Origin of the sequence: Vibrio sp. Isolate33, assembly GCF_022397895.1 — a bacterium.
GTDB lineage: Bacteria > Pseudomonadota > Gammaproteobacteria > Enterobacterales > Vibrionaceae > Vibrio > Vibrio pomeroyi.
The window spans coordinates 1-56,346 of record NZ_JAKEUP010000025.1; the positions used below are offsets into that span (position 1 = coordinate 1).

General features: G+C 45.0%; 20 protein-coding genes. 9 read left to right on the forward strand and 11 right to left on the reverse strand.

Features of this window, described 5'->3' with window-relative positions; all coding sequences use genetic code 11:
• Nucleotides 1-221: 221 nt before the first annotated feature.
• From L1D37_RS22055 to L1D37_RS22085, 7 genes are all read right to left on the reverse strand, one after another.
• A complete protein-coding gene (locus L1D37_RS22055; protein ID WP_239849189.1) occupies nucleotides 222-1,790 on the reverse strand; it encodes a polysaccharide lyase family 7 protein in 1,569 nt (522 codons plus the stop codon).
• 465 nt (nucleotides 1,791-2,255) lie between these two features.
• Nucleotides 2,256-4,007: a polysaccharide lyase family 7 protein gene (locus L1D37_RS22060; protein ID WP_239849190.1), complete on the reverse strand. Its 1,752-nt coding sequence runs from the start codon at nucleotides 4,005-4,007 to the stop codon at nucleotides 2,256-2,258.
• Between the two features lie 238 nt (nucleotides 4,008-4,245).
• Nucleotides 4,246-6,117, reverse strand: a complete 1,872-nt coding sequence (locus tag L1D37_RS22065; protein WP_239849198.1) for a methyl-accepting chemotaxis protein — start codon at nucleotides 6,115-6,117, stop codon at nucleotides 4,246-4,248.
• 1,182 nt (nucleotides 6,118-7,299) lie between these two features.
• Entirely contained in the window at nucleotides 7,300-8,181 is an 882-nt protein-coding gene (locus L1D37_RS22070) for an NAD(P)-dependent oxidoreductase (protein ID WP_004733521.1), read from the reverse strand.
• A gap of 671 nt (nucleotides 8,182-8,852) precedes the next feature.
• Nucleotides 8,853-10,931, reverse strand: coding sequence for a DUF4962 domain-containing protein (locus L1D37_RS22075; RefSeq protein ID WP_239849191.1), 2,079 nt, complete (start codon nucleotides 10,929-10,931; stop codon nucleotides 8,853-8,855).
• A gap of 321 nt (nucleotides 10,932-11,252) precedes the next feature.
• Complete coding sequence (locus L1D37_RS22080) at nucleotides 11,253-13,031, reverse strand: transporter (RefSeq protein ID WP_239849192.1); 1,779 nt, start codon at nucleotides 13,029-13,031, stop codon at nucleotides 11,253-11,255.
• Between the two features lie 803 nt (nucleotides 13,032-13,834).
• On the reverse strand, nucleotides 13,835-14,554 hold the full coding sequence (locus L1D37_RS22085) for a FadR/GntR family transcriptional regulator (protein WP_123302284.1): 720 nt from the start codon (nucleotides 14,552-14,554) through the stop codon (nucleotides 13,835-13,837).
• 265 nt (nucleotides 14,555-14,819) lie between these two features.
• On the opposite strand from L1D37_RS22085, the gene phnD reads away from it, so the two are divergent.
• From phnD to phnE (L1D37_RS22105), 4 genes are all read left to right on the forward strand, one after another.
• Nucleotides 14,820-15,776 (forward strand): phosphate/phosphite/phosphonate ABC transporter substrate-binding protein, encoded by a 957-nt coding sequence (gene phnD, locus L1D37_RS22090; RefSeq protein WP_123302285.1) that lies wholly within the window; start codon nucleotides 14,820-14,822, stop codon nucleotides 15,774-15,776.
• Between the two features lie 140 nt (nucleotides 15,777-15,916).
• Nucleotides 15,917-16,735: a phosphonate ABC transporter ATP-binding protein gene (phnC, locus tag L1D37_RS22095; protein ID WP_123304921.1), complete on the forward strand. Its 819-nt coding sequence runs from the start codon at nucleotides 15,917-15,919 to the stop codon at nucleotides 16,733-16,735.
• Nucleotides 16,732-17,565 (forward strand): phosphonate ABC transporter, permease protein PhnE, encoded by an 834-nt coding sequence (phnE, locus tag L1D37_RS22100; protein WP_239849193.1) that lies wholly within the window; start codon nucleotides 16,732-16,734, stop codon nucleotides 17,563-17,565. The genes phnC and phnE (L1D37_RS22100) overlap by 4 nt, the downstream gene beginning before the upstream one ends.
• A 10-nt stretch (nucleotides 17,566-17,575) precedes the next feature.
• Nucleotides 17,576-18,406: a phosphonate ABC transporter, permease protein PhnE gene (phnE, locus tag L1D37_RS22105; protein WP_123304919.1), complete on the forward strand. Its 831-nt coding sequence runs from the start codon at nucleotides 17,576-17,578 to the stop codon at nucleotides 18,404-18,406.
• 103 nt (nucleotides 18,407-18,509) lie between these two features.
• On the opposite strand, the gene L1D37_RS22110 is transcribed toward phnE (L1D37_RS22105), so the two are convergent.
• The 3 genes from L1D37_RS22110 to L1D37_RS22120 form a co-directional block, all read right to left on the reverse strand.
• On the reverse strand, nucleotides 18,510-19,310 hold the full coding sequence (locus L1D37_RS22110; protein WP_239849199.1) for a fumarylacetoacetate hydrolase family protein: 801 nt from the start codon (nucleotides 19,308-19,310) through the stop codon (nucleotides 18,510-18,512).
• A 378-nt stretch (nucleotides 19,311-19,688) separates the two neighbouring features.
• On the reverse strand, nucleotides 19,689-21,842 hold the full coding sequence (locus L1D37_RS22115) for a heparinase II/III family protein (RefSeq protein ID WP_239849194.1): 2,154 nt from the start codon (nucleotides 21,840-21,842) through the stop codon (nucleotides 19,689-19,691).
• 2 nt (nucleotides 21,843-21,844) lie between these two features.
• Entirely contained in the window at nucleotides 21,845-23,950 is a 2,106-nt protein-coding gene (locus L1D37_RS22120) for a heparinase II/III family protein (protein WP_239849195.1), read from the reverse strand.
• Nucleotides 23,951-24,282: 332 nt separating this feature from the next.
• On the opposite strand from L1D37_RS22120, the gene L1D37_RS22125 reads away from it, so the two are divergent.
• The 5 genes from L1D37_RS22125 to L1D37_RS22145 all read left to right on the forward strand — a co-directional run bounded on the left by L1D37_RS22125 (nucleotide 24,283) and on the right by L1D37_RS22145 (nucleotide 30,011).
• Entirely contained in the window at nucleotides 24,283-24,618 is a 336-nt protein-coding gene (locus L1D37_RS22125) for a cupin domain-containing protein (RefSeq protein ID WP_009846518.1), read from the forward strand.
• 34 nt (nucleotides 24,619-24,652) lie between these two features.
• Nucleotides 24,653-25,585: a sugar kinase gene (locus L1D37_RS22130; protein WP_123302291.1), complete on the forward strand. Its 933-nt coding sequence runs from the start codon at nucleotides 24,653-24,655 to the stop codon at nucleotides 25,583-25,585.
• A 73-nt stretch (nucleotides 25,586-25,658) separates the two neighbouring features.
• A complete protein-coding gene (locus L1D37_RS22135; protein ID WP_017069898.1) occupies nucleotides 25,659-26,285 on the forward strand; it encodes a bifunctional 4-hydroxy-2-oxoglutarate aldolase/2-dehydro-3-deoxy-phosphogluconate aldolase in 627 nt (208 codons plus the stop codon).
• Between the two features lie 878 nt (nucleotides 26,286-27,163).
• The gene (locus tag L1D37_RS22140) at nucleotides 27,164-28,930 is read left to right on the forward strand and encodes a sodium:solute symporter family protein (protein WP_123304909.1); all 1,767 of its coding nucleotides are present in this window, start codon (nucleotides 27,164-27,166) and stop codon (nucleotides 28,928-28,930) included.
• 316 nt (nucleotides 28,931-29,246) lie between these two features.
• Nucleotides 29,247-30,011, forward strand: a complete 765-nt coding sequence (locus tag L1D37_RS22145; protein ID WP_239849196.1) for a transporter substrate-binding domain-containing protein — start codon at nucleotides 29,247-29,249, stop codon at nucleotides 30,009-30,011.
• A gap of 70 nt (nucleotides 30,012-30,081) precedes the next feature.
• Here the strand turns inward: L1D37_RS22145 and L1D37_RS22150 are convergent, their stop codons facing one another.
• Nucleotides 30,082-55,623: a retention module-containing protein gene (locus L1D37_RS22150; RefSeq protein ID WP_239849197.1), complete on the reverse strand. Its 25,542-nt coding sequence runs from the start codon at nucleotides 55,621-55,623 to the stop codon at nucleotides 30,082-30,084.
• Nucleotides 55,624-56,346 lie beyond the last annotated feature (723 nt).

Below are 56,346 nucleotides of genomic sequence, written 5' to 3' on the forward strand. Positions count from 1 at the left end.
CGCCACAACGGCGCCACAACGGTTATGTGCGATAGCATGGAAGCAATGTTTACCTAGGTCGATACCTAAAATATGAATAGAAGACATATGGTTCACCTCATTCTGAGAGCCTACTCTAAGCTTAAGGGCTTGAGAGTGAGGCGGACCATATAATTAAGCCTCCAAACCCTGAGGCTGGAGGCTATTGCGATAACTTAAATATTAAGTGTTATTCGGTTCGATTACTTTTTGTACTGATCGTGCGATACGTCTAGTTGGTAGAAAGTCGCTTGTGAGTAATCGTCTAGGTCGCCGCTGATGTTTTGGTTGTAAACACCGGCTTTGAAGTACATGTATTTGCCACCTACGTCGTAACCGCTGTTGCTCATATCAACCACTTGTACAACGTCATCTTTGCCTTCACGCATTAACGTAACAGTCATCGTGTTGCCTTTAACGTCAATACGGTAGCTGAACACTTCGCCAAGCGCGATACCATCTTCACCCACTTCAGCCGTCATATCGCCCACTAGAGGGTAGAAATCCTCTTTTGTTGCGTCTTGGCTTTCGTGTGCAAAGTAAACTGCACCCGTTGGTTGGTTTGGCAATTTACGGTAGTACAAACGAATCGGCTCATCGTTTTGATCGTGAATCTGACCAATGATAAAGCGACCTACTTCATTCGCATTACCCGTTGTTGTTGCATGGTCGATTTTCAATGTCGCCTCTAGAACGCCATCAATACCTGCCGCAGCTTCTAAATCAGATTCAGGTGCGCTTGAGAATACCCAGTTGTTCTTGTTAACACCTTTAGTGCTAATAGACTGGTCACCACGACGCATCATCTCACGAAGCTCAGTACGTGCGTACTTAGTGTTTTTAGAGGTACGTACACCTTTCACATAAGCCTTAAATACTAGGCCGCCATCGTCCGCTGTGTAGAAAATTTCTGGGTGCTGGTAACCGTTTGCAAGGTTCCACTCAGACACGTCATCAGGCTTGCCATTTTTGTCATGGTCGAATGGTTGAGACAGGTACCAATGAGTCATGTCGAAGTTTTCGCTCGGTGCATTACCTGCAACGGGTGTTGCTGGTAGGCCTGTCGGAACTGGTAGTGCGCTGCGCGTATCACATTTAACAGAAGTCTCACAAGGGTAAACCGCTGCTACGCCGAAGTTACCAGAGCGTAGATCTTTACGTGCAGCTTTACGTGCTTTTTCTGCCGCTTTCATTTCAGCGATAATTACTGCTTCTGCAGCTACTACATCTGAAGTGATGATATGGCTAGCAGGACATGCGTTAATGCTACAGTTAACTGCGGCTAATCCAGTCACACTGTTCCAACCGTTTTTGGTGTTACCGTGACCAACATATCTTACGTAACGAGCTTTCACCGCAGGCTCAAATTGGAAACGCTCTAGGCCGATAGCTTTACCAGAACTCAGTTGGTTCTCAAGTACCGTCGTCCAGGTTTCACCATCGACACTCACTTGAATATCAAACTTAGATTGGCGCTCATTGCCTTTACTGAATGATGCTTGAACAGCGTCAAACTCTTGAACTGAACCATAATCTAGCATTGCCCACTCACCGTCACCCGCTGAAGACCAACGTGTTGTTAGATCTTGGTCAATAAGACGATCTGGGCCGTTACCATCATGGCTACTAGCGGCAACTGAAACAGGCGTTAGAAGCGCTTCACCCGTTTCTTTGTTATTTGGAAAATCAGCAGTCGTCGTGCTCGTGCTCGCACAACCAACCGCCAGTAGAATAGAAGAAGCGAGTAAGGTTTTTAGAGTAATTTGTTTCATATTTAATCCATTATTATAATACAAAGACAGCATTCGTAAGTGAAAGCTAAATCAGCAAACACGAGCTATAAGGCGATTCCCCTCTCAGCATTTGCGATAACATGAAAATATTACGTAATCTTATAATACAAATAAAACATTTCATTGAATAAATGAGACTGGGAACACTTTCCGATTTTTCCATACTTTAACTGGATCACACTTCCTATTGATAAAAACAATATATAAAAAAATTGAATGCGAAATAGGCTAGCAATACCAAAGCACCCCAGCTGAAATAACAGGTTTTGAATCCAGTGAATCCGTTATTTCAACAGTAAGATCTAACGATTACCTCCCTCCTCTCAGAACGTAAAAAGACCACATTGTTGTAACCCAATGTGGCCTTTTAAGTTACCGTTCTAGCTATTCAAGGAGTAGTGAAGCTATTTAAGCATCAGTGATCGCATTCAACTCCCAGGAAACTCAATAATGCGCCGCTCTAAGAGAACTAAAGCTCACATCGAACACCTCACCAGCATAGTCGCTATCAGGTTTAAATTGTGGATAGATGCCCGCTTTGAAATAGAAAGCAATATCTGTCGATGTCCAATCTGATGTTAACGACACCGTGTCCCCATCTTTGTCGGTGTAATCTTGTCCCCAAGGGATTGAATGAGAAACTGTGTTGGTTCCATCTAAGTCATGGGTTGCTAAGTACACACCGTCTTGGTTGGCACGTATCGTATATCGCCATTCTTCACTGGCCGAATAAGTACCTAACTCAACACTGAACGGTTCGCAATAACCGCAGTCTTGGTTGTTTCGTTCAAAGTCGGAGTTCAGAATCACGCGTACTGGCTTACCCTCACCTTCCCAAAGCAGCTTCACTAGGGCTTGATTAATCTTCCAGCCGTGTATTTGCCCAAGCACCACTTTCGGGTCTTGGTTATTAATGTTCGGATAGTCCTCGATTCTCAGAGTGGCGGTTAACTCGTGACTGGTTGTGTTGGTTCTGGTGTCGTCTAAATACCAACTTGTATCTTCATCGCTGGTGCTGCAATCTGGTTGAGCACTGCTTTGGTATAGCTCTCTGAGCTCAGAGCGAATATAGCTAGAGTTTTGCGTAGAGGTGCCGTATCCCATATCCGCTCTAAAGTGCATTCTTCCTTCATCTGCATTGAAGTAAGACAGGTTAATATCGCTGTGGTACACGTCGCTGTCATTTGAAAGCAGATCTTTACTCGAGTCACAACGTTCCGGCTCTAACTCAGCAGCACTATCACCACCGCTTCCATACCAAGTATCTTTACTTGCCGGAATGGTCAGCTTCCAATCATTAATGTCCCAATCGTTTGACCCATCAATTTGAGTGGTAGTGTATCTCAGCGCCTGATAGTAAGCAGTCGCTTCACCATTCTCGAATTGGTTATAGATACCCGCTTTGAAATAGCTCAACAGGTGTTGCCAATACGCGATATCTTGATTCACTTTTACTTCATCATTTACTTTGATCGACAGTGTGTTCTCATAAACAGAAAGATCAAACTTGGTAAAGCTGTCCAGTTCCGCCTCACCTAAATCGTAACGATTGTATGAAGTGGCATAACAATCCGAAGAATCAGCAGCACTGCTACAGTCAATCGCATTGTTCTTCATAACAGCCCAGTAATGTCCTGTGAGTCCATCCCTCTCTTGCTCCCACACCACACGCAATAACGGATGAGGAATGTAATCCGTGCCACTCTCATCAGTGCCTTTATTGTGTATCTGCAGCAACGTCACTTCATCATGATCGGCAGGTGAACTCGCCATTGCATGCTCGATATCAGGTAAGCTTATTTCCGCATACAAGCTTCGTCTTACACCCGTTTCATTGATATCGAAGTTTTCTCCCTCACGAACCTCTGAACGCATCTTATAGTTCGCCATTTTAAAAATTAGGTTTTCCGTCTCTTCATCCGCATAAAAGTAATCACTGATGTAACCATCGAAATCGCCATCTTTCACTTCAGAGGTTTTGTTACCCTCCGTTCCGTTAGGATCCGATACCTGAAGGTCTGAACTGGAAAGGATGTTTTGGTACTTAGCAATATCATAAGGCGCAACAACGCCATAAGACGTTCCTGGACTGGTGTTATCAGAAGGGTCATTGCTATCACTTGAGCTATTTGAACTGCTTCCACCGCAGCCATAGGTGAGCGAAGCGAGCGCGACGATGAGGATTGGCTTATTCACATTTATCTCACTTATCCATAAGAGTAGAGTGACAATGTATATTTGTACTATTTTATGTCAATTATCTATTTATCAGAATGTGAGATGCGGCAAATGAGGCGATATGAACCGTTTTTGCCGAGAGTTTAGAGACAAAAACAACGCAGAAAGGCCACTCTAAACTCGATAGGTTTGGAGTGGCTCTCAGGCTAAAAAACAAAATTAACGCATTGATTTTTAGTGTTTATTAATAGAAACGTCAGACTTTAAAGCTACTCATTAGCTCGCTAACGCTGCCATTCAGTGTTTTGATTTCAGCCGACTCTGTCAATTGATCTTGGCTTAGCTTATTGAGTTCCTCAACGAAGCTTTCAATCTTATGCATGTTCTTAGCGATACTCTGAATCAGCGTATTTTGCTCAACAGAAGATCCTGAAATATCGTTGTTGAAACGACTCACAGTTTCCATCTGTTCCGTTAGCTTCGCTAGCATGTTTACCGCTTGGACAACTTGAGCACGAGTCATCTCGCAATTGCTCTTCGTTAACTCAATCGATTTGACCAAACCATCTGATTTCGACTGCAACCCAGACAGCGCCTCTTCTATTTCAGAGGTACTGATTTGAGTTCGGTTTGCTAGCGCACGGACTTCGTCAGCCACCACAGCAAAACCTCGACCATGTTCGCCAGCTCTCGCCGCCTCTATAGATGCATTTAACGCAAGCAAGTTGGTTTGCTCAGCAATGCCACCAATCACAGACACTATCGACTGGATGCTCTGTGTTTCATTGGCCATAGAACGAATATCATCCGACGTCGTGCAAACTTGTTTCTCAAGATCACTGATGTACGTTTCTGTCACTGTGTTGATTTGCTTAGTCTCGTCACTAAACACGGCCGCATCTCGCGCGGCTTCTGCTGCTGACTGTGAGTTCTTCTCTACTTCACTTGAAGCTTCAGACAATCCATTAATCGCAGAGACTACTTGAACCGTTTCATCGGTATGAACTTTCAATACATCGCTGGTTTCTTTGCAGCCTTCTCGAATACTTAATACCTTGGTATCAAGATCCGAGTTCTTGAATTTCACGTCTTTAACCATCTCTTGAAGGCCAATGATGAACAAGTTGATGTCTTTGGCGATGTGTCCTAGGTCGTCATTACCTTTCTCGGCAAGCCTTTGAGTCAGGTCACCATTACCTTGAGAAAGGTCGTGAACAATTTTACGTAGTGACACAATTGGGCGGTAGAAACGATTCAGGAGTAAAATCATCAATATGACCGATCCCAATACACAGGCGATAATCAACATTCGAGCATCCGACATCACACCATTCAGCTGATTGAGCGCGAGTTCAGGGTCAATACTTGAAATCATGTACCACTCTTTCTGGCTGCCAATATCGACCTTTTTAGCCATCAAGATTCGCTGATTACCATCAATCACACCTTCAATGAATTGATCTGGTCGTTCGATGGCCTTGTTGAGTTTCATTAAGGCGTCAGCAGAAGAGATATTGCTCTGTGGAAGCACGTTTTCTATTGTGGATGCGACAACCATCCCTCTCTCATCCACGATGATACCTTTCGCTTCGTAGATGCTATCTAGCTGTTTGAGTTGAGTTTCCAAATCATCGAATCGAATGTCCGCCATGATCACGCGATCTTGGTATGAGTAAGTCACACCAATCATAGGCACTTGAGTACTCTTAGTGAAAAACAGGTCACTAAAAGATAAACCTGATTTCAATTTCGCTTGTTGATACCAAGGGCGAGTTGTTGGGTTGTATTTTTCTTTGATTCCAACACCGTTAGGGAAAGACTCTGAAGGACGAGAAGTGTAAGAACGGCCGTCGTCAAAACCCACCACAATTTTGTCAATGCCACCGAGCTTAGCCGCGTAATGCATCAGAGCTTCATTTGGCACTTGGTATGGGGATTTCATGAACTCTTGTGCAACGGAATTGACCGTATCTATGGTGCGCTGAACGGTACTTTCAATCTGATTAATTTCTATCGTTAGCGAGTGATCAATCTCGTTATAAATCGTTTGGTTTACCTGATCAGTCGCCAAGTTAAGCGTGAACCAGTTAGTAAATGCCAAGGCACTAGAACTGACGATCGCCACCATTAAAATCAATTTTCCTTTAAACCCTAGAGACAATTTTGAATTCATAAAACTCATCATCCATATCAACCTATGTCTATTATTTTCATCCGAATGAAATGGTCATTTTTTAGATATTCGAAGATACGGGAAGCAAAACTTGTTCATGCCGTTCCATCGTCACAACCATCAATTTAATTAATATTGTATGTTTAATTGTCTGCACTTTCTGTGAGCGATCTTGATATATCAAAACTGGCTAAAACCACCCTGTGACATAGGTATCATTTATGAGTTTGAACTTTTAACGTGATTAGAAAGGAATGATTAGCCAATCAAAACTGATCAACTTTCAGATAATTACCTCACAACTTCGCCGATAATGCCTCTACTCAAATTATTTATATCACTTTCGGTCATCTGACTAGGAAAGTGAGCCTTAAGTCACATTTTTACGAACCAACCATTCACTAAAGGCATTTAATCTTAAAATTTATTTGTAATACAATAAGCCTTAAGTTATGGTGTATTTGAATCATAACTTAAGTTCTTTCTGAATGCTTTTGTGCAATTCAAAGTGGAAATTGAAGCGTCTCGCTTTAAGGTCATTGAACATGGTTAACGTAGAAACTGTCGGGGGATCTCGTTAAGCGGTACTTCACTTAAATTGTTCATTCGTTTTTTCAGACGGCTCGTCCGAATACGCCCACATAGTCACCAGCTGTGTGGGCTTTTTTTTGTTTTGTGATTATCGCTTCGGGTTTTGGTTATCGATCTACACTACGAACTATCACGCATTAGTCTCGGTATTAGATATTTGATCATGTGAAAATAGAGAGTCAGCTGATGCCTAACAGAGCACGTCTAGAACGAAGAGTTTCTGGAGGCGTTAAGTGTCAACAAGCAGCTATGCAGTATGGAAAACCGAGATTGAATGAAAGTTGAAACAGATAGAGTTTTGATTAGACAGAACAACAAGAAGCAAAAAGAGTAGAACGAGAAAATTAATACTGATGGTAGCGGGCTTTACGAAGGAGAGTGAAACCGTTGGAGCAAGCGAGTATTTAGAATAAAACGAGGAACGAGGATAAAGCGGAATTTGAGATCAAACGGGCTTATAGATCAAGCTTGTGCAGATAAAAACGAACCTCGCTGAGGTATCGCCGCCTAAAAGACAGACAATACCCTAGCGAGGTCGTAAGTCGATTACTTCTCTAGTTTAGCGAAGTAGTCGAAGATTACTGGTACATCGTTGTTACCCATGCCTGCGTCAACAGCAGCTTGTAGGCTTGTTGCAGTACCTTGAGCGATTAGAGACTCAGTACCTAGCTCTTCACAAAGAGCAAGGAAGTAACCAAGGTCTTTGTTAGCGTTAGCAACAGAGAAACCTAGCTTCTCTTCGCCGTCTACTGCGTAGAACTTACAGAATTGCATGAACGGAGAGTTAGATGGACCTGCAGACATGATGTCAAACAGTTGTTGGCCATCAACACCAGCGCGTTGAGCAACAGCGAAAGCTTGAGACATAGTTGCAACAGTCGTCATACCCATGAAGTTGTTTACAAGCTTAGTTACGTGACCAGAACCTAGAGCACCTAGGTGGAATACGTTTTCGCCTTGCTCTTCAAGAACAGGTTTAACTTTGTTGAAAGTTTCCATATCGCCAGCAGCCATGATGTTCAGAAGACCATCTTTAGCGTGTGCAGGAGTACGACCTAGAGGTGCGTCGATCATGCCCGCGCCTTTTTCAGCTAGAGCTGCGCCGATTTTCTTAGTAGAAGCAGGGATAGAAGTACCGAAGTCTACTAGTACTGCGCCTTCTTTGATGCCCGCTAGAACGCCGTCTTCGCCGTAAACGATTTTTTCAACAACAGCTGAAGTTGTAAGACAAAACTGAACGATGTCACTTGCAGCAGCTAGTTCTTTAGCAGAAGTGAATGCAGTCGCATTGCCGCGATCTGTAACGCGAGCAACAGCTTCAGCGCTTAGATCCATTACGTTTACGTGGTAGCCGCGCTTTTGTAGGTTTTCAACCATGTTGCCGCCCATAAGACCTAGGCCAATGAAACCGATTACAGGTTTAGTCATGTTCAAACTCCAAATATAGTATTGTATGATTATATGGTCATTATAATAACGACGTCTTTTCCGTTACGCAATAGTTTTAGGGTAATCCTTCGATGCTTAGACGCAAGTTGTGACGGGGATTCACTTTACGGGAGAATATGGTCACGCTTTGTACTTTGAGGAACGATATCCCACTCAAAAATTCGTCGATTGATGAAATAACATACGTTAAATGTCATACGATTATTAAGAATAAGCCACGCCTCTAACTATTGTTAACTCACTGCTTCTTTTTTCAGTCAGTACTAACGTAGTTAGTATTAAAGCCGTCAATGACTAAGAGCATTCACTGTAAACAAGCACTCAAACTTGTCGGGAACATCCCTCTCCCTTAATCTGCGTAATTCACTAACCCCTTACCTGATATTGCTCCTGTATCGATTGGTTTGGCATTGAGATGCCGAGCAAATGCAGTTGTCGCGCTGTTTGAGCGTGTGTGAATACACTTTAATTGAGGCTTGTGACACAGCTGTGTAACCTGCGATGTGTATAAACTGTGATGCCTTTAAACTGCTATGCAGCATCGCCAGTCTCGCCCAAACTAACAGTGCTGCCCTTTTCACCCCACAAACTAAAAAACTCCAAGCTTTCGCCCGGAGTTTTTAATATATCGCTTCTGTTACTTCAGCAGATTACAATTCAATTGAAACCGTTTCGCCGTCAACATTAATCAGTAGCGTGTTGCCTTCAAGCTTGTGAGATACTTCAACTTGCTCGCCTTCGTTCTTATTAGGAACAAGAAGCGTTAGGATGTTGTGCTCTTTCGATGGCTTGAATTCCACTTCAACGTGACGGTGAATTTCAAGATCTTCAAACTCGTATGGGTCAACTTCGCCGAAGCCTTCAACGTTCTTAACTGAAGTGATGTTATCAGCAGACTCGTTAATGAAGTTTACGTCTAGGTGCGCTACTTCGCCACGGATAGTGAAAGATTTGTCAGCCACTTCGTTTGCGAAAGTTGTGTGCATTAGCCAAGTCATGTCTTTCTCTTCAGAAAGTGTCGCCTTGTCTTGCATTACGAATACTTTACCCTGAACAAACCAGATCTTACGCTTGTAAGATTCGATTTCAGGAACGAAGTACTTGTAAGATGCCGTTGCATCGCCTTCAACCATCTTCACATTAGATTCTGTGTCGAAGTCAGAGATAGTACCGCCCGCTTCAATACAGAAACGGTCTTGGTGGTTCTCGTAACCTGTGTTCTTGTTCTCGCCGTACTGACCTTTACCGCCAAATAATGGCAGGTTTTTAGAGAACGTGTGACGACGCCATTTGGTGTGCATATCAACACCGAAACCACCGTAGTAGCCAGTGATTGACGCTAGCGTTTCACCGAAAGCATGCAACGTGAATGCGTTTTGGTCACCGTGAGAGTGGCTGATTGAGCCAAACGGAGAACACTTGAATACCATGTGAATATGGTTATCACGCTCAGTCATCTTGTTGTGGAATGCAGCCCAGCCAGTGATTGGAAACACTTTCAACAATGGATCGTTTGATGGCGCTTTCTCTTCTGGTGCATCCCAAAGGATGTTGAAGCGAAGATCGTCGTAACCGAAGTCCCACCAGCCGAAGTTGTAGAACTTCGTGTGCGCTTCAGTATCACGGCCTTTAAGCTGATTGTAGTACCAAACGTACTCAGGCTTCTGGTTAACACCTGCGTAGTGCTTGATGTTGTAAGCCAGTTTTAGACCTGGGAAATCACCAATTGAAGACTGGTCACAGAAGCTTGCACGCTTAGAGTGAACAGGCATGCAGTAAAGCGGGAAGTCACCTGTGTTTTCGTAGAATGTTTTATTGAACATGTCTACGCCACAGTATGCTTTCAATAGGTCGAATGCTTCGCCTAGGAATGCAGTTTGCGTGTTCCAGTAGTCAGGACCTTCAGCCCAACCGCCGTCTACACCGCCCCATGGTGGGTAATGTACTGCGTAGTATTCTAGAGCGTAAGCAATGTACTCGCCTGCTTTCGGGTGATCGTGGTAAAGCGCGATACACGTTGGGATAATAGCAGAAGAGATAGAACGAACACCGTGGCTGTTTAGTGGGTTGTTCAATAGATCAACCGTCACTTTCAGGTGGTGCATGATTTCGTCTAGACGCTCAATCAAAGCATCTTGAACTTGCTGACGCTCTTCATCTGTGAAGTAGCCGTGTAGCCAGTCGTAACCCCAAGCCATAGCCGCGATAACACGGAAAGCCGCTTCATCGTTGTAGCCACGAGAAGTCACACCTTCTGGATCGTACGTAGACAGTTTTAAAGTCCAAGCTTTTGCTTTCGCAATGAGCGCTTCGTCTTCTTTTACCACACCAGCAATCGCTAGGTTACGTGTCGCGTTCAGTGCCATTTGGCAATCAACGTACATTTGACGCCAGTAAGGACGCCACAAAGAAGCTTTGCCTACTGTTTCCGCTGGGTACGCTTGAGGCTCTTCGAAAGGCGCTGTCTCAAGGAACTTAACGGTAGAATTGTTGTAGAAATCATCAAACATGCAGTGAGCTTCATCAGCTTTCACTTTTGCTTTGAATTCTTCTAGCTGATCAGCTTGAACAAGAAGACGTGGACGTGCTTCGCTCAAGTTGTCTAGGAATGATAGGTCGAAGTCACGTTTTTGTACTTCGATAGGGAGTAGGTCTACAAGATTACCTGCTGAAGTGTCATTCTCCAGCTTCATCTTCCTGATTGCATCAAGAGATTTTTGGTCGCTCATTCTAACTCACTTATATTCAAGTTGACTGAAAGGAATTAGCAATAATATACGTCTTATTGTAGGACAATTAAATCTGTTTCGATTCGATTGAACACTTTTTTACAGTTTTCGTGATTTAGGTCTGATGTTGCACTCCAGAGCAAGTGCTCCCTGTTATCCTGCTCGAACCCAATCCATGTAGATACTCGCATCAAATCGCCAATGCCCTCCCCTAAGCGAGCGAGATTCAGACTTCCTGACCTAACTGATTTTCCAACTTTGCAAAGCAAAAAAATGCGATGCTCTCTCGAGCATCGCATTCTATTAAATGTTTTTTATGTATTAGCTTTCAGCGACCGCTTTCGCTTGCTTGCCGCCATCATCGACAGCTTTAACTAGCAGCATACCAACACCGCCAACTATCACACCACATAGGATGAAGACTAGGCGTCCCCACATTGGGTTAGTTAGTAGAGCCATTAGCATGATACCAACACCCGCAACTGCGATAAGTTTACCAAGCATCTCACGTTGTTTGTTGTCTAGTTTCTTCTGTTCCGCTGACTCAGCAACAAGTGGCGTTGCTAGGTTACCGAAGAACTTATCAACGTCAGCCTGACGCTTCTCAGTTAATGGCTTGTAGAACAGAGTAGATAGGATGAAGAAACCACCTGTCAGTGTAATGTGACCGATTAGACCGATAGCAACCTTAACATCAGACCATTCACGGCTTGTTAGCTCTTCTAGACCGAAGACTGACGACACCATTTCAGCATTAACAACGAAACCTACGTAGTAAGAAACGAAACCACCGACAACTAGCGTACCCCAACCAGCCCAGTCCGGAGTCTTCTTAATAAAGAAGCCAAGGAATGCAGGAATTGTCATTGGGAAGCCGATCAGTGCGCCCACATACATCATTGTATCGAACAGGCTCAAACCTTTAAGCGAGTTGATGAACTGTGCGATAAGGATGATAGCGATACCAAACACGGCAGAAGTAATCTTAGAAACCGTTACTAGCTCTTTCTCTGTCGCGTTGCCTTTACGAACGATTGGTTCGTAGAAGTTCTTAACGAAAATACCTGAGTTACGGTTTAGACCAGAATCCATTGAAGACATTGTCGCGGCAAACATAGCGGCAACAAGAAGGCCAACCATACCTGCTGGCATGTACTCTTGTACAAAGTATAGGTATGCAAAGTCACCCGCTTTCTTACCTGCATCTGGGTAAGCTGCTGCTAGGTCGACACCTTGACCTGCAATGTACCAAGAAGGCATGAACCAGATGAATACACCACAAAGCATTAGCACACATGCTAGTAGCGCTGCTTTCTTCGCGTTCTTTGAGTCTTTAGCCGCAAGGTAACGGTAAGAGTTAAGCATGTTGTTAGTAATAGAGAACTGCTTAACGAAGATGAAGAATGCCCAAATACTGAAGATGCTTAGGTAGTTAATATTGTTACCAGAAAGGAAAGAACCGCCTTCCGCTACTGGGAAGTTATTTACGATTTCACCAACACCGCCGCCTTGAACAACCGCAACAACAGCACAAGTCACAGTTACCGCCATGATGATAACCATCTGCATGAAGTCAGATGCGATTACCGCCCATGAACCACCTGTTACTGACATCGCCAATACAACCAAGCCAGTAATCCAGATAGTCGCTGTCATGTCGAAGCCGAAGATACCAGAAGCGATGATTGCCAATGCGTTTAGCCATACACCCGCAGAAACAACACTGTTCGGCATTGAAGACCAAGTGAATACTTGTTCGTTCGTTGCGCCGAAACGCATACGGATAGCTTCGATTACCGTTACTACACGTAGCTGGCGGAATTTAGGAGCGAAGTATGCGAAGTTCATGAAGTAACCAAATGCGTTGGCTACGAAGATGACCGCAACTGCAAAACCATCGTTATACGCTTTACCTGCCGCACCGGTGAATGTCCATGCACTAAACTGGGTCATAAAGGCGGTTGCACCAACCATCCACCACAACATGTTACCGCCCCCGCGGAAGTAGTCACTGGTGGTACTTGTAAATGTTCTAAACATCCAACCTATCGCGATCAAGAATAGGAAATAAATGCCGACAATAATCGTGTTGAGTTCCATCGTGTATCCTTTGTCCGTTGTAATTTGTTACGAGCACTATAGGAAACCTGAAACTTCATTTGTAGTACAATAATCCAAATAAGTGATGGTGATCTTATTTTGATTGATTAAGTTAATTATATATATGACATAGGATGGAATATGGCCAATTCATCAAGGAAATAACTGCGGTTTGGGATAACGAAGCACCAACTTTGCTCACCATCCAGTTAAATCAAACAAAATCAATGAGTTAAAATAAAACGAGACTTTGCACACTTAATAACAAATACAACCAAACACATATAAATATAAAATCTTTAAAAATAACAAAATCCAACACCCCACCAAATCGTCGTCATTTATCACACAATAAACCATTGATTTTCTCTCATTGAAAGCGCTCAATTTCATTAGAATTCAACCTAAATATAAAAATAGAGAAGCCAAAATTCTGGTTAGGACGTTGGTTATTTCAAAATATAGTGAGATGAAAAATCACAGCTGGCGCATAATTATTTTGGCGAAGTTGTAGCATGTGCTGGAATGCATTTTCGGTGTGATTTCTTCTAAATTAAGGAGCAGATAAAGACAAAAGCTAGGGGTTAGTTAAGGAGGTAAGAAGGTAAGAATTCAACCAAGAAACTGGTCAATAGAAGTGAACCAAAACAGTGCTATCCATGGTGCAACACGAGCCCTAGAAAAAAAAGGCATGCACATGGCATACCTTTTTTAAGCTTTGTCTAGGCTCATCAAGAGTTAACTAGAACTATATGTAGAGCATTTGAACCTGTAAGTGATTCAAATGAAGCTGAAAACCGTGTTTAGCTCGCGGTTGCTAAACGGTGGTTAGCATCTTGCAGGTGCGCAGCTGACATTGTACGTGCTTTTTCACTGTCGCCAGCCATAATCGCTTCATAGATTCTGCGGTGTTCATTGATACATGTGCTGCCCTCTTCTGAAGAATGCACGATGAAGTTCATGAACATGGTCGTCAGGATGTTACCAAATGGCAGGTAGAAATCGTTGCCTGTCGCATTGAAGATCAAGCTATGGAAACGAATATCTATGTTTGTCCAACTTTCTTGGTCAAACACTTCAGCAGCATCCACTTCTACCATCTTTTGGAAGATCTCTGAAAGCTCGATACGTTGCTCTGCCGTTGCAAATCTTGCTGCTAGTGCACACGCTTCTGGCTCAATCGCACGGCGAAGGCCCAAGAACTGAGAACAGAATTGGTCTATGTCGGTTAGACCATCCATCCATTCAATCAGCTGAGGATCAAGAAAGTTCCAGTATGCGCGATCCACTACACGAGTACCGATTTTCGGGCGGGACTCTAAAAGACCTTTAGAAGTCAGTAGTTTAACAGCTTCACGAAGTGCCGTTCGGCTGATGCCAAACTGTTCACACAACGCCATTTCACCAGGAATAATAGAACCTTGTGGCAGTTCACCAGACAAGATTCCACGAGCGATTTCACGCGCTACTTGCACGTGCAGGCTGCGCTTCGAGCCCGAAATTGAATTAAAAGTGCTAACCATAAGTTCACTTATTTTATATGTTATGTTTATGTATTATTTAAGGATCACTATAACAGTATTTCAACCTATCGCCAATTGAGTAAAATGGCAACGAATAATAACCCACTAATTTGCTCAACTAATCAAACACTTACAAAGTGCCTAACCTTACCCAGCCAGAAACATTATGTTACACCATTCATAAATCCGTCATCAAAACGCATCGGTTCTGTCATCCTCGATTTCTATACTCCCTCCCAACAAATCACTCAATTGGACTGAAATAATGAAACCGACAAAAACGAATCTCACGCTTAAAAGCGCTATTACTGCTGCGCTGATTTTTTCTGGTTCTGCATTAGCAATGGATACACGATACGAAGATCGCTCTGGCAACTTGGTCGCCGATGTTCCTCAAGATGAATCACAATGGGTGGATCCAAACACGCTAATTTTTGCTTATACGCCAGTTGAAGACCCAGCAGTATACGCTGATGTGTGGAGCGAGTTTTTGAGCCACCTTGAAAAAACAACGGAAAAGACGGTTCGTTTCTTCCCTGTTCAAAATAACGCAGCTCAAATCGAAGCGATGCGTTCAGGGCGTCTTCATATCGCGGGTTTCAACACAGGTTCTACACCACTGGCGGTTAACTGTGCAGGCTTCGCACCATTCACCATGATGGCAGCGGAAGATGGCTCTTTCGGTTACGAAATGGAAATCATCACGCACCCAGGTTCTGGCATTGAGAAAGTAGAAGACCTAAAAGGCAAGAACCTAGCATTTACAGCGCAAACCTCTAACTCTGGCTTCAAAGCACCTTCTGCGATTCTGGATGCTGAATACCAACTTCAACCTGACCGTGATTTCAAACCTGCATTCTCTGGTGCGCACGACAACTCTATCTTAGGTGTTGCGCACAAAGACTACGATGCAGCAGCAGTTGCGAACTCAGTATTGAACCGCATGCTTTCACGTGAAGTGGTAAAAGAAGACCAAATCAAGAGCATCTACAAGTCTCAAACCTTCCCAACAACGGCTTATGGCACTGCGCACAACCTGACGCCAGAGCTGCAAGAGAAGATTCAAAAAGCCTTTTTCACTTTCGATTGGGAAGGCACAAAGCTTCAAGAAGAGTTTGAACGTAACGGCGAAGCGAAATTTGTTCCAATCACTTACCAAGAGCACTGGGAAGTAATTCGTACTATCGATACAGCAAACAAAGTGTCTTACACCTGTAGCTAACCGATTCAAACGCGAAACCCGTAACACACAATAAAGATAGCTGCAGGTACATGTGCCTGCAGTTACTCACCACTCTCCGCGGTTTACTTCCCATTTCAGCCTCAGGCGAACACTTAGTACACCGGTCTTATAGGAATACTATGTCTACTCTTACCCTAAAAGGGCTTACCAAGCACTACTCCAGTTCTGATAAAGCCCTGACCAACGTTAGCTTATCGGTGAATGCCGGCGAAGTGGTTGGATTGATTGGCCCATCTGGTGCCGGAAAATCAACGCTTATTCGTTGTATCAACCGACTCACCGAGCCCACCAGCGGCGAAGTTATCTTTTCCAATACCAACCTAGAAACGCTCTCTAAACGTCAACTAAGACAATCACGCCGTGAGATTGGGATGATCTTCCAAGAATACGCACTGATTGAACGTTTAACGGTAATGGAAAACGTGCTTTCAGGCCGTTTAGGGTATGTGAATTTCTGGCAAAGCTTCACTCGCCGTTTCCCAGAGTCAGATATCCAAGCCGCTTATGCCCTACTCGACCGTGTTGGATTGTTGGAGCACGCCAATAAGAGAGCCGATGCTCTATCGGGCGGTCAGCGCCAGCGTGTTGGTATTGCGCGCGCACTTGCTCAGAAACCAAAATTACTGTTGATTGATGAGCCAACCGCGGCACTTGATCCACGTACTGCGCGCCAAATCATGCGACTGATCAGCGAGATTTGTTCAGAGCAACAGCTCCCTGCCATCATCAATATCCACGATGTTCAGTTAGCCAAACAGTTTGTGGACCGCGTTGTCGGCCTGAATGCGGGTTGTGTGGTATTTGATGATAAGCCAAACCTACTCACCGAAGACGTACTGACACAGATCTACGGTGAAGAAGATTGGAGCCAACAAGCAGAAGAAGAGGAAGATGATCTGATCATAACGAACCCTCGCTTGTCTGAGGCAACAATATGACTCAACCATATCCAAATCAAACTCAGCGCCTAGCAAAGCAATATCCAACGCAGTGGACCAAGCCGCCACTAATTTCCAACCCATGGTTGCGTTGGAGTTTGATCATCATTGTTGCGGTTTACTTATACCTTGCAACTCAGTCAGTACACATAAACTGGACTCGAATCTACGAAGGCAGCGAGCGAGGTTGGCAGTTCATTTTGGCGTTCATGAACCCAGATTTTGGTGGCCGTTGGAACAACATCTCGCAAGGTTTGATTGAGAGCTTAACCATGACGCTCACATCAACCGTAGCAGGTGTCATTCTCTCGATCCCATTCGGACTGGGCGCAGCCAAAAACCTTGCCCCAACTCCTGTTTACCTGTTCTGTCGTACGTTTATTTCAATCGCTCGTAGTTTACAAGAGATCATCGTTGCGATTTTGTGTGTGGCACTGTTTGGCTTTGGTACCTTTGCAGGTTTTGTCACGCTAACCTTCGCGACCATCGGCTTTCTTGCAAAACTGTTTGCTGATGAGATTGAAGCCATTGACCCAGCACCACTCACTGCAATGCGTGCGACTGGCGCAAGTTGGTTACAACAGGTGAATTACGCGATTCAGGCACAGGTCATGCCCCGCTTTATCGGCCTTTCGATGTACCGACTCGACATCAACTTTCGTGAGTCTGCCGTGATTGGCATTGTTGGCGCAGGTGGTATTGGCGCAACGTTGAATACAGCAATGGACCGTTACGAGTACAGCGCCGCAGCCGCTATTCTATTGATTATTATCGTGATCGTGATGCTGTGTGAATACCTATCGACCATCATCCGCAAGCATGTGCAGTAAGGAACGACCAATGAGCACGCTAAATGACACACCTTCAAGCGCCATGAATCGTACCCAATGGCAGCGTTACGACAGTAAACAGAGCCTAATGCTTTGGATCGGCTGGCTTTGCTTTGTTGCTTTGACCGTTTTTGCATGGCAAGTCATGAACAAGGATACGATTTGGTACTTTGTGACTGACTCACCGAATCAACTTGCTGATATCTCTTCACGTATGTGGCCGCCGAGATGGAGCTACTTAGAGTCTCTTTGGAGCCCGTTGTGGGACACCATTAACATCGCAACACTTGGCACATTGTTGGGGATCGTATTGGCTTTTCCAGTTGCGTTCTTAGCGGCACGTAACACAACACCAAGCATGACGTTTATCAGACCTATTGCGCTGTTCATCATCGCGGCAAGTCGTTCAATTAACTCGTTAATTTGGGCTTTGCTGTTGGTGGCGATCATAGGCCCAGGTTTGTTGGCGGGTATTATCGCGATTGCGCTACGTTCGATTGGTTTCGTGGCTAAATTGATGTACGAAGCAATTGAAGAAGTGAACGCAACACAAATGTCGGCGATTCAATCAACGGGCGCATCTCCACTGCAAGTGTTGAACTACGGCATTCTTCCTCAAGTGATGCCAAGCTTTATCGGCACGAGCCTGTTCCGTTGGGACATCAACATTCGTGAATCTACAGTATTAGGCTTGGTCGGCGCAGGCGGTATCGGTTTGAAACTGCAAGAATCGATGGCGATGCTGGCATGGCCTCAAGTGACTGTGATCTTCTGCGCGATTCTCGTGACGGTTATCTTCTCTGAATGGTTGGCTGCCAAAGCACGTAAAGCCCTAATCTAAATAATAAAAGCAACGTTAACTAGTTGGTTAGCTAGTCAATAAGATCAAAGCCTACCAATGAGTAGGCTTTTTGTTTGTTAAGACTTTACAGGCAAATTCACACTTAGAAACGCACTTCATTAATGACAGTCCCTACCCCTTCAATGGTGACACTCACTTGGTCTTTGTCGGACAAAGCATAGGTTCTTCCCGGCGTTCCCATGAACACAAGATCGCCCGGCTTGAGGGTAAAATATTGGCTCAAGTAGCTGATGACTTTTCTAGGTTTGTGAATCATAAACGAAGTATTCTCTTGTTGAACAACCTTGCCATTTACACGCGTGGTTAATTGCACGTTGTTATAGTCGATACCACGAACAATCGTATTACCAATGGGGCCAAAGCCATCTGAAGCTTTCGCTCGTAACCATTGTAAATCCGTGCCTTGCCAGCTTCTCTCTGTAATGTCGTTACCCACCGTGACACCAAAGATCGCTTGCTCGGCTTCCTCTTCACTGGCTCGGCTCAACTCTTTACCAATCACAACCACCAGCTCTCCTTCAAAATGAACGTTCTTCGCTTTCGGTGGCACTTGAATCACTTCGCCGGTGAGGGTTAAAGAAGAAGGAAGCTTAAGAAACATAGGGGGCGGCGCATCGGCAGGTGACGCTAAGTGGCTGGCGAAGTTCATGCCCACCGCGAATACTTTTTCAGGCTTGGTAGGTAACAATACTTCGACTGACTTAAGAGGAATTGAGGTTTTTGCGACTGAATGCTCACCGAAGATATCGCCACTGATTGGCAACACATCGCCTTTATCTAACTTCCCATAACTGATTTTATCTTGATATTGATAGCGCACAAATTCCTCGGTGCTGTCCTTAACTACGGTTTCCGCATTGACATAAGCAGCGCTTGAAATCATCAATATCGCCATTAATCCCTTCATGCTTGATTCCCTTGTCGATTAATCTCCAATCTAAACTTTAGTCCACTCTGGTTACCTTCGACTCATTCTAGTTATCTTCGGCTCACTCTTGTTATCTTCGAACAACTCTAATTACCCACGGTCAATTCCAGTACGCGTGAAAGAATGACTCTCAAATCGCAAACATAAAAAAACCGAGTAACTCGCAACGAGTTACTCGGTTTGACTTATTTCCGATATTCTTTGTCATCGACTTTAGTTTCGTTCAGTTACTCAGATGTGAACACCCTTACAACCGAACATGACATGGCGCTTCGTTCCCGCAAAGCACCATATCAGCACATACCATCGTTAAACGGTATGTATGTTGATCATTTACAGTTGAGCAAATGATCCTTCCCACGAGTATGTCTCACCAGCAAACTCAACAGTGTGAGTTGCTTGCTGCTTATCTTCAGCTTGGTTTGAAATACCGTAGTGGTAAGTGTTGCCAGATGTCGTTTGAATGCGCACAACAGTCCCGACACTGTTATGGCCAACAACAGACACTGATTTAACCAGACCACGAGCGCCTACAGAGGCTTCGATAGACTCGTTAAAGTAACCGTGTGTTTCCAATACAGAAGCAAACACATGGTTTTGACCAGACTGACGTAGAATGAACGCAGGCTCACTCTTAAGGTTGAAGTCTGGATCGTTAGCACCAGTACGAGCAAAGATAACTTCGCTGCCCACATTAGCGCTGGTTACTAGGCTGTAATAGCTGCTGTCATGTAGCCAGCTTACTAGAGAACCTTCTTCGTTCACTTTGCCTGAAGCAACGTTCCACAGATGTTGGTAACCGTTGTCTTCACCTAATGGCTTAAGCGTTTTTTCCATGTTGTAATCGAAGTCAGTACGGATGATTTGACCAGAGTGGTGAACTGGTAAGTCGTACTGGTGCTCTGCGTCAGCTTCGATGCGGTAAACATCAATCACTAGCGGCTTTTCGAACTCAGGAAGATCAGCAAGAATCACGCTGCGCTGCATGTCTACGCCAGTGTAGTACTCAGAAATCGTGCCGCTCATTCCTTGCAGAGACTGGTCGTCTGCTACGAAGAAGTGCTTCTGACCAAACTTAGACTCAGCCAATGCTGTGTTGAAGTTGTTCTGTGTTTTCTGATCAACCGTTACTGTGTTGTGAGCAACCGTCTGCTTACAGTAAGACTTGTTTTCTGGGATGTAACGACCGCCAAACTTAGGCTCAACGTTTACCCAACGACCAAAACCGTAATCGTGCAGTACTTCGTGGCCACGGTTGAATACGCTTAGGTGCAGGCCGTCGTAGTGACCGTGGTCTAGTGCTGAGTGGTACTGATGATCAGAACCGTGCTGACCAAACCAGATCAACGCCATTGTGTCGTCGTCTTTCTCGTCACGGTGACGCAGGATGCTTACGCCGCCTTTTTCGCCTTCAGGGCCGTCTGTTACAAACAGGCTACCCCAGTTGAATGGTTTGATGTCGTCTGCTGCATCAACCGCGTCAGACAGTGTTTTACCAGAAGCATGAACCCAAACATTTTTTTGGTGATCAGCCATACCAAGCAGAGTTTCAGTCTGCTCGTAACGGTGGTAACACACAGACGTCGCCATGATCACGCCTTCATCGTTGATAGAGATCGTCTTCGATGAATCGTTCAGAGCTGGCAATGTGCCGTCTGGGAATGCAGTTTTGAACACAGAGTAAGACGTTGTCTTGATCACTGAATCGTTAAATTCGTAAATACCGATTTCTGGCTGACGACGTTCAATCGCTTCTGCGAACAGGTAGATTGGACGTAGAGAGAAACGGTGGTAGTAAGGACCTTCCATGTAGTAGCCGTCTGGCGAGAACAGTTGGTCAAGTTGCGCTAGGAAACCGCCGCTTACTTTGTCCAATTTCAGGCCGTAAAGTGCTTTATCTACAGATTCTTGATCGTTGATCGCGTAACCACAGATACCTACCGCAGCCACTGCCCATAGGCCGTGGTTGTGTACGATATCGAAGTCGTGTGCGTAAGTAACAACGAACATTTCGATCATTTGCTTAAGAAGATCGTCTTCGATAAGGCGCTTCTGCTCTTCAGAGATAGTGTGGTAAATGCAGCTGTACGCACAAGAAGCGTAAAGCATCCACATGTTCTCGTTCAACGTTTGGTGGAACAGCTTACCCGGAGGGTTAGTGTCACGGCTTACGTTGCTTTCCAATGTTGGGTATACCGTCGCGTACGCTGTTAGCATATCAACGATGTAATCACGGTACTTTGTTTCCTCAGTAATAAGGAATAAACGACCTGCTAGATCCATATGGATGTAGTTTTGCTTATGACGGTTGTGCTCGTAACCGCCGCCTTCACCGTGACCTGGTACTTCAATGCCAACTTCAGCCATGTAAGCGTCAGTTTGTTTAATGTCACGAGTCAGTGCGTTACCTAAAAGGCTATCCTTGCCAAGTTCTTTACGAAGCTCTGCTGCTTCATCAAAGTTAAGTAAAAGTGGTTGATAGCTCATTATTATTTCCCCTGCTTTGCAGTGTTAAGTTCTTCTGAATTTGTTTCTTGTAACGTTGTCTCTACTGAGTAGAAGCCTGTCCAGCTGTATACTTTGCCGTTCAGCTCTACCTTGTGTTCAGTCTTGTCAGTCGCACCAAGTAGGTTGCTGATCATCACGGTCACGTTTGATTTCTCTGTGCTGATTTCAACGACTGAACCCACATTTGTATGCGCTACAACCTTGATGTCTTTCACAACACCACGAGCATTGACTGATTGCTCGAACTCTTCGTTGAAGTAACCGTGCGTTTCTAGAACAGAAGCGAACAGTGTTGTTTCGCCCTTGCTACGTAGAATGAAAGCAGGTTCTGAACGTAGGTTGAAGCTTGGGTCATTCGCGCCAGTGCGAGTAAAGATAACTTCAGCATTGTCGTTAGACGTCGCACCTAACCATGTGTAGTAGGTGTTGTTTTGTAGCCAGCTCACAAGTGCTGTGCCATTCACATCACCACTTGCTACGTTCCATAGGTGTTGGTAACCGAAGTCACTACCCAGCGTGCTCAACTCTTTGTTCGCTTGGTATTCAAAGTTAGTACGAACAATCTGACCGGCATATTGGTGTGAGTAGTCGTATTGGTGTTCGCCTTCGCCACCTTTCTCAGAATCTAAGCGGTAAAGATCCAATAGTAGCGGAGATTCCAACTCTTCAAGATTTAGCATGAACACGCTGCGTTGCATGTCAAAACCTTGATAGTGATCGTTAGCAAACGCACTCATACCGTTGATTTGCTCGTCTTCTACTTTGAAGAAGTGTGGTAAGCCGTGTACTGCATCCGCACGCTCAACATCAAAGTTGTTCTGACATTTTTCATCAATCGTTACTGCGTTGTGAGCAATCGTTTGACGAGCGTAAGATTTGTTTTCGTCTAGGTAGCGGCCGCCAAATTTTGGCTCCACGTTAACCCAGCGACAGAAACCGTATTCACGAAGCACTTCTTGACCGCGGTTGAAGAAAGAAATACCCAGCGTATCGAAGTTGCCGTGACCCATACCGTGTTGACCGTAGTTCATCACTAACTGAGAAACGTCGCCTTTCTTATCCTGCATACGGATAAAGCCTTGGGCGCCGTTGTGACCTTCAGGGCCTTCGTTCAATTCAACACTTGGCCAGAAAGGCATGCCGATTTCTTGCTCAGCAGACGCCGCTTCATAGGCTTTAGATAGTTCAAGACCACATGGGTGCATCCAAACTGCGTCTTGAATCTTCGCCATACCAAGAATGTTTTGGTCAACGCCGTTTTCAGATGAGTAATGTTTGCTGTAAACGCTCACTGCAACCTGAACACCCATGTCTGTGATGCCCATTGTGCGAGATGCATCGTTCAGAGCTGGGAATTCGCCGTTCGGGTACGCTGTCGCCAGCATCGCTTGTACCGTGTTACCAATCACGCCACCTTTGTAGTTGTAGATATCCACTTCAGGCATATGACGGTGAATCACTTCCGCGAATACACAAGTTGGGCGAATCGCGTAACGGTGGTAGTAAGGACCTTCCATGTAGTAGCCAGAAGGTGCAAACAGTTGAGAGATTTGCGCTAAGAAGCCGCCAGTGTCGTTACGGTCAATGCCGTACACTGACATTTCAAGGTACTCACGCTTGCCTAGAGCAAGACCACAAATACCCACAGCGGCTACAGCCCAAATACCGTGGTTGTGGATGCGGTCGAAGTCGTGTGCGTATTTAACTGTAAACATTTCTAGCATTGGTTCGAAAATACGAGACTCAATGTTGTCACGCTGCTCTTGTGTCAGTGTTGAAGCAACACAAGAGTAAGCCAAGCTTGAGAACATTAACCAGCAGTGTTCGTTCAAGATTTGGTGGAACAAACGACCGGTAGGGTTAGTGTTCTTCTGTACGTGGAAATCAAACGTTAGGTATTTGTCTGCGTATTCTTCTAGTAGTTCTGTAACAAAGTCAGCGTACTTTTGCTCTTTAGTGATCAAGAACATGCGACCAGCTAAGTTCATGTACGTGTAGTTTTGCTTGTGGCGGTTATGTTCGTAACCACCCGCCAGGTGAAGTTGCTCGATTTCAGCTTCAGTCAACAATACTGGTTTAGTCGTCATATTCTTTGTCACCCTCAATAAAGAGTTTATCTGCTTAAACTTTGATTAAATTTTCAAACTCCATATAAAGTAATACAATATGAGCTTTAATTATAGCAATTCAGTGCTAAATGATGAGTAGAATCACATAAATCACTGTAAGTCATTGATGTAGATAGCGAATGGTAAATAACAGGCATTTGTTAAGTTGTTGATTTATTTAGGCTATATAAAGTATCACTTGATCGGTATCACACAATTTTAGATATATTGTATTACAATTGAAGTCATTCCCTTATGATGAACACAGTTAAGTAACACTTAAAAGATTTAAACAGATTAGGAGATACACAATGAACTCTTTCTTTATTCTAGATGAAAACCCATGGGAAGAACTTGGCGGCGGCATTAAGCGTAAAATCGTTGCTTACACTGACGATCTTATGGCTGTTCACCTATGTTTTGATAAAGGCGCGATTGGCCATCCTCATACTCATGAGATTCACGACCAAATCGGTTACGTAGTTCGTGGTAGCTTCGAAGCTGAAATCGAAGGCGAGAAGAAAGTGCTTAAAGAAGGCGATGCTTACTTTGCTCGTAAACACATGATGCACGGTGCGGTTGCTCTAGAGCAAGACAGCATCCTTCTTGATATCTTCAACCCTGCGCGTGAAGATTTCCTAAAATAATGAATAGCGCAACCTCAGTTGCTAAGGTAAGCATATGAAATCATTAAACATCGCGGTCATTGGCGAGTGCATGGTTGAGCTACAAAAGAAACAAGACGGGCTTAAGCAGAGTTTTGGTGGCGATACACTGAATACAGCACTTTACCTGTCACGCTTAACAAAAGAGCAAGATATCCAAACAAGCTATGTAACGGCGTTAGGTACTGATCCATTCAGTGTCGACATGTTGGAAAAGTGGCAAGCAGAGGGTATCGACACAAGCTTAATCGCTCAGCTTGATCACAAACAACCAGGGCTTTACTACATCGAGACCGATGAAACTGGTGAGCGTAGCTTCCACTACTGGCGTAGTGACGCTGCTGCAAAATTCATGTTTGATCAGCAAGACACGCCTGCTCTACTTGATAAGCTATTCTCTTTTGACGCGGTTTACCTAAGTGGTATTACGCTTGCTATCTTGACAGAGAACGGACGCACGCAGCTATTCAACTTCTTAGACAAATTCAAAGCTCAAGGCGGCCAAGTATTCTTCGACAATAACTACCGTCCTAAACTTTGGGAAAGCCAACAAGAAGCGATTTCTTGGTACTTGAAAATGCTTAAGTACACTGACACAGCACTACTTACGTTCGATGACGAGCAAGAGTTGTACGGCGACGAAAGCATTGAACAGTGTATTGCACGTACGTCTGAGTCTGGTGTGAAAGAGATCATCATTAAGCGTGGCGCGAAAGACTGCCTAGTAGTTGAAAGCCAAAGCGCTCAGTACGTTGCACCAAACCCAGTAGACAACATTGTTGATACAACAGCCGCTGGCGACTCGTTCAGTGCAGGCTTCTTAGCTAAACGCTTGAGCGGTGGCAACGCGCGCGATGCAGCATTGGCTGGCCATATTGTGGCAGGGACTGTGATTCAGCATCCAGGTGCTATCATTCCTCTAGAAGCAACGCCTGATTTGTCTCTATAATTGCGCACTTTAACTATTAATCAAGGGTTTGCTTAGTTGAAAGCAGGCCCATTATTAACGTGAGAAAGAATTCATGACTACATTAAATGAACAACTAGCAAACCTAAAAGTAATCCCTGTAATCGCTATCAACCGTGCTGAAGATGCCATCCCCCTAGGCAAAGCATTGGTTGAAAACGGCATGCCATGTGCAGAAATCACACTACGTACAGAATGTGCAATCGAAGCGATTCGCATCATGCGTAAAGAATTCCCAGACATGCTAATCGGTTCAGGTACTGTACTGACTAACGAGCAAGTTGACGCATCTATCGAAGCGGGCGTTGATTTCATCGTAAGCCCGGGTTTCAACCCTCGTACTGTTCAATACTGTATCGACAAAGGTGTTGCAATCGTACCGGGTGTTAACAACCCAAGCCTAGTTGAGCAAGCAATGGAAATGGGCCTTCGCACGCTGAAGTTCTTCCCTGCTGAGCCTTCTGGCGGTACTGGTATGCTTAAAGCACTAACAGCGGTTTACCCTGTTAAATTCATGCCTACTGGTGGTGTGAGCTTGAAGAATGTAGACGAATACCTATCTATCCCTTCTGTACTTGCGTGTGGCGGTACTTGGATGGTTCCAACTAACCTTATCGACGAAGGTAAGTGGGACGAGCTAGGCAAACTTGTTCGTGACGCAGTTGATCACGTTAACGCTTAATCTGTTTCAGGTTTAGTGATAAAGCCTCACCTCGGTGAGGCTTTTTGTTTTCTAAGGTTCCGCGGATTCAGTATTTGCTGTTATCGATATCCGGAAGTTTGGAGGACTCAGCAACTCAGCAACTCAGCAACTCAGCAACTTAGGGTATCCCCTGCTCTACCAAACGTTTACGCCCAATTAAGACCTCTCCAATACCTTCCTGTTAATCAAACCACCCACCAGCTTCGCACTCAATGATATTGCATAGCACGCTATCTTAACGCTTCACAGAGCGCTTGCAGTGCTTAGAAAGCCACCCTCAGAGAAGTCATCTCAATAGAATCCAGCATCATAGAAATCGCCATCAAGAGACACGACGCCTAAACCTGAAGCTATTGGTATGGATAGCGCGGTTTCCCACTCTTATTTCCGCCCATTAGACAAGCTAAGAGCCCAAACGCTAAAGCCGTGGTCAAATCAAAAAGAAATGGGAAACGCGAAACAGAAATAAAGAATTAAAAACAATAAGCTACACTTAAAAGCCGGAAACATGACTTAGCGATTGAGTATTGAAATTTAGCGTGAATTCCATCGTAAAATCACGCCAAGTTGTAGCATATTTGTTACGGTTATAATTAAAATCTTATAAATAAGGCAAACTGAAAGCTTATCGCTTATATTGTAATACATATAAACATTTGCGACCCAATTTATTTTGAATCTAAAATAAATCGGGCGGACAATTTATTCATTTAAAAACAACAACTTAAATAATCACAACGTAAGCAGGTAAAAATCAATGCGACCTAGATCATACTAAAGACATATTGTAGTACAAATAAACCTTTGGACGCGTTAATCTAAGCCCAGTTAATTATGATATTTAAAAGGCTGAAAAGATGACTATTGATACTTTTGTTGTTCTCGCCTACTTCTTCTTTTTAATCGCTATTGGTTGGATGTTCCGTAAGTTCACCACATCGACTAGTGATTACTTCAGAGGGGGCGGCAAAATGTTGTGGTGGATGGTTGGTGCAACTGCCTTCATGACACAGTTTTCAGCATGGACGTTTACAGGTGCCGCAGGACGCGCGTTCAATGACGGTTTCGTTATTGTAATCCTATTCTTAGCCAACGCATTTGGCTACTTCATGAACTATATGTACTTCGCTCCAAAGTTCCGCCAACTTCGTGTGGTAACTGCGATCGAAGCTATTCGTCAGCGCTTTGGTAAAACGTCTGAACAGTTCTTCACATGGGCAGGTATGCCGGACAGCCTCATCTCTGCAGGTATCTGGCTAAACGGTCTAGCTATCTTCGTAGCAGCTGTATTCAACATCCCAATGGAAGCAACCATTGTGGTAACGGGTATGGTTCTAGTATTGATGGCAGTAACGGGCGGCTCTTGGGCGGTTGTTGCTTCTGACTTCATGCAAATGCTTGTAATCATGGCCGTGACAATCACTTGTGCGGTTGCAGCTTACTTCCACGGTGGTGGCTTAACTAACATCGTTGCTAACTTCGACGGCGACTTCATGTTAGGTAACAACCTAAACTACATGAGCATCTTCATCCTTTGGGTTGTGTTCATCTTCGTGAAGCAGTTCGGTGTAATGAACAACAGCATCAACGCTTACCGTTACCTATGTGCGAAAGACAGTGAAAACGCACGTAAAGCGGCAGGCCTAGCATGTATCCTTATGGTTGTTGGTCCATTAATTTGGTTCCTACCACCTTGGTACGTAAGTGCATTCATGCCTGAGTTTGCTGAGCAATACACATCAATGGGCGATAAAGCCGGTGATGCTGCTTACCTAGCATTCGTACAGAACGTAATGCCAGCAGGTATGGTTGGTCTTCTTATGTCAGCAATGTTCGCTGCAACGATGTCTTCTATGGATTCAGGTTTGAACCGTAATGCTGGTATCTTTGTAATGAACTTCTACAGCCCAGTTCTTCGTCAAAACGCAACTCAGAAAGAGCTGGTTATTGTAAGTAAGCTAACAACTATCATGATGGGTGTTATCATCATCGCGATTGGTCTGTTCATTAACTCTCTACGTCACTTAAGCTTGTTCGATATCGTGATGAACGTAGGTGCGTTGATTGGCTTCCCAATGCTTATCCCTGTACTACTAGGTATGTGGATTCGTAAGACACCTGACTGGGCTGGTTGGTCTACTCTAGTGGTTGGTGGTTTCGTTTCTTACATCTTCGGTATCTCTCTTCAAGCAGAAGACATCGAGAACCTATTTGGTCTAGAAACAGCACTGACTGGCCGTGAATGGAGCGACTTGAAAGTTGGTCTAAGCTTAGCAGCTCACGTAGTGTTCACTGGTGGTTACTTCATCATGACTTCTCGCTTCTACAAAGGCCTATCGCCTGAACGTGAGAAAGAAGTTGACCAACTATTCACTAACTGGAACACGCCGCTAGTAGCGGAAGGTGAAGAGCAACAAAACCTAGATACTAAACAGCGTTCAATGCTTGGTAAGCTTATCAGCACAGCAGGTTTCGGTATCCTAGCAATGGCTCTGATTCCAAACGAACCGACAGGACGCTTGTTGTTCCTACTATGTGGTTCGATGGTACTCACCGTTGGTATCCTACTGGTTAACGCATCTAAGGCTCCGGCTAAGATGAACAACGAGTCAGTTGCTAAGTAGCTAAACGCTAAACGCTAAATAGTTAAAGAAAGCAGCTAACACGTTAAACCAATAATGAAGCCCATGTTATTCGATAACATGGGCTTTTTGTTTGCCTCTCAACTTAACTGTCGCTCTTACTCTAAGTGACACTTTGATAAGTATTATCCCCTTCCCCAAACCCTTCTATTTCTCCAGTCAAAAGGCTCGTTCAAGCAGATTTTTTATCCCGATTAATCGAAATCCCACTTTATTTTTAACTTTCCAATGGTTTGATCTCTTTCTGCTTTTCTTTCTGTTACTTTTAACAACTAGACAAACACAACAGATAATTACAATGAAAAAAACATCACTATTACTTGCTTCCATTGCTCTGGCACTTTCTGGTGTCGCACAAGCTGACCAGTTAGAAGACATTCAAAAATCAGGTACCCTTCGTGTGGGCACCACAGGCGACTACAAGCCTTTCTCTTACTTCGACGGTAAAACATACTCTGGCTACGATATCGATGTCGCACAGCACATAGCAGAACAGCTAGGTGTCGAATTAAAGATTGTTCGTACCACATGGAAAGATCTGCTGACCGACCTCGACAGCGATAAATACGACATCGCGATGGGTGGTATTACGCGCAAAATGCAACGCCAGTTAAACGCAGAACAAACTCAGGGTTACATGACCTTTGGTAAGTGTTTCTTAGTTGCGAAAGGTAAAGCAGAACAGTACGACAGCATTGAGAAAGTAAATCTGTCTTCGGTTCGTGTGGGCGTGAATATTGGCGGTACTAACGAGATATTTGCAGACGCTAACTTGCAGAACGCAAGCTTCACACGTTACGAAAACAACCTAGACGTTCCGCAAGCCGTTGCGGAAGGCAAAGTAGATGTCATGGTGACAGAAACCCCTGAAGGTCTATTTTATCAAGTAACGGACGAGCGCCTTGAAGCAGCACGCTGTGAAACGCCGTTTACCAACAGCCAATTCGGTTACTTGATTCCTAAAGGTGAGCAGCGCTTGCTGAACACTGTCAACTTCATTATGGATGAGATGAAACTGAAAGGCGTTGAAGAAGAGTTTCTGATCCACAACTCTCTGAAATAATCTTCTATCGTTCTAGATAAAAAATAGGCCAGCATTGCTGGCCTATTTCGTTTTGGTTTAATGGTTCGCGTTAACCGTGAGTGATCACATTCTGCTGTACTAATGCATCCAGAATATCCGAAGGCATAGTGCCACTTAGTGTTAACTGAGGAGCAAGGTCTTCAACCACGATCACTTGTTCTGTGGTCCCTAAGCCATCTGGGTTGATCGTAAGCTCAATATCATCCCCTTCCACTTTCGCGTCAATCTGTTGTAGCAATGCAGTCATGTCTGGAGATGAATTCTTAAGCTCTGGTAGCACTTCGCGCAAGTCAATGCTGTCCCCTTCAGACAAATCAAAGTCGGTAATCGTATCTTCAACACCATCTTCGATGTTCAGCCACACGAACGAATCCATACCATCGCCACCGGTTAGAATATCTGAACCGCCGCCGCCAATGAGTGTGTCGTTACCGTCACCGCCCACGAGCGTATCGTCACCTGCGCCACCTTCCAGTCGGTCATTACCTGAACCACCCGTTAAGTCAGTCGCATTAGCACCAGCCAGTAACTGAACATCATCGGTTTCCGAAGCCAAGTTAATATCAACCGCGTTAGACACAATGTTCAAGTTCAGGTCAATCGATGCAGAGGTCGCTGTATCGTTGTTATCAGTCTCTTCAGAAACGGCCTCAACTTTCAGTGTGTAGTTGCCTGGAGTTTGAGAAAGCCCGACCGCTTGCAAGCTTTCGATTGCATCCGCCGTTGCCACCCACACACCGCCGCCAAGATCCGTCACAGAACCCGTAGTACTGGTGATTTGAGCGCCAGTAGGCACATCACTGATATGTAGCGTTAGCTCTTCTGTAATGTCCGTTAAGGCCGCGATAATCCCAACCAAAGGAATGCCACTCGCACTCACAGACTGACTCGCAGTAATGTTTCTCACGTAGTTAGTCGCACTATCGATAGACAGGGTTGGGGCATTCGCCACTGGCGTCACCGCGATGTTGTAAACCACAGGTGCTGTCTCTATCGCAATACCTGAAGGGTTGCCGCTATCTTTGGCGACAACTTCTAATCCAATGCTATTGGTTGGAGACAGGCTCGCATCAAGGAACACACCATTTGGACTGGTTGGCGTATCAATCAACGCATTCAGGTCACTCAATGTCCCCACTAAGATGACTGAACCCGTGTTGTTGCCGTTAACAACAACCGTCGTCATTGCCGGAAGTGATACATTCAATGTACCGTAATCCACCGTCAGCGTGACTGTCATTAAGTCATCAGAAAATGTATCAACATAATCAGGGTCACTGACATTGATACCACTCAACAGTTGACCAGCATCCTCATCGACAAGCGTAGTGACACTGTCACCATTAACAACAGGCGTATCGTTCACTCCATCGACAATCGCGGTGATCTCCGCTGTATCCGTTAGGAAATCATTAGCGCCGTTGGTTGTACCATCATCCTCTACGGTATAGGTAAACTTAACGTTGCCGTTGTATTCATCAGCTGCCGTAAATACCCAGTATGGGCCAGTGATCATAGCGTCATCAACGCCACCTGCGTTCTCGAAGCGTTGTAGCTGACCTTGGCCTTCATCGAGCACCAGATTAGTCACGGTAATCGTGTCGTTTTCCGGATCGCTCGTCGCAGCAACTAAATCGCCCTCTTTGATGATCAACTGACCTTCTTCAAGGATATTGCCTAAGTCGATGTCCGTTGCCACCGGCTGATCATTCACTTCGGTTACTTCAAGACTAATTTCAGCACTGTCGGTTTGGAAATCATCCACGCCATTAGTTGTACCGTCATCAGTAATTGAGTAATTGAATTTAACGTCGCCGTTAAAATCGTTATCCGCTACAAATAGCCAGAATGGTCCGGTAATCGCCGCGTTATCGGCGCCACCTGCATTTTCAAAGCGCGTTAGTTGGCCTTGTCCCTGAGTCAGAGTTACACCGGTTACCGTTAAGTTGTGGTTTTCTGGGTCAGAGCTTGCTGCAATCAAATCACCTTCAACAATGACGATTTGACCATCTTCCGCAATCGAACCTAAATCAACATCAGTTGCCACAGGCGCGTCATTCACTTCCGTTACGATGAGGCTAATTTCAGCGCTATCGGTTAAGAAATCATCCACACCGTTGGTGGTACCGTCATCAATAATGTCGTAATTGAACTTCACATCGCCATTAAAATCATTGGCTGCAGTGAATATCCAGAATGGTCCAGTAATCGCAGCGTCATCAGCACCACCAGCATTTTCAAAGCGCGTTAGCTGGCCTTGCCCTTGTGTAATAGTTACGCCGGTTACCGTGAGGTTATGGTTTTCTAGATCAGAACTCGCTGCAATCAAGTCACTTTCGACAATCACGATTTGACCGTCTTCCGCAATCGAGCCTAAATCGACATCAGTCGCCACCGGAGCGTCATTCACTTCCGTCACCTTAATGGTGAAAGTAGTTTGGTTGGTCTGTGCTGTATTCGGGTCACCCGCGTCAATCAAGCCATTATTACCGCCGTCATCGAGTGTTGCATTGATCGTGACTAAACCACTCTGGTTGAGGTAGTTCTGATCTGGGTCTGGTTTGAAAGTCACAGCCCCATTGGTCAATGCGGTATTGATGTCGGCCTCTTTACCAGTAACCACCAATGAGCCGTCAGGTTGCAATACAAACGTCACATCTGGTGAGCTCGTAAACTCAAACACACCCTGCGCTCCCGGCAATGTTTGATCAATTTCCAACGTCAGCGTATATAGCGCATCTGGGTTATCAAAGTTAGCGTCAACATCGTAGATACTGAAGTTATCGATAGCGATGCTAATATCTTCCGGCGTTTCAATATTGGTCACATTCACAAACGTCGGTTGATCGTTAATTGGATCAATCACTAAATCAACATCAAAGCTGGTTGGCGTACCTAAGTATTCAGTGTTGTCAGCGTCTGTATCCACCGAGCGAACCGTAATTTGTAATGGACCATTAATGCCAAGTACATTACCCGCATCGCTGTTATGTTCACCTGAGTTGAATACGATCTTATCTAACGACTGAGCCGAGACATCAAGTGTCCATAGCTGTGTCACCGGATCGTAGCTCGCTAAGGTTGTGCCATCAGGGTAGAAAATAGAAGCATCTTGAGGCACGCCTGCCACTTCAACTCGAAGTGTTTCGGGCGCGTTTTCGCTATACGTTCCACTGCCTGTTGCGGATAGCTCTTTATCCAAAATCGTCGCATTGATTTCGATATCAATGTTTTGACCTTCGTTGCCTGTCACAGAGTCAGTTGGATTGGTATCAACATCATCACCCACAGGGAGTACATGAACTTCAAAGCTCGGCAACGTACCTGCACTCGTAGGAACTCCTAACAAAGACTCTTGAGTAAAGACTTCGACACCAAATTCAAAGGTACCACTGAAATCTTTCGGCGGTAGAACAGAGATCTCACTTAGATCAAATGACGTTGACACGCTAGGCGGTAATTGGACACTCCAGACTCCCCCACCATTATTCTTGACAGTAAAGTCTGAATTGTTGTCGACTCGGAATTGGAAACCATCCGGCACGTCAGTAAATTTAATGGAAACAAAGGATTCTGAACCATCTAAATCCGTCAAACCAATTGAGATCGGGCTAGTTCCAGACAACGAGATTTCTTGATCTTCGCTACCCGTAATTTCGATAACATCAGGGTCACTACCCGGCCCTGTGATTTGGACATCATCCACGACTGGAACCACTTCAAAGTTCACACTTGTAGAGAAGGTATCCGTGTCAGTTGTGCTGCCAACAGGAGACGAGGCGTCATTGTAGGTCGCTGTATCGGTAATCGTACCGCTAACATTAACTTGTACCTGATTAATATCGTTACCCGTTGGGTAATTAGGTGCAGGACGGAACAAGACGTTATCGAGAGCACCTGCGCTGATCTGAGCTTCATTAAAGGTCACCGATGTTCCGATTAAGGTACCCATTCCATCATAGAAAGCACCGACGCTCGTATCATCCAAAGTCAGCGTAATAGAAGTGAATTTTTCGTCACCACCTTCAACCCCACTAACTTGGTCAGTAATGGTTGAGCTGAAATCAAGCTGGATATAAGTATCTTCGTAACCGACAGGATCTTGTCCAGCTTGACCATCGGTATCGACAGGGATAAGAGAATCGTCAAGAGAACCAACAACCGTAACATCGATGTCAGGGTTGCCTTCAACATCTGGTGCAACTTTAATAACTACATCGGTCACCAAAGTTTTCTCATCACCAGACAGTGTATCTTTGGTTACTATTGTGATTGGTAACCTAAAGTCGCCAGAATAGTCAGCAGGCAGATTAAGTAGCAGGCCAGAGAAATCCGTTGGAACGCCCTGATCGACGGTTGTTTCAAATACATACTTCCCGTTAACGAAGTCAACATCACTACCTCCCCCTAAACTGATTGGGAAAGTGCCACCTGGATTGATGGTCACAGAATCATCAATAATGATGGTCACTTGGTCTGTTGAAGCGTCTTCGCCAGAGAAAGTGATCAAACTATTTAGCGCAGATCCTAAGTCTAGCTGCGTATCCTCTATAGCATCAACAACACTATCTGGGGTCATCGTAATATCTGCAGCCACCTCACTCCCGCCAACAAGCACTTCTGGGAACGATAGATTTACTTCACCTTCCCTTTGAACCGCAGGGGATGACTCAGTTTCACCATCACCGCGATCAACCACTGTACTAAAGATGGTCATCTTGATGTCATTGAAAACGCCAGAGGTGCCTGATAGAGGTGGAAAAGCAAGACCGTTCGGTGCACTGATGCTAAACAGATCTTCATTGGTTACAACCCAACGACCATTGCCTTCATAAGCAGCTCCAATAACAAGTAACTGATTAAGTACAGCATCTGATAGAGCCGAGTCGTCCACGTTTGTTAGTTGGATAACTAACTGGTCCACTTCTTCGATAGCGGATGAAGCATCTGTTTCTTGGTAACGAATGACGAATTCATCCGTAACCGATGTATTATCGCTATTGGTTGTGAATTTGAGAACACCAGTCAGGGCATCAGCCACCACGGTTGGCAGATCTAGGAGACCCGCGACCTCATCAACAACAAGCTTATTATCGACATCTTCAGGTTCTACCACTGGTCGCACAACAACATTAATCTCACCCGTAACCGTCGCCGTCGCAATGCCCTGACCTGCGTTGCCAGAATCAACGTATTCGTGATCGCGCTCTTCGACGTCAACTACCGTAGTCAACATAAAATCATCGCTAGAATCAGCTGGCGGTGTCATTTGAATGAAATTATTCGCTAATGCAATTTGGGTAAATTGCTCAGGTGTTTGGGAACCATCTTTAGGCGTGATAATCAATGTTCCAGGAGTTGAGTCATCAACGGTCACATCACCGTTGACTACTGCAGTAACACCCAGTGGTATTCCATTAATAGTTATCTTAGTGAAATGCTCATCATCATCAATGTAATCGGTACCCTCTGGGTGCCAATCGATATTGATTGTTGAATCTTCATTGCCATTGGTCGTGTTGACGTAATCCGTTAATGTGTCGATCCTTGGTTCAACTAGTACTCGAACTTCTTGGTCGAACGTTAAGGTATGGCCATCGTTCTCGGTCACTATCACTTGACCTTGAATGTGGATATTCTCTGTCGATGAGTCGACAGGTCTGATACGAATACCTGAGGTTTTACCCGCCTCTGTAATGTTCGCTTCGTAGATAGGTTTAGATAAATCAGGGCTACCGCCCGGTCCAGTCTCGTAACCAACAAAGTTAAGGTCGATCACCGTACCGTCGCCGTCTTCGAGAATCACGCCATCTGGAATGCCCGATAGAATAACGGTTATAGACTCCGAGCCATCGTCAGCTAATGGCGTAGTGCCAGTATCAGGTCTTCTTTCTCCTGACAACACTGTGAAGTCCAACTCAGCAAAGCTATCGCCGTTTTGGCTCTCCTGAATGGTAGTTTGAACACCACTTGCAGGGTTAGGATCGGTATCAGGTATTGCAGTCCATGCCGTACCGTTGGTACCGCCGTAAGGAATATCAGCAACACCTTTAACTTCTACGTTGACCGTTTTAGTGCCTAGAATTTCTTCATCGACTTGCGCACCTGTAGAAAGGTTCGCGGTGTCTTTGACAACACCGGTAACCTCAAACGTGAAGTCAACATTGCTGTGTTTAGCCGGAACGATCTCTACGTTGGCTAGATCTGAATACGCCACTTCCTGATAATCGACACCGTTAATGGTGATTGTCGGAACCGGTGTGGTGGTTCCAAGGAAATAAAGCACCGCACCTTCGGTTATATTGCTGATGCGAACAAACAACTCTTCGGAGCCATCAGTGTCCACCGAGCCATTCATGGTGATCACTTCATCCAATGTGAAGGCATCTTTATTCGCCAGAGGACCTATGTAGTCTGGATCATCAATATTGTCTTCATTAATACGAATTCGGTTAACACTGAACGAGCCAAGATCCGCGTCAGCAGTCACATCAATGATGATGTTTTGCTCTACAGAGCGAGCGGTCGTTTTGTCTACCCCACCATTAGCTGAATCATCGTATGGGTTAAGCGTCTCTTCCGTAATTGCCGTCGCTTTGAACTCAATTTGCCCAGAGAAGTTATCAATAGGATTAACTACTGTGCTATTGATATCAGCAGATGCGATGATATAAACACCATTAACTGGCGTAAGCACTGTGCCATTTTGGTCAAGCAGCTCAAACTTCCCGTCGCCTTGAACAGCTTCAAGTTCATAGGTAATGGTTTCAGTTTGGCTATTATCTTGTGACACTGCGTTCAGTTGCAGCGTGACATCGTCTTCATCTTCGTTCACTTGATATTGATACGTGCTGTTGGAATCATCCCACGTTGCAATATCCGCTACCGCTTCAATCTCAATTCTGAAGTTTGAATTAACGGTATGATCTGTACTGCCATTTTTCTCAATTTCAAGCTCATAACGAACTCGCCCACCAGTTTCATCCGAACTAGCGTGTTGGTCCGGAACAAAGAACAAGTTGTCTATCGTCGCGATAGTTTGTCTCGGTTCATTCGGATTAGGAGCAAAGCTTTGTTCGAGTTGAGGAGGACCAAATATAATGCTCCCATTTGGCTCAGGCACTAATTCAATGTACTGAGAGCTAGTACCATCCAAGTAATAAAAAGTACCTTGGTGACTGTCACCTCCGTTCGGGCTTTTAATCGTCAACTGCCCAATAGATTCTGCGTTATCTTGGTCATACAGACTAACTTGCAGCGCAACTTGCGCTGGTGCATCAGGTAAATCAATCTGGTTATCTTGAACATTCTCAAAAGTCGGCTCATCGCCTGTTGCGTAAGGTATGGTTGAGTCTCTACCCGCATCCTCGAAGGTCGTCACTTTCAGCGCGATTCTTGTAGAGTCTCTATCAGTAATCGAAATATCTAACGGAGTTTCAGAGGTGTCTAAGTCTCCATCCGTCGCAATCACGTTAATCGAGAAGTCGATGGTATCAAGACCGTCATGATCTAGATAACCATTAGCTCTGAATTCAACCTCACCATTTGAGTCGATACGTAATCGACCAAGCTGACGAGTATCAGCTCCTCCATTCGTCTGCTCGTAGACTCGAACCACTTGGCTGCCACTACTTAAATCTAAGCCGCTGCTGTATGGCCCATTGTTTCCTGTTCGGAACACAATATCGGCACCATTGCTGGTAATACCCTCTATGCGAGTCAGTGCTGCGCCATCAGCTCCCACATCCGTCGCATTGGCAAACATATCGACTTTAGAACCATTGTAATTCTGACCTTCAAGACGAGTAATCGACTGAGTTGTCACTAACGGAACATCATCCGTCACTGTGATTGTCAGATCAATCGCGTTTGATTGGTCTTGGTCAAAGTCTTCAGCCACAACTGAGAAACCAAGTTCGATGTTGTTTTCATCGCCACCATCAGGGTGTTTAAGAGGTTTAAACAATTCAAACTGATAGCTGTTATCCGAGGTATCGAAAATAATCTCGAACACTGCTTCATTACTCGTTACGGTTTGAGCAACATAGGTAAATGTTGTGCCTACCTCTGAAACAGTTAACCACTCTAAGCCTTCTCCATCGGAAGTTAAGCCAGCTAGAACCAAGTCTTCATCAACCAGCTCATACTTCACAACACCATCGGCACCTTCATCGACGGTGAACAGTCCATTAATAATGGTGTCTTCAGAACGATCCGAACCAATCCCATTAAGATCGTCTTCATCAACAACCGTTTCACCGGTTGGAGCAGTCATCACAGGCACATCATCTAACACCTCGATTGGCAATACATATTGGTTAGAATCATCGCCATCACCGTCAACGGCAACAACATCAAATGGTATTGTTAATGTATCGAGGTTACTCGGTGTCGTAGCGTGATTTAGAGGGCCAAGTAAGGTAAAGGTGTAAGCACCATCATCAGTCAATACTAATGTGAAAATTGGCGTTCCACTTGGGTTGGTTGCACCTTGGTAGGTGGTTGTATTAGCAGCACCGGTAATTTCGGTGATCTTAATACCTTCATTGCCCGACGATAGCGTTGCTTCCAGTGTTGAGATATTACGCAGCTCGTAAACCTCAACTTGGTCTGCGCCTTCTGTGGTAACAAACGAACCCGTTGCTTGTGCCAGAGTGCCTAAATCATCTTCATCAACCACAAACGTACTTGCAACAGTCGTATCAGTAATGGTTGGCACATCATCAGTAATGGTCACCGTTAGCGGTTTCATCGTTGAGTCAGTATTGTCTTTGTCGACAGCGATAACTGGCAAGGTGAAAACTTGATCGTTATTCCCCTGAACTGGCAGATGATCTAACTCTTCCAACAAGGTGAATGTGTACTCTCCTAGAACCACGCTGCTAAACGTGATGGTGAAGATATCCGTTTGGACACCACCGCTTTCCACGTAACCAGTATAGTTGCCACTGTTGACAGGATCTTCTTTGAGCTGAACAACTAAGCCATCCGCTTTGAGAGCGCCAGATGTGTTGAACTGAGTGGTATCAATACGGAAGTAGCTCACATCATCACTTCCTGCTGTGAAAGTAATGGTTTCAGTTTGGCTCACAGGTAATCCCGGTGAAGAGCCGTCGACCAGATTTGCTTCTTCCAATGCAACCGTTGGTACTGTGTCTATTACTGGTGGAGCACCATCTGCAATAGTCAGCGTCACTGTTGAAGTGACAATATCGCCATCTTTGTCTTCCGATGTCACCGTAATGGTCTTAACAATGTCACCACCAGAATGATCGAGATTGCGTTTAGGCTCGAAACGCACATCACCTTCGAGATTGATAAACAAGGAACCTTCAGCGAACATAAACTCTTGCTCACCCGTGTCGGTTTGTACTAGTGACTCTTCAGGTTGGCTGCCATAGGTAAATTTAGTGATTGTGGCGCCATCTGCACTTTGCGCAGGCATTACATCAAAGACTGTTGTAGTCGGTGTTCCTGTGGTTGGCTCTGTGATGTTGAGCGCTCCTGACTGCATCAGTTGGACATCATCAGTAATAGTGACAGTAAGCGGTTTAGACGCTGAAATATCACCATCGGTATCTTCTGCATAAACAGAAAGATCAAAGCTCAGATCGTTGTTTCCTAAACCATCAACATGGTCTAAACGCTCAAGCAGAGTAAACGTGTATTGACTCGGATTCGTGTCATTAAAGTCTAGAGTGAAGATAACTTTCTCAACACCCGAACCATCCATCGTGAATGCGATGTAGTCACCAGAGTTTGCAGGGTCTTCGCGCAAACTCAATTCAAGACCATCGGACTTCAACGCGCCGTTGGTATTGAACAACCCTACTTCCACCACTATTTCAGCAATATCATCACTGCTAGCAAGTGAAGTAATGGTTTGAGTCATACTCACAGGGTTTACGCTAGGCGTAGAACCATCCGCAAGTAAGCTTTCTGACAATGCCACACCCGGCACAACGTCTATTGTTGGTCCATCACCATCAACAATAGTGAGAGTGACTTTTGATGAGAAGATGTCGTTATCAAAATCTGAAGAGGTGAACACAATCGATTTAACAATGTCGCCCGCAGAGTGATCAAGGTTTCGATTTAGCTCAAACCTCACATCACCATCTAATGTCACAAACAGTGAACCTTCCGTGAAAACAAACTCTTGTTCACCGCTAATACTTTGATTCAGAGTAATTGCAGAGCCACCGTCATACGTAAACTGCGTAATAGTCGCACCGTCTGCACTTGGTATTGGCATCACATCAACGGTAGCCGTTGTAGGAGTACCAGTATTAGGCTCAGTAATGGTTAAGAAGCCATCTTGCATTTTCTGGAGGTCATCTTCTATCGTGACCACCACATCGCGTTTCGTTGATTCAGAATCATCTGTATCAACGGCATAGATAGGCAAACGGAACGTGAGATCGTTGTAAAGCACGCCATCAAGATGGTCGAGAGCCTCAATTAAGGTAAATGTAAACTGAGCTTTGTTTGCACTATCAAAGCTAATGGTAAATACATCGGTAACGTTACCCATACCATCATCGGTATAACCAATGTAGTCACCAGCAGAAGAAGGATCTTCTTTTAGTTGAACGACAAGACCACTTGATTTCAACAGATCGCCAGGATTGAATTCGTTGGTAGCAATTCTAAAGTGACTGAAATGATCACTTCCTTCTGTATACGTAATTGTGTGAGTCGAACTGACCGGAGAACCAGTTGGTGTCGAGCCATCCGCTAGGTTAACTTCCGATAAGTTAACATCTGGAACCACGTCGATAACGGGATCGATACCGTCTTTGATCGTCAAAGTGACATCTGCAGTATCTGTATCGTTATCAAAATCACTGGTGGTAACGACAATCGTTCTTACGATATCGCCAGATGAATGGTCTAGATCTCGGCTCGGCTCAAAACGAACCTCCCCTTCAATAGTGATGTACAGCAAACCATCGGTTACGGTAAAGACTTGTTCTGTGGCGATGCTTGGGTCTAACGTTACAGCTGTACCACCATCGTAAGCAAACTGTGTCACTTTCGCACCATCAGCACTCTGCGTTGGCATAACATCAATGATTGGCGTCGTTGGTGGCGTACCCGATGCCAAATCAGCTAATGAAGGCTCAGTGATACTCAATGTACCATCTTGAACGCCTTGTACGTCATCGGTGATCGCAACCGTCATTGGCGACATTGCAGAATCATCACCATCCGCATCAACCGCTAACACAGGGACATCGAAGCTTAGTATATTGTTTTGTAATCCATCTACATGATCTAACGCTTCAAGCAGTGTGAATGTATACTGCCCTAAATTGCTCGTCGAGAAGCCAATCGTGAAGACGTTGGTTTCTACGTTAGAACCGTCTTTAACGAAGCCAATATAATTACCAGAATTAGCTGGTTGCTCTTTTATTTCGACATCTAGACCGTTCGACTTCAAAGCCCCTGAGGTATTGAACTGCGTAGGGTCAATTCTGAAATGACTGACGTCGTCACTACCAACGGTATAGGTAATGGTTTGTGTCATCGTTACTGGATTGCCTGTTGGCGCAGAGCCATCAGCCAGATCCACTTCAGATAACGTAATTCCAGGAACAAGGTCGATTGTAGGGAGGTCACCATCAACAATATTCAGTGTCACTGTCGATGTAACAATATCGCCATCGAGATCAACAGACGTCACCTCAATAGATTTGGTAATATCACCGCCTGCATGGTTTTGATTACGCACAGGTTCGAAACGTATCTCACCTTCCGTCGTAATGAATACCGAACCCTCCGTGAAAACAAACTCTTGTTCACCATTCACATTCAAATCAAGACTTTCTGCAGTGTTACCGTCAAAAACAAATGAAGTGACTTTGGCTCCATCAGCACTTTGGTTTGGCATCACATCAAAGGTATTTGATGTTTCAACACTTGATGCCGGCTCACGACTGGTGATTGTGCCGTCTTGCATCAATTGCACATCATCACCAATGGTCACGCCAAGCTGAGAAACTAACGAGTCATCGCCATCACTATCAACCGCATACACAGGAAGATTAAAGCTTAAATCGTTGTTGCCACGTGCATCTTGATGATCCAGAGCTTCGATTAAAGTAAATGTGTATTCGCCTAAGGTTCCGGAGTTAAAGTCCAGCGTAAATACTGTCGTCTCCACATTAGACGAACTGGTAGTAAAACCAACATACTGACCAGAGCCTTGAGGATCTTCACGCACTTCGACCGCTAAGCCATTCGATTTAAGTGCATCGTTAGTGTTGAACTCGGTTGGTTCCAGACGGAAACGAACGACATCGTCACTTTGGTTGGTGAAAGTAATCGTCTCCGTTTGACTCACCGCACCACCGCTTGGCGCAGAACCGTCCGTCAAATTCGTTTCAGAGAGCGTGACACTTGGCACTGCATCAATGGTTGGAATATCACCATCGGTAATGGTTAGTGTGACTGTTGAAGTCACAGGATCGTTATCGAAGTCGCTTGAAGTCACTACTATCGACTTCACAATATCTTCGCTAACTGAATGGTCAAGGTCGCGATTCGGTTCAAAGCGCACTTGGCCCTGCAGAGTGATAAACAACTCACCTTCTGTGAAACTGAATTGCTGCTCACCTACGATGCTTTGATCGAGTGTTTTGACAATACCGCCAAATGAGAATTCAGTGATCGTAGCACCATCGGCACTCTGATTTGGCATCACATCAATGGTGTTGGTTGTGATTGTTCCGTCTGCAAGATTTGGCTCAGTGATATCTAACGTACCGTCTTGCATGATTTGGACATCATCACCAATGGTCACATTGAGTTGAGATACCAGAGAATCATCGCCATCACTATCAACTGCGTAAACTGGAAAATCAAAACTCAGGTCGTTCTTATCTAGGCCATTTGCATGGTCTAACGCTTCAAGCAGAGTAAAGGTGTATTCGCCTAACGTACTCGTAGAGAAACTAATGGTGAATACTGGAACTTCAGCGTTCGAACCATCAGTAATAAAGCCTATGTAAGTACCCGGATTAGCAGAGTCTTCTTTTATCTCAACCGCAAAGCCATTCGATTTCAGTGCACCACCCACGTTGAACTCGGTTGGCTCAATACGGAAACTAGTTACATCATCACTTTGATTGGTGAAGGTAATCGTCTCTGTTTGACTGACAGTACTGCCACTTGGGGTAGAACCATCTGCTAGGTTGGTTTCAGACAAGGTAACACTTGGCACCGCATCAATGATTGGGATATCACCGTCAGTAATGGTCAGAGTGACCATTGACGTCACCACATCGTTATCTAAATCGCTTGAAGTCACCACTATCGACTTCACGATGTCTTCGCTAAGCGTGTGGTCAAGATCGCGGTTTGGTTCGAAGCGAACTTCACCTTGCAAGGTGATGAACAGTGAACCCTCAGCAAAGACGAATTTTTGTTCACCTGTGTCGTTTTGGTCGAGTGTTATTGCCGTCCCGCCATCGTAAGTAAACTGAGTGATTGTCGCACCATCGGCACTTTGATTAGGCATCACATCAACAGTAGCTGTTGTCGGAGTACCTGCGGCCAAATCAGCAACCGTTGGCTCAATAATATTAAGCGTTTGGTTTTGCATGACCTGTACATCATCACCAATGGTCACATTAAGTTGAGACACCAGTGAATCATCACCATCGCTATCAACGGCATAAACAGGAAGATCAAAAGTCAGATCATTCTTCGTTAAGCCATCTACATGGTCTAGTGCTTCGAGTAAGGTGAAGGTGTATTGGCCTAAATTGGTATCCGAGAAGCTAATCGTAAACACGTTAGTTTCAACATTCGGAGCCGTCGTCACAAAACCGATGTAACCGCCCGGTGTGGTTGGGTCAGGTTTCAACTCAACCGCTAATCCGTTCGATTTCAAAGCACCACCAACATTAAACTCTGTCGGTTCAATGCGGAAGCTCGTCACGTCATCACTTTGGTTAGTAAAGGTAATGGTTTGAGTTGAACTTACCGCACTTGCATTCGGAGCAGATCCGTCACTCAGATTCGTTTCTGACAGCGTAACGCTTGGCACTGTATCAATGGTTGGGATATCACCATCAGTAATGGTTAGCGTTACCGTTGAAGACACAAGATCGCTATCGGAATCACTGGAGGTTACGACTATCGACTTAACGATATCGCCACCAGTATGGTCAAGGTTGCGACTTGGTTCGAAACGAATATCACCTTGTAGAGTGATATACAATGACCCGTCAGCAACCACGAATTTCTGCTCGCCCGTATCATTTTGGTCAAGCGTTAATACAGCACCACCATCGTAAGTAAACTGAGTAATGGTCGTGCCATCAGCACCTTCTTCATCCAGAACATTAACCGTCGTAGTGGTCGGTGTGCCCGCTACCAAATCTGCAACCGTTGGCTCTTCAATAGTGAGAGAGTCATTAACCATAACTTGAATATCATCAGTAATAGTTACAGCCAGTGGCGACATCACAGAGTCATCACCATCGCTATCAACCGCGTAAACTGGCAAGTTGAATGTTAGGTCGTTATTACCTTGAATAGGCGTGTGGTCAATCGCTTCCAGAAGCGTGAAGGTGTACTCACCCAAAGTGGTGCTGCTGAAATCGAGAGTAAATACCGTGGTTTCGACATTCGAAATATCAGTCGTAAAACCAATGTAATTGCCTGAACCTGTTGGTTCTTCTCGAATCTCAATGATCAAGCCATCGGACTTGAGCGCATTGTTAGTATTAAATTCACTTGGCTCTAAACGGAATTTCTCAACGTCATCACTTTGATTAGTGAAAGTGATGGTTTCCGTTTGGCTAACCGCACTACCATTTGGCAATGAGCCATCAGCGAGATCCGCTTCTTTAAGTGATACACTCGGCACCGCATCAATAGTCGGATTGTCACCATCAGTAATGGTCAGCGTAATGGTTGAAGTCACCGGATCGTTATCAAAATCACTTGAAGTCACCACAATCGACTTCACGATGTCTTCACTCAACGAGTGGTCGAGATTTCGGTTCGGTTCAAAACGCACTTCACCTTCAAGAGTGATATAAAGCTTACCTTCTGTGAAACTGAATTGCTGTTCGCCAGTATCATTTTGGTCAAGCGTTCGTAGCTGACCATCATAAGTGAACTGAGTGATCGTCGCGCCATCAGCACTTTGGTTTGGCATCACATCGATGGTGCTGGTTGTCACCGTACCGTCGGCCAGATTTGGCTCGATGATATCTAACGTACCGTCTTGCATGATTTGGACATCATCACCGATGGTCACATTCAGTTGAGACACCAGAGAATCATCGCCGTCTGTATCAACTGCATAAACCGGCAGATCGAAACTCAGATCGTTGTTATCTAAACCATCCACATGGTCTAACGCTTCAAGCAAAGTAAAGGTGTATTCACCTAGTGTGGTTGTAGAGAAACTAATGGTGAACACTGGAACTTCAGCGTTTGAGCCATCGGTAATAAAACCAATGTAAGTACCCGGACTCCCTGAGTCTTCTTTTATCTCAACCGCAAACCCATTGGATGTCAGAACTCCACCTACATTGAACTCGGTTGGTTCAATACGGAAGTTTGCTACATCATCACTTTGGTTTGTGAAAGTAATCGCTTCGGTCTGACTGACTGCACTTCCGCTTGGTGCGGAACCATCAGCTAAATTAGTTTCCGAAAGCGTAACGCTTGGCACTGCATCAATGGTTGGAATATCACCATCAGTAATGGTCAGCGTCACTGTGGAAGTCAGTACATCGTTATCTAAATCACTTGAGGTCACCACTATCGACTTCACGATGTCTTCGCTAAGCGTGTGGTCTAGATTACGGTTTGGCTCGAAGCGAACTTCACCTTGAAGAGTGATGAACAACTCCCCTTCTGTGAAGCTGAATTGCTGCTCACCAGTGTCCGTTTGATCCAGTGTTCGAACTTGCCCGTCATACGTAAACTGAGTGATCGTCGCACCATCGGCACTTTGATTTTTGACTTCACCTTGAAGAGTGATGAACAACTCCCCTTCTGTGAAGCTGAATTGCTGCTCACCAGTGTCCGTTTGATCCAGTGTTCGAACTTGCCCGTCATACGTAAACTGAGTGATCGTCGCACCATCGGCACTTTGATTTGGCATCACATCGATGGTATTGGTTGTGATTGTGCCATCTGCAAGATTTGGCTCAGTGATATCTAACGTACCACCTTGCATGATTTGCACATCGTCACCGATGGTCACATTCAGTTGAGACACTAGTGAATCATCGCCATCGCTATCAACAGCGTAGACTGGCAAGTCGAAACTCAAATTATTATTTGCGAGGCCATCTACATGGTCTAGTGCTTCAAGTAAGGTGAAGGTGTATTGGCCTAAATTGGTATCCGAGAAACTAATCGTGAATACGTTGGTTTCAACATTCGAACCATCCGTAACAAAACCGATATAACCACCCGGCGTTGTTGGGTCAGCTTTCAGCTCGACCGCTAATCCGTTTGATGTGAGAGTACCGCCAACATTGAACTCAGTCGGTTCAATACGGAAGCTGGTCACATCATCACTTTGAGTGGTGTAAGTAATGGTTTGAGTTGAGCTAACCGCGCTGCCACTTGGCGCAGAGCCGTCACTCAGATTAGTTTCCGACAAGTTCACAGTTGGGACATTATCAATGGTCGGGATATCACCATCGGTAATGGTCAGCGTGACGGTTGAAGTCAGCACATCGTTATCAGAGTCGCTAGACGTCACCACGATTGATTTGACGATGTCTTCGTTCAGCGTGTGGTCTAGATTACGATTGGGCTCAAAGCGCACTTCACCTTGAAGCGTAATGAACAGCTCACCTTCTGTGAAACTAAACTGTTGCTCGCCATTGTCATTTTGGTCGAGCGTTCGAAGCTGACCATCATAAGTGAATTGCGTCACCGTTGCGCCATCGGCACTTTGATTTGGCATCACATCAATGGTGTTAGTTGTCACTGTGCCAGCGGCCAAATCTGCGACGGTTGGCTCAACGATATCTAACGTACTATCTTGCATGATTTGAACATCATCACCGATGGTCACACTTAACGGTGACATCAGTGAATCATCGCCGTCACTGTCTACCGCATAAACAGGTAGGTCAAAACTGAGGTCGTTGTTGCCACGGGCATCTTGGTGATCCAAGGCTTCGATGAGTGTGAACGTGTATTCACCTAATGCGGTGCTAGAAAAACTCAGCGTAAATACCGTGGTTTCGACATTCGTCGCACTAGTCGTAAAACCAATGTAGTCACCCGACCCTGCCGGCTCTTCACGCAACTCAACGGCTAAACCGTTCGATTTAAGATCATCGTTAGTATTGAACTCCGTTGGCTCAATACGGAAACGAACCACATCATCACTTTGGTTGGTGAACGTGATAGTTTGAGTCGAGCTTACCGCGCTGCCACTCGCTGCAGAGCCATCACTCAGATTCGTTTCAGAAAGAGTAACGCTTGGAATAACGTCAATCGTTGGGTTATCACCATCGGTAATGGTCAGCGTTACGGTTGAAGTCAGAGAGTCATTATCGAAGTCACTTGAAGTGACCACAATCGACTTCACAATGTCTTCACTCACCGAGTGGTCTAAGTTTCGGTTTGGCTCAAAGCGTACTTCACCTTCAAGGGTGATATAAAGCTTGCCTTCCGTGAAGCTGAATTGCTGTTCGCCAGTGTCATTCTGATCAAGTGTTCGTAGTTGACCGTCATAGGTAAATTGAGTGATCGTCGCGCCATCGGCACTTTGGTTTGGCATCACATCAATGGTGTTGGTTGTCACCGTACCATCAGCCAGATTTGGCTCGGTGATATCTAACGTACCGTCTTGCATGATTTGAACATCATCACCAATGTTCACATTCAGTTGAGACACCAATGAATCGTCACCGTCTGTATCAACCGCATAAACAGGCAGGTCGAAGCTCAGGTCGTTGTTATCTAAACCATCCACATGGTCTAACGCTTCAAGCAAAGTAAAGGTATATTCGCCCAACGTACTTGTAGAGAAGGCTATCGTGAATACAGGAACTTCAGTATTCGAACCGTTGGTAATAAAACCGATGTAAGTACCTGGGTTAGCAGAATCTTCTTTTATCTCAACCGCAAATCCATTCGATTTCAGTGCTCCGCCCACATTGAACTCGGTTGGCTCAATGCGGAAACTCGCCACATCATCACTGCCTGCAGTAAAGGTAATCGTCTCAGTCTGACTGACTGCGCCGCCGTTTGGTGCAGAACCATCAGCTAAATTAGCTTCCGAAAGCGTAACGCTTGGCACGGCATCAAAGGTTGGGATATCACCATCGGTAATGGTCAGCGTCACTGTGGAAGTCAGTACATCGTTATCTAAATCACTTGAGGTCACCACTATCGACTTCACGATGTCTTCGCTAACCGTGTGGTCCAAATTACGATTTGGTTCGAAGCGAACTTCACCTTGAAGAGTGATGAACAACTCCCCTTCTGTGAAGCTGAATTGCTGCTCACCAGTGTCCGTTTGATCCAGTGTTCGAACTTGCCCGTCATACGTAAACTGAGTGATCGTCGCACCATCGGCACTTTGATTTTTGACTTCACCTTGAAGAGTGATGAACAACTCCCCTTCTGTGAAGCTGAATTGCTGCTCACCAGTGTCCGTTTGATCCAGTGTTCGAACTTGCCCGTCATACGTAAACTGAGTGATCGTCGCACCATCGGCACTTTGATTTGGCATCACATCAATGGTATTGGTTGTAATTGTGCCGTCTGCGAGATTTGGCTCAGTGATATCCAACGTACCACCTTGCATGATTTGGACATCATCACCGATGGTTACATTTAACTGAGAAACCAAAGAATCATCGCCATCGCTATCGACCGCGTAAACCGGTAAGTCGAAACTCAAATTATTATTTGCGAGGCCATCAACATGGTCTAACGCTTCAAGTAAGGTGAAGGTGTATTGGCCTAAATTGGTATCTGAAAAGCTAATCGTGAATACGTTGGTTTCGACGTTCGAACCATCCGTAATAAAACCGATGTAACCACCCGGTGTGGTTGGGTCAGCTTTCAACTCGACGGCCAAACCGTTGGATGTCAAAGCACCACCAACATTGAATTCGGTTGGTTCAATTCGGAAGCTTGTCACATCATCACTTTGAGTGGTGTAAGTAATGGTTTGAGTTGAGCTAACCGCACTGCCACTTGGTGCAGAGCCATCACTCAGATTGGCTTCCGACAAGCTCACAGTTGGAACATTATCAATGGTTGGGATATCACCATCGGTAATGGTCAACGTGACGGTTGAGGTCAATACATCGTTATCGGAATCGCTAGACGTCACCACAATCGACTTCACGATGTCTTCGTTCAGCGTGTGGTCAAGATCACGATTGGGCTCAAAGCGCACTTCACCTTGAAGCGTAATGAACAGTTCGCCTTCCGTGAAGCTAAACTGTTGTTCGCCATTGTCATTTTGGTCAAGCGTTCGAAGTTGACCGTCATAAGTGAATTGCGTCACCGTTGCGCCATCGGCACTTTGATTTGGCATCACATCGACAGTACCAGTTGTCACTGTGCCATCTGCAAGATTCGGTTCGATGATATCTAACGTACTATCTTGCATGATTTGAACATCATCGCCGATAGTGACGTTTAGCGGAGACATAAGTGAATCATCACCGTCACTATCTACCGCGTAAACAGGCAGATCAAAGCTGAGGTTGTTGTTGCCACGGGCGTCTTGGTGATCCAAGGCTTCGAGAAGTGTGAATGTGTACTCACCCAATGTGGTGCTAGAGAAGCTCAGCGTAAATACCGTGGTTTCGACGTTTGTCGCACTGGTCGTAAAACCAATGTAATTACCCGAACCTTGTGGGTCTTCTCGTAACTCAACGGCTAAACCGTTCGATTTAAGATCATCGTTAGTATTAAATTCCGTTGGTTCAATACGGAATTTCTCAACATCATCACTTTGATTAGTGAACGTGATGGTTTGAGTTGAGCTTACCGTGCTGCCACCTGGCGCAGAGCCATCACTCAGATTTGTTTCAGAAAGCGTGACGCTTGGAATAACGTCAATCGTCGGGTTATCACCATCGGTAATGGTCAGCGTTACGGTTGAAGTTAGAGAGTCATTATCGAAGTCACTTGAAGTGACCACAATCGACTTCACGATGTCTTCACTCACCGAGTGGTCTAAGTTTCGGTTCGGCTCAAAGCGCACTTCCCCTTCAAGGGTGATAAACAGTTCGCCTTCTGTGAAGCTGAATTGCTGTTCACCAGTGTCATTTTGGTCAAGCGTTCGTAGCTGACCATCATAAATGAACTGAGTGATGGTCGCGCCATCGGCACTTTGGTTTGGCATTACATCAATGGTGTTGGTTGTCACCGTACCATCAGCCAGATTTGGCTCGATGATATTTAACGTACCGTCTTGCATGATTTGGACATCATCACCGATGGTCACGTTAAGTTGAGACACCAATGAATCATCGCCGTCCGTATCGACCGCATAAACAGGCAGATCGAAGCTCAGGTCATTGTTATCTAAACCATCCACATGGTCTAGCGCTTCAAGCAGAGTAAAGGTGTATTCGCCTAGTGTGGTAACCGAGAAACTAATGGTGAACACTGGAACTTCAGCGTTCGAACCGTCGGTAATAAAACCAATGTAAGTACCTGGATTCGCTGAGTCTTCTTTTATCTCAACCGCAAAGCCATTCGATTTAAGTGCGCCGCCGACATTGAATTCAGTAGGCTCAATACGGAAACTCTCCACATCATCACTTTGGTTCGTGAAGGTAATCGTCTCAGTCTGACTGACTGCACTGCCGCTTGGTGAAGAACCATCTGTAAGGTTGGTTTCAGACAAGGTAACGCTTGGCACTGCATCAATGGTTGGAATATCACCATCGGTAATCGTCAGCGTCACTGTGGAAGTCAATACGTCATTATCTGAATCGCTTGAGGTCACCACTATCGACCTAACGATGTCTTCGCTAGCCGTGTGGTCTAGATTACGATTGGGTTCAAAGCGAACTTCACCTTGAAGAGTGATGAACAACTCACCTTCTGTGAAGCTAAATTGCTGCTCACCATTGTCCGTTTGATCCAGTGTTCGAACTTGACCGTCATACGTAAACTGAGTGATCGTCGCACCATCGGCACTCTGATTTGGCATCACATCGATGGTATTGGTTGTGATTGTGCCATCTGCAAGATTTGGCTCAGTGATATCTAACGTACCACCTTGCATAATTTGGACATCATCACCAATCGTTACGTTTAACTGAGACACCAACGAGTCATCGCCATCGCTATCGACCGCGTAAACCGGTAAGTCGAAACTCAAATCGTTATTTGCGAGGCCATCTACATGGTCTAGTGCTTCAAGTAAGGTGAAGGTGTATTGGCCTAAGTTGGTATCTGAAAAGCTAATCGTGAATACGTTGATTTCAACGTTCGAACCATCCGTAATAAAACCGATGTAACCGCCCGGTGTGGTTGGGTCGGCCTTCAGTTCGACCGCAAAACCATTTGATGTCAAAGCGCCACCAACATTGAACTCAGTCGGTTCTATACGAAAATTTGTTACATCATCACTTTGGTTGGTAAAGGTAATGGTTTGAGTTGAACTCACCGCACTGGCATTCGGAGCAGAGCCATCACTCAGATTGGTTTCTGACAAGCTCACAGTTGGAACATTATCAATGGTTGGGATATCACCATCGGTGATGGTCAGCGTGACCGTTGAGGTCAATACATCGTTATCGGAGTCGCTAGACGTCACCACAATCGACTTCACGATGTCTTCGTTCAGCGTGTGGTCTAGATTACGATTAGGCTCAAAGCGCACTTCACCTTTAAGCGTGATGAATAGCTCACCTTCTGTGAAGCTAAACTGCTGCTCGCCGGTGTCATTTTGGTCGAGCGTTCGAACCTGACCATCATAAGTGAATTGCGTCACCGTTGCGCCATCGGCACTTTGATTTGGCATCACATCGACAGTACCAGTAGTCACTGTGCCATCTGCAAGATTTGGCTCGACGATATCTAATGCACTGTCCTGCATGATTTGAACATCGTCGCCGATGATCACATTTAACGGCGACATCACTGAATCATCGCCGTCACTGTCTACCGCATAAACAGGTAGGTCAAAACTGACCTCGTTGTTACCACGGGCATCTTGATGGTCCAACGCTTCGATGAGTGTGAACGTGTATTCACCTAATGTGGTGCTAGAAAAACTCAGCGTAAATACCGTGGTTTCGACATTCGTCGCACTAGTAGTAAAACCAATGTAGTCACCCGACCCTGCCGGATCTTCACGCAACTCAACGGCTAAACCGTTCGATTTAAGATCATCGTTAGTATTGAACTCCGTTGGCTCAATACGGAATTTCTCAACGTCATCACTTTGGTTGGTGAACGTAATGGTTTGAGTCGAACTGACCGCGCTACCACTTGGAGCAGAGCCATCACTCAGATTCGTTTCAGAAAGAGTAACGCTCGGAATAACGTCAATCGTCGGGTTATCACCATCCGTGATCGTCAGCGTTATGGTTGATGTCAGAGAATCATTATCAAAGTCACTTGAAGTCACGACAATCGACTTCACGATATCTTCACTAACTGAGTGGTCTAGATCGCGATTAGGTTCAAAGCGTACTTCACCTTCAAGGGTGATATATAACTCGCCTTCCGTGAAGCTAAACTGCTGTTCGCCAGTGTCATTTTGGTCAAGCGTTCGTAGCTGACCATCATAAGTGAACTGAGTGATCGTCGCGCCATCGGCACTTTGGTTTGGCATCACATCAATGGTGTTGGTTGTCACCGTACCGTCGGCCAGATTTGGCTCGATGATATCTAACGTACCGTCCTGCATGATTTGGACATCATCACCAATGGTCACATTCAGTTGAGACACCAATGAATCGTCGCCGTCTGTATCAACCGCATAAACAGGCAGATCAAAACTCAGATCGTTATTATCTAAACCATCCACATGGTCTAACGCTTCAATTAGAGTAAAAGTATATTCGCCCAAACTACTCGCAGAAAAACTAATGGTGAACACTGGAACTTCAGCGTTCGAGCCATCAGTAATAAAGCCTATGTAAGTGCCCGGATTAGCAGAGTCTTCTTTAATCTCTACCGCAAACCCATTGGATGTCAGAGCTCCACCTACATTGAACTCGGTTGGTTCAATACGGAAACTCGCCACATCATCACTGCCTGCAGTAAAGGTAATCGTTGCAGTTGCGCTCACTGCACTTCCGCTTGGTGCAGAACCATCGGCAAGATCTGTTTCAGATAAAGTGACAGGTGGAATCAGATCTATAGTTGGGTTCTGACCATCGGTAATACTCAGCTCAAGTGTTGAGGTATCAGTATCTCCATCACCATCTTCAGCTAAAAATGAGAACTGTTTTACTATCGTTTCACTGCTTGAGTGGTCGATATCACGAGCGACTTCAAAACTGAAATCACCGTTTAATGAGATAGTGACGACACCCTCAGTAAAACTGAAAGTCTGGGGAGCATCGGGGAGCAGACTTTGATCTAGCGAGTAATCAACACCATCATAGTTAAACGATTGAATTGTAGAGCCATCTGCGCCTTCGAAATTGAACAGGTTATACGAAACAATAGTATCACCCGCTAAAGTTGGCTCAGTGACTGACTCAACCTTATCCACTAGCTCAACAACATCATCTGTAACATTGACGAGAATCTCAGCGGCTTCTGGTGTGTTCGAACCTCCAGACAGTGCAGAGCGATCTCCATCCGCATCAACGGCATAAATAGGCAGAGCAAAAGTCAACAACGCGTCTTCAGCACCTTGGTGAGAAAGCTCTTCGTACAGAGTGAATTCATAGTTCCCCAATAACGGACTATCAACTTTAACGTCAAAGACCGTAATTCGAGAACCATTGACCTCAACATACCCTTCGTAAGTTCTTACACCGTTAGTTTCATCAATAAGCTCAAGCAATACGGCTTCGCCATTAGACGTTAAAGAGCCACCAGTATTAAACTCCGTAGGTTCAAGCTCGTAATGATCGATGATGTCGCTTTCAAAAATATCGGCAGTGATACTTCCGCTACCCGCTACGGGCGCGGTTCCCTCTTGAGAACCACCAACAATACCAGCTTCGTCAACATCAATACTGTCAACATTGGTCACAACCGGGCTATCGCCATCAGTAATCTCAATGTTAATGGTATTAGTTACAACATCTTGGTCAAAGTCCGTGACCGTGATCGGCAGCGAAAAAGAGAGTGAGTCAGTGCCGATCTGTTCGATCGGATTAAACTGCTCAAATTTATAAGTGCCATCGGTATCAAGTGAGATAGTGAGAACCACCTCACCACGACCTTGGATAGCCAAAGTGATCGTCGTGCCATCATCAGAAAGTCTGGCCAGCGTGTTCTGATTATCACTGAGTACGCCATCAAACTGTTCTAATGCACTTGCATCGAAGACTGCTGATTGAAGGTTATCACTCCCGATATTGGAGAACGTGCCTTCGATTGCTGTACTGCTCGTTTCAACGTTACTGATATTCACACTTTCAGCAGACGGATCTACCCCGTCAAATACGGTAACTTGCGTGTTGATAGGTGTTGCTAATGGGTTTCCAGCGGTGTCTTCGCCTTGAATATCGAAGTTAATATCTATTTGATCGCCAGTATAGGAAACTTGGCCACCACCGACAGACGCTACATGATCAATCGGCTGAAAAATCGTTGTGATTAAAGAAAGCTCAATGTTATTTCCAACACTGACGGCATTAATGTCGATGCTTAAAACTGTATCGGTACCTTGGACACCAATAATAGAGTTGTTTGTCGCATCATAAATGAAGGTGACAGGCTGACCACTTGATGTTATGTCACTGTTTAGCTCACTGAGTAATGAGGCGAGAGATAAAGCCTCTGGAGCAAAAGAATCTGGAGCGAGCGCTAAACTACCAGCAATAATGGTTTCTGTCGTCGTGATAGATTGAGGATAAGTATTATCGGATATTGAGCCTTCAGTAAGAGCTTCACTGATTGACTGGCCGCCTGATGAACGAGTGATCGACCTGAACTCTTCTCTGTCTTCATCAACGGTTTGTTGTTCTAGGCCTGCGGTCTCGAAAAATGTCGAGGGGTGGGTTTCTGTATAGTTATAGTCTATCGTCACAAAGCCTGCGTTTGCAGAACCTTGTCCGCCACCAGCCGCTGTAGCCTCTAAGATTTGAGTCGGATCGGCACCACCTAAAATGGCTTCTTGGATAGCAGCGAGGTCGTCTTCGGTAAAGGTTTCTGCGTCTGCTTGCTGTAAGTCAAAATTAACCTCACCAGCTATTGGGGCGTCTACCCAAGCTGCATTTTCATCAACACAACCGACACAATTCTCTGCAACCGGAATCGAATCATTCTGAACGCCTAATACAAGTTCTGACTTGTTGGCCGTAATCACGATCTCATTTTCACGGATGGTATCGCCAACTGAAATTTTTCTTGCGCTGCCGTCTGGCTTAACTACGACGACATCTCCACTAGCTGCTTCAACTACCGCAACCTGGCGCGAAACTTCGATATCCATATATCCCCCGTTGTCACAAAACACTATTCTCGAGCGCTGTGAAAATTATTTGTAATAGCAATTTCAGGTTTCATTTGAATGCAGACTTAACTCTCATCAACGGCAATCCATTGTCACGTCCAACTGGCCTGAAAAGAGAAAAGCATTTCACCTGTTTTTTTATAGTTTACTTACTCTTAAGCCTAGTCTTCCCCATAAAAAATGCCATGTCTGTGCTAAGGGGCGTCTTTTCACAAATCGAGGTATTCTTGTTGGGGTTTGAAAAACTTAGTTAAAAGTTAGTATGGTGCTGATTTATATGCAAATAAATTCACAATGTAATTGCACCTCATTATTTATAAATATATACAGCAATAAAGTTGATAAATCATTAGCAAACATGGGGTATTAATTGAGGCTAGCTATGCGTTACAGCAAAGCAGAAGTAATTCCCATTTATGAGACACTAATCAGAGGAAAGGTGGTGAAATTCGAATCAAAAACAATCAAATAAGTTGCATAAAGCGTATCTGTCGGAATTTTAACCAACTGATAAACAACTGCTACCCACTTCAATTTGGTCACAAGTTCTTTTCTGGAAGTGATAAACAAAAATGTATGGTCCGCCCCGTTATTGCAACTACAATTAAGTAATAACGGAGTTGGTTTGCGCTAATGTATTCGGAGTCCTTGTTGGGAGCACTAGCTTCCCAGCTCCACGATGATATCCGCGCCAGATTATCC

Bases quoted from the DNA above. Each gene is read 5' to 3' on its own strand.
- L1D37_RS22055 (WP_239849189.1), bottom strand. From the start codon at position 1,790: ATGAAACAAATTACTCTAAAAACCTTACTCGCTTCTTCTATTCTACTG.
- L1D37_RS22065 (WP_239849198.1), bottom strand. From the start codon at position 6,117: ATGGTGGCGATCGTCAGTTCTAGTGCCTTGGCATTTACTAACTGGTTC.
- L1D37_RS22070 (WP_004733521.1), bottom strand. From the start codon at position 8,181: ATGACTAAACCTGTAATCGGTTTCATTGGCCTAGGTCTTATGGGCGGC.
- L1D37_RS22075 (WP_239849191.1), bottom strand. From the start codon at position 10,931: ATGAGCGACCAAAAATCTCTTGATGCAATCAGGAAGATGAAGCTGGAG.
- L1D37_RS22080 (WP_239849192.1), bottom strand. From the start codon at position 13,031: ATGGAACTCAACACGATTATTGTCGGCATTTATTTCCTATTCTTGATC.
- L1D37_RS22085 (WP_123302284.1), bottom strand. From the start codon at position 14,554: ATGGTTAGCACTTTTAATTCAATTTCGGGCTCGAAGCGCAGCCTGCAC.
- phnD (WP_123302285.1), top strand. From the start codon at position 14,820: ATGAAACCGACAAAAACGAATCTCACGCTTAAAAGCGCTATTACTGCT.
- phnC (WP_123304921.1), top strand. From the start codon at position 15,917: ATGTCTACTCTTACCCTAAAAGGGCTTACCAAGCACTACTCCAGTTCT.
- phnE (WP_239849193.1), top strand. From the start codon at position 16,732: ATGACTCAACCATATCCAAATCAAACTCAGCGCCTAGCAAAGCAATAT.
- phnE (WP_123304919.1), top strand. From the start codon at position 17,576: ATGAGCACGCTAAATGACACACCTTCAAGCGCCATGAATCGTACCCAA.
- L1D37_RS22110 (WP_239849199.1), bottom strand. From the start codon at position 19,310: ATGATTTCAAGCGCTGCTTATGTCAATGCGGAAACCGTAGTTAAGGAC.
- L1D37_RS22115 (WP_239849194.1), bottom strand. From the start codon at position 21,842: ATGAGCTATCAACCACTTTTACTTAACTTTGATGAAGCAGCAGAGCTT.
- L1D37_RS22120 (WP_239849195.1), bottom strand. From the start codon at position 23,950: ATGACGACTAAACCAGTATTGTTGACTGAAGCTGAAATCGAGCAACTT.
- L1D37_RS22125 (WP_009846518.1), top strand. From the start codon at position 24,283: ATGAACTCTTTCTTTATTCTAGATGAAAACCCATGGGAAGAACTTGGC.
- L1D37_RS22130 (WP_123302291.1), top strand. From the start codon at position 24,653: ATGAAATCATTAAACATCGCGGTCATTGGCGAGTGCATGGTTGAGCTA.
- L1D37_RS22135 (WP_017069898.1), top strand. From the start codon at position 25,659: ATGACTACATTAAATGAACAACTAGCAAACCTAAAAGTAATCCCTGTA.
- L1D37_RS22140 (WP_123304909.1), top strand. From the start codon at position 27,164: ATGACTATTGATACTTTTGTTGTTCTCGCCTACTTCTTCTTTTTAATC.
- L1D37_RS22145 (WP_239849196.1), top strand. From the start codon at position 29,247: ATGAAAAAAACATCACTATTACTTGCTTCCATTGCTCTGGCACTTTCT.
- L1D37_RS22150 (WP_239849197.1), bottom strand. From the start codon at position 55,623: ATGGATATCGAAGTTTCGCGCCAGGTTGCGGTAGTTGAAGCAGCTAGT.